Below are 57671 nucleotides of genomic sequence, written 5' to 3'. Positions count from 1 at the left end.
GCGCGTCGGCGTCGTTGCCGACGATCAGGTCGAGGCCGTTGGCGCCCAGCCCCATCACCGCGCGCACGCCGGCCCGCTTCAGCGCCTCGGCATTCGCCTTGCCGGCGTCGCTCAACTCGACCCGCAGACGGGTGGTGGCGAAGGCGGCCAGTTCCTTGATGTTGCCGGCGCCGCCCAGCGCCTCGGCGATGCGGGCGGCGCGGTCGGTCGGGACCGGCGCCGCGGCCGGAGCGGATACCGGCTTGGCCGCGACCGGCGCCGCCACTGCGGCGGGACCGTCGGCTTCCGCGCCGGCGCTGTGCAGATATTCCTGCATCTCCGTCTTCAGATTCTCCGACAGGGTGCCGAACACCGCCTGCACGCTGTCGCGCACCCGCAGGACGCCGGACGCGCCCATGCCGCGCAGCTTGCCGTCATCGACGCGAGCCGGGTCCTTCACCACCACGCGCAGGCGGGTGATGCAGGCGTCCAGATTGCTGATGTTGCCACGCCCGCCGAAGGCCAGCACGAGGTCGCGCGCCCGCTCGCTGCCGGTGGCGGTGCTGACGCTTTCCTCCGTCGCGTCCTCGCGGCCGGGGGTCTTCAGGTTCAGTGCCAGGATGGTGTAGCGGAACACGACATAGTAGATCGCCGCATAGACCGGCCCCAGGATCAGCACCAGCCACCATTTCTGCGACAGCGGGCTCAGCGCGTTGAACAGCACGAAGTCGATGCCGCCCTGCGAGAAGGTGAAGCCCATATGGGCGCCCAGCGAGTTCATGATGAACTGCGAGGTCGCCGCCAGCATCGCATGGATCAGGTACAGCACCGGCGCCAGGAACAGGAAGCTGAACTCGATGGGTTCCGTGATGCCGGTCAGGAAGGAGGTCAGTGCGGCGGACACCATGATGCCGCCGACGCGCACCCGGTTCTCCGGCTTGGCGGTGTGCCACATGGCGATGGCCGCGGCCGGCAGGCCGAACATCTTGAACAGGAAGGCGCCGGAGAGGATGCCGGCGGTCGGGTCGCCGGCGAAATAGCGGGCGATGTCGCCATGGACCACTTGCCCGGCGGCGTTCTGGAAGGACCCGATCTCGAAGAAGAAGGGCACGTTCCAGATATGGTGCAGGCCGAAGGGGATCAGCAGGCGTTCGACGAAGCCGTAGATGGTCGCGGCCAGACGCGGATCGTTCACCGCCGCCCAGCGCGAGAAGCTGTTGATGCCCTCCTGCACCGGCGGCCAGACCACCGACAGCACGATGCCGAGCACGATGGCGGCCAGCGCCGTGATGATCGGCACGAAGCGCTTGCCGGCGAAGAAGCCGAGATAGGCCGGAAGCGCGATCTTGTAGAAGCGGTTGAACATCGCCGCCGCCAGCCCGCCGGCCAGGATGCCGCCGAACACGCCGGTTTCCATCGACTTGATGCCCATGATGGTCTTCGGCTCCATGCCCCAGACCCCGGTCATCACGCCCAGCGTGGCGAGCATCACGATATAGCCGATGGTGGCGGCGATGGCCGACACGCCGTCATTCTCGGTGTAGCCCAGCGCCACGCCGATGGCGAAGATCAGCGGCAGATTGCCGAAGATCACGTCGCCGGAATTCTTCATCAGCATCGACAGCAGCGGCGGCATCCATTCGAAGTTCGCCGCGCCGATACCCAGCAGCAGACCGGCGACGGGAAGAACCGCCACCGGCAACATCAGCGACTTGCCGATTTTCTGTAGAAACGCAAAGGGGTTCATTGCCATGGCGGCTCTCCCGCAAATTGTCCGGCGGCGGCGACATCCTGGGTTCCGGATGGGTCGGCCCTGGGTGGGAATACAACCTGACCCATGTTCAGGTTTCACGACATAGGCGACATAGCGTGCCGGGCAAGCTTGCGGCTTATCCCCGATGCGCCATGCGGGGCGCGGATTGGCCGCAGGCTTCCGCCTTTCCCGGACGGGATCTTTCGATAACATATGACGAGAATTGCGCTTGGGCTATGCGGCGTCTGCGCACAGACGGCGTCCGATACAGGAGACGCCCGCCAGGGGATGCCCGCTGCGGTCTGGCGATAAGAAAAGAGGACCAAACCACATGACCGCGATCACGCTTGCAGCTCCGCTGGCCGGATGGGCCATGCCGCTGTCCGAGGTGCCCGATCCCGCTTTCGCCCAGGGGCTGGTCGGAACCGGCATGGCCATCGACCCCACGGTGAACGAGTTGCGCAGCCCCTGCGACGGCACCGTGCTGTCGGTCCACCGGGCGCGCCATGCCTGCACCGTCCGCACCGCCAGCGGGGCGGAAATTCTGCTGCATCTGGGGGTCGACACCGTCGGCCTGAACGGCGAGGGCTTCACCGCCCATGTCCAGGACGGGCAATCGGTGAAGACCGGCGACCGCCTGATCAGCTTCGACATGGATCTGGTGGGAAGCCGGGCGCAGAGCCTGGTCAGCATGATGGTTGTGGTGAATGACGGCTACACCGTCGACGGCCTGTCGGTGGATCGCGAGATCGCCGCCGGCGACGCGGCGATGACCGTCCGTGGCGGCAGCGGCGCCGATGCCGGACTTCCCGCCGCCGGCCCCGACTCGGGAGAAGACGGCTCGGGAGAAACCGGCGAGCGGAGCGTCGTGCTGCCCATCGCCAGCGGGCTGCATGCCCGGCCGGCCGCGGCCCTGGTCGCCGCGACCAAGGCCTATCCCGGCACCGTCACCATCCACTGCCGCGACCGCCGCGCCAACGCCAAGAGCGTGGTCGCCCTGATGGGGCTCGGCACAATGCTCGGCGACCGGCTGACGGTGCGCGCCGCCGGCCCCGGCGCCCAGGACATGGCGGAGAGCATCGCCGTGCTGATCGAAGGCGGGCTGGGCGATCCGGTCGTCGCCGGTGTGGCCGCCGGTGCCGGTTCGCAGGCCGCGCCGGTTGCCCCCCCTGCCGCCCCCGCCCCGGCCCAGCCGGCCGCCGAGGAAGAGGTCGCCCCCCCCTTCGCCCCCGGCGAGGAGGTGCTGCTGAAGGGCACCATCGCCGTGCCGGGACAGGCGGTCGGCGCCGTCGTCCGCCGGTTCCGCAGCGCCGTGCGCGTGGTCGAACAGGGCGCCGGCCCGGATATCGAGGAGCCGCGCCTGCGCCGGGCGCTGGAGCAGGTCGTCGCCGGCTTGGCGCAATCCGCGCAGCGGATGCCCGAACATGCCGCCATCTTCCAGGCCCACCGGGAGCTTCTGGACGATCCGGAACTGCTGGACGGCGCGCTCGCCGACATCCGGGCCGGCAAGAGCGCCGAATGGTCCTGGCAGCGCACGGCGCGCCTCCAGGCCGACGCTCTGGCCGCCCTCGCCGACCCCCGCATGGCCGAACGCGCCGCCGACCTGCGCGACCTTGAACAGCAGGTGCTGACCGCCCTGTCCGGCAAGGGCCCCGACGTCGGGCTGGCCGAACTGCCGGCCGGCAGCATCGTCCTGGCCGACGAGATCCTGCCCTCCGACCTCGCCGGGGTTCCGGCCGGACGGCTGGCCGGGATCGGCATGGCGCATGGCGGCCCGACCTCCCACGCCGTCATCCTGGCAGCGGCGCTGGGCGTGCCCACCGTGGTGGCGCTGGGCCGGCAGGCGGAGCGGGTGCCGGACGGCGCCCCCGTGGTGATCGACGGCAACCGCGGCGAGCTGCTGGTCTTCCCGCCGGAGGACACGCTGGCGGCAACCCGGACCGCCGTCGCCGCCCGCACGGCGCGCCGCGAGGAGAACCGCCTCACCTCCCGCGAGGAGTGCCGGATGGCCGACGGCACGCGGATCGAGGTGTTCGCCAATCTGGGCCGGGTCAGCGACGCCCCCGGCGCGGTGGTGGAGGGTGCCGAGGGCTGCGGCCTGCTGCGCACCGAGTTCCTGTTCCTGGAACGCCAGTCCGCCCCGACGGAGGATGAGCAGTACCAGCAGTACCAGCAGATCGCCGATGCGCTGGAAGGCCGGCCGCTGGTGATCCGCACGCTGGATGTCGGCGGCGACAAGCCGCTGTCCTATCTGCCACTGCCGAAGGAGGAGAACCCGGTGCTCGGCCTGCGCGGCGTCCGCGTCGGCCTGCGCGAGCCGGAGCTTCTGCGGGCGCAGATCCGCGCCATCCTGCGGGTGAAGCCGGTCGGCGTCTGCCGCATCATGGTGCCGATGATCGCCTCGCCGTCCGAACTCCAGGCGGTGCGGGCGATGGTGGACGAGGAGCGGGCAAAGCTCGGCCGGACCGAACCAATCGAGCTGGGGGCGATGATCGAGGTGCCGGCCGCCGCCCTGATCGCCGACCGCATCGGCGCGGTGGCCGACTTCCTGTCCGTCGGCACCAACGACCTGACCCAGTATGTGCTGGCGATGGACCGCGGCAACCCGCATGTGGCGGCCCAGCTCGACGCGCTGCATCCGGGCGTGCTGCGGCTGATCCGCCTTGCGGTGATGGGGGCGAAGACCCACGACCGGGTGGTCGCGGTGTGCGGCGGCTCCGCCTCCGACCCGATGGCGGCGCCGCTGCTGATCGGGCTGGGCGTCACCGAACTGTCGGCCACCCCGGCGGTGATTGCCGACCTGAAGGCGTTCATCCGCACCCTGCGCATGGAGGATTGCCGCCGCGTCGCCGAAGCCGCCCTCGGCACCGACAGCGCCGACGAGGTCCGCCGGCTGGTCGCGGAGAGCTGGCCGGCGCTTTGAGGTCCTGAAACGGAAAAAGCCGGCCGCCCATCGCTGGGCGTGCCGGCTTTTTGATGCGTTATCGAAGAACCGTCACACCCGCCCGGCCATCAGCAGCACCGCCGCCGCCTGCCGGCCGCCATGCCAACGGGCGGCACTCCGGGCGGCGGCACGCATCGCGGCGATACCGATCAGCGATGCGGCGACGAACAGCCCCGGCGTCAGGTCGCCGCGCATCAGCAGCGCCGCACCCAGCCCGACGATCAGCACACGATAGACCGTTTCGCAGAAGCCCAGCCCGGCGAGGAAGCCGTCGGTGCAGCCGAAGCTGTCGGCACCGGCGAGCCGTGCGAGCTGCGACTGCCCGCCCGCAGCGTTCGCCGGCCCGGTCGCCCCCACCGCGATCATCGCCGCCAGCGCCGCGACTCCAGCCAGCGCCATGGCACCCATCAGCGGGCTCACCAGCGCCAGCACCGCCAGATGGACCGGCGCCCATGCCGCCTCCAGCACCCACAGGCGCTGAAGCCACCCGGTGGCGGCACCCGACGGCACCAGCCGCGCCAGTTCCCGCGATTGCGCGAACTCCAGCATCGCATGCAGGGCGAACAGGCTCAGCGCCACGGCCACCAGCAGAAGAAGGCTGCCGTCGTCGCCCCCCACCCACAGGGCGTCCTGCAACGGCCGGGCATACAGCGCGCTGCCGGCCACCAGCAGGTTCGCCGCCACCCCGAACAGGCAGTTGCGGATCAAAGCGGACCGGTTGGTGACCGCGTGACGGGCGATGGACGACGCCATGTCGGACGCTCGCGTTCGGAAGGGAAGGACCGGCGGCAGGCTCTGCGCCCCGCGCGCCATGGCGGGGGATGGACAGTCCCGGCCGGCGTGCTGGCGGGCGGGCTGATGATCGAACGATGACAGGCTCATGCGGGCTACGGCCGGACGGCCGCTCCTTAAACCTTGGCGGACCTTGGCGGTCCTCGTGACATTGCGCAGCCACGGCGACCGTCGCATGCCCGGCATGATGCGTGGGAAAATTTCCCACATCAAGCGAAAAGGTGATTCCCTTTCCCTTCCGCCGCGCTATTGTCACGTCGGTCCTCAGATCGATGCCGGACCCAGTCCCCAACCGCCGGAGTGTCAGGCGCGTGCCGATCCGCAGCCCCGAACCAGACCGCCCGACAGTGGCCGGCAGCACCGGGGCGGCACCGCCGCCGGCGCTGCTGACGGCGGTGCGCCGGCTGCTGGTTCCGCTGGTGCGGACGTTGATCGGCTTCGGCATTTCCTGGCCGATGCTGGCGAACCTTCTGAAGTCGGTGTATGTCGAGGTGGCGGAGCGCGGCTTCGCGCTGCCCGGAAAACCGATGAGCGACAGCCGCATCACCCTGCTGACCGGCGTCCACCGCAAGGACGTCAGCCAGATCCGCAGCGCGCCGCCGGTCGCGGAGGCCGCCGCCGCCGCCGCCCCGTCGCTGGGCGCGCAGGTGCTGAGCCGCTGGCTGACCGAAGCCGCCTTCCTCGACGCCGATGGCCGCCCCCGCCCCCTGCCCCGCGTTTCCGATGGCGAAGCCAGCTTCGAAACGCTGGTGACCGGCATCAGCAAGGACATCCGCCCGCGCGCCCTGCTGGACGAGCTTCTGCATGCCGGACTGGTGACGGTGCGGCCGGACGGGCTGCTCGACCTTGCCGAGGCGGCGCATGTGCCGCGCGGCGATCTCGACAAGCTCGCCTATTATTACGGCCGCAACCTTGCCGACCATCTGGCGGCGTCCGGTCACAATCTGGCGGGCGGCGCGCCGCCGTTCCTGGAGCGGGCGCTCGCCTATGACCGGCTCAGTCCCGACTCGGTCGCCGTCCTGCGGCGGGAGGCTGACCGGCTGGGCATGGCGATGCTGGTCGAGCTGAACCGCCTGGCGGCCGATCTCGCCGATGGCGACGCCGGCCGCGACGATGCCGGCCACCGCTTCACCGCCGGCCTCTACCTCTATGACGAAGAAGAGGCCGCCGATCCTGCGCGGCAGGATGCCGGGTCCGGCGAGGGAGCGGCGGCATCGTGATCCGCAACTTCACCCCCCTGGCTCGCACGCTGCTGCTGACGCTGATGCTGGCCGCCGCCGGCTGCGGTCCCTCCCCGAACCGGGACGGCGGAGTGGCGGATCGCGGTATCGGCGGCACCGGCGTTTCCGTCGCCGACCGCGGAATCGGCGGCACCGGCATAACCAGTACCGGCATCGTCGGAACCGTCACCGCCTTCGGCAGCGTCTGGGTCAACGGCCTGCGGGTCGATCTGCCGCCGACGACCCCGGTGCGGATCGAGGGCCGGCCGGCCCAGCCCGGCGACGTGCGGATCGGCCAGACGGTCGCCATGACCGCCGCCCCGGGCGGGCCGACCGGCCTGACGGCGCAGACGCTGGAGGTGCGCTTCGCCGTCGCCGGTCCGGTGGAACGGGCGACGGCCGGCGGCGCCCCTAGCGCTCTGGTGCTGGGACAGCGCATCGACCTCGCCGACGCGGAGGGCACCACGGCGCTCACCCCCGGACGCTGGGTCGCGATCTCGGGCCTGCGCCGGCCGGATGGGGTGATCGACGCCAGCCGCGTCGATCCCTGGGAACCGGCGCGCGGCTGGGTCCTGCGTGGTCGGCTGGACTCCGTGACACCGAAGACGCTGACCGTTGCCGGGCTGACGCTCTCCCGCGGCCGGAGCCTGACCGGTGCCCTCCCGGCGGTGGGCAGCATCGTGCGCGTCGCCGGCAAGCCCGATCCCGCCGCGGCGCTCGCGGTGGAGGCCGATCCCTTCAACCCCTTCGGCAGCACGGTCAGCGCCCTGTCGATCGAAACCTATGTCGATGCCTCCGGGCAGACGACGAGTCCGGGCGGCCCGCGCATCGGCCGGCCCGACGGCGGAGCCGCACCCGCCCGCGTGGTGATCGACAGCGTGGTGACGTCCGGCGGCGGAATCGACCGCAGCCGGTCCTTCGGCGCCGCGCGCCTGGGCGGCCGGTCGCTCGACGGCGCCGATCCCGCCGCCCGTGCGGCCGGGCTGGCACGGGCAGGCATGCGCCCCGACGGCCCCCAGGGGCAGGACGCACCAGGCATGGAGGGGCCGGAAGGACCGGTCGACGGCGTGCGCACCCATCCGGGATGGGGCGCGCCACCCAGCCCCTATGGCGGGCCCTATGGTGGCCCCTATGGCGGCCCGGCCGCCGGTCAGCGGCCTGCTGCCGGCCCCAACTCCAGCCCGGACGGCACCTCCGCCTCCGGAGCCGCCCGTGCGGCCAGTCCGCCCTCTTCCGCGGGCGCCTCGCCGGACTCCACCGCCGCCCCGACCGGCGGCGGGTTCGGGGGAGGGTTCGGCGGCCCCGGCCGGGGACGGGGCTCCATGCCGGGCGATGGCGGTTCGCCCCACGGCGGCCCAAGAGGAGGGTTCGGCGGAGGGTTCGGTGGTGGGCCGGATGGAGGTCGCGGCGGGCATTTTTGATCAAGCACAGCGACCGATGCGTGCAAATAACACCGCGCCCTGGACTTAAGTATTTATTTTAAAAGCCTGAAAGACGCCTTTGACCCCGCTCTCGAAGCGCTGCGGCATTTTGATCCAGATTTGGATTTTGCCTGCATTCTCGACCTTATCCGCATTAGCATATTAATATATCAACGTCGGAGGAAAGCCGTCGCGGAAGACCGGCGCCATTGTCAATCGGGGCTGAACCGAAACCGCAAAGTCGGTTTCCATTATCGTCTTCGGTTTAGGCCCTAACCGGTTTTCAAGATCCGCCCGTTCGACCGGCCCGCCCTGCAGGGGAAACGGTGTCGCGCCGTCCGCAACGGCTCCAACTCTTCGCACAGACAGGACCAGACCATGATCTCGCTCCTTTCGCGGCTGTCGATCCGCGCCACCCTTGGACTCGTCGTCGCCGCGCTGGGGCTGTTGCTGATCGCCACCAGCAGTGTCACGCTGATCGACGTCGTCGACCGCACCCGCAACGCCCAGCGTGTCGCCACTCTCAGCGAGACCAGCCGCGACCTGCTGCGCACGCTGCTGGCGATCCGGCTGGAGCGCGGACTGGTCGGCCCGGCGCTGGGGGCGGAGGAGCCGGCCGGCGACGCCGAACTGCGCGACATCGCCGCCAACCGTGCGGTGGCGGAAAGCGGCTACGCCGCCATCGCCGCCAAGCTGGACGCACTCGACCTGCCCGGCCTGCCGGCGGCCGCCGCAACGCTGCGCACCGCCCACGACACGCTGGCGGCCCTGCGCCGACAGGCCGATGGCGCGCTGCGCCAGCGCAAACCCGCCCGCGATCCGGCGGTGGCGGAAGCCTGGGCGACGGCGCCGGTCGCCTATCTCGACGCGCTGACCACCGCGACCGATCTGCTGGACGGATCGCTGAAACTGGCCGATCCGATGATCGACCATCTGCTCGGCATCAAGCGCGCCGCCTGGAACACCCGGCTCAATGCCGGCGGCATGGCGCTGCGCATCCAGACCGCGGTCGCCACCGGCCAAGCCTGGACGCAGGCCGATGCACATGCGGTGGCGGAGGCCATCGGCCGCACCGGTCAGGCCTGGGCCCTGGTCAGGGAATCGGCCTCCCGTCCCGATACGCCGGACCAGATTCGCGAGGCAGTCGAAAAGGCCAAGGTGAATTTCGAAGGCCCGCTGGTCGAACAGCGCAAGGCGGTGCTCGCCGCTCTGGCCGAAGGCCGCAAGTCTCCGGTCGAAATCGGCACCCTGCGCCAGCAGGATACCGCCAGCCAGGGCTACATCGTCGACGCCGCCCAGGCGGCGGTGGACCGCATGGTCGTCCGTTCCGATGCGCAGGCCGCGGGTGCGACGCAGGATGCCGTCATCGCCGGCCTGCTGGTGGTGGCCGCCGTGCTGCTGACCGTCATCGGCATGGTCGTCGCCAAGCGCCGGGTCAGCGATCCGATCCGCTCGATGACCGAGGCGATGCGGCGTCTGGCCGACCGCGACATGGCCGTCGCCATCCCCGGCCTGGGCCGCGCCGACGAGATCGGCGGCATGGCGGCGACCGTCACCGTCTTCCGCGACAGCATGTTGACCGCCGACCGTCTGGCGGCGGAGCAGGCCCGCGAACAGGCCGCCAAGGAGGCGCGGGCCGCCCGGCTGGAAGCGCTGATGCGCGATTTCGACGCCAAGGCCATGCACATCGTCGAGACGGTGGCATCGGCCGCCACCGAGATGCAGGGCACCGCCGGCGCCATGTCGACCACCGCCAGCCATGCCAGCGCACAGGCGACCGCCGTCGCCGCGGCCTCCGAACAGGCGTCCGTCAACGTCCAGACCGTGGCGTCGGCGACCGAGGAGCTGTCGGCCTCCATCCTGGAGATCGGCCGGCAGATCGCCGCCTCCACCCGCATCTCGGGCGAGGCGGTGACCCAGGCCGAACGGACCAACAGCACCATGCGCACGCTGGTGGAGGCGGCCGACCAGATCGGCCATGTGGTGGAGATGATCAACAGCATCGCAGCGCAGACCAACCTGCTGGCGCTCAACGCCACCATCGAAGCGGCCCGCGCCGGAGAGGCCGGCAAGGGCTTCGCCGTCGTCGCCGGCGAGGTGAAGGCGCTGGCCAGCCAGACCGCCCGCGCCACCGACGAGATCCAGGCCAAGGTGAAGGAGATTCAGCAGGCCACCGGCGGCGCCCAGGACGCCATCCACGGCATCGGCCAGACCATCGGCCGCATCAGCGAGATCACCACCACCATCGCCGCCGCCATCGAGGAACAGGGCGCCGCCACCCGCGACATCGCCGGCAACGTGACGGAGGCCGCGCGCGGCACCACCGAGGTGTCCTCCACCATCGTCGGCGTCAACCACGCGGTGCTGGAGACCGGCTCCGCCGCCACCGAGGTGCTGGACGCCGCCAGCAGCCTTGCCCGCGAGGCCGAAACCCTGCGCGGCGAGGTGACCTCCTTCATCACCGCCGTGCGGGCGGCGTGACGCCGGTTCCCGTCGTCGGTCCGGCCAGCATGGTTTCCTGCACCGCCATCACCGCGGCGCCGATCACCCCGGCGCTCTCGACCTCCGGCACATACTGGATGTCGAGATGCCGGGTGGAGAGGGCGAGCGAGCGCCGATAGACGCTCTGCCGGATCGAGGCCAGCAGCAGCGGCCCGATCCGCGCGACGCCGCCGCCGATGAAGATGTGCGACGGATTGAAGAAGTTCACCACGGCGGCCAGCATCCGCCCGATATCGCCGCCGGCCTGCTGGACGATGGCGGTGGCCGCCGCATCCCCCGCCCGGCTGGCGTTGCCGAGATCGACCGTGGTCAGCGCGCCGTTGCGCTCCAGCAACTCCATCAGCCGCGGGCTTTCGCCGCCCCGCGCCGCCTCCTCCGCCATGCGCGCGATGGCCGGCCCGGCCGCCATCGCCTCGACGCAGCCGGCATTGCCGCAATGGCAGACCGGCCCCTGCGGATCGACGCAGATATGGCCGACATCACCCGCCGACCCGTCCCGCCCGCGATAGACCAAACCGTGGCAGATGATGCCGCAGCCGATGCCGGTGCCGATCTTGATCACCAGGAAATTCTGAAGCTGGCCGCGCAGGCGCCAGTGCGTGCCCAGCGCCATGATGTTCACGTCGTTGTCGACGAAGACCGGGGCGGCATACTCCTCCGCCAGGAATTCGCGGATCGAAAAGGTCTCCCACCCCGGCAGCAGCGGCGGGTTGACCAGCATGCCGCTGTCGAAGGCGACCGGTCCCGGCACGCCGACGCCGATGCCCAGCACCCGCGCCGGCCCGATCCCCATCCGCTCCCGCGCCTCGCGCAGCAAATCCCGCACCCGCCCGAACACCGCCGCCGGGCCGTCGCGCACGTCAGCCGCTTCCGACCGATGGTCCAGAACCGTCATGTCGGGGGCGAGCAACGCCACGTCGATGCTGGTGGCGCCGATGTCGATTCCCGCCAGCACCCCCATCCGATGGCTCAGCCGCAGCACCTCCGGCCGCCGGCCGCCCGACGAAGGCTGCACCCCGCCCTCCTCGATCAGCTCACGCCCGATCAGGCTGGAGATCGCAAGGTTTGCCTTGCTCTTGGAAAAATCGACCGACGCCGCCAGTTCGCCCCGCGACAGGCCGCCCGCCCAGAACAGCCGCTCCAGCAGGGCGCGCTCGCCGTCCGACAGACGCTGCCAGTCAACCATCGACGAGTGCCTTTCCGAACGACGCGTGTCTCCTTCCCTATCACACCTCACCCACTTTTGCCAAATTATGTTCGAAGTCGGCCATTGTCTGTCCAAAGCGGCAGGCTTACCATCAGCCCAACGAACGAAGCGGCGTCTCCCGGCTTTCGGGCCGACGAAGGGACGACACGCTTCGCAGTGGGAGAAACGTCATGGACGGTATCCGCTCCACCGCAGGCTTGCGGTTGGTGGAGAGGCCGTCAGGGGGTGCGGAGCCATGAGCCTGCATGTCGCCTTCGACGGCATCACCAAGGAATTCGGACCCGTACGGGTTCTGCACGGCGTCAGTTTCGACCTTCATCCGGGCCGGGTGCATGGGCTGCTGGGCGAGAATGGCGCCGGCAAATCGACGCTGATGAAGATCCTCGCCGGCTATCACGCGCCGACCTTCGGCACGCTCAGCATCGACGGCGAAGCGGTGACGTTCCGGAACTCCCGCGACGCCGAACAGCGCGGCATCGTGCTGATCCACCAGGAACTCAGCCTCGCCGACGACCTGACCGTCGCCCAGAACATGTTCCTCGGCCACGAGATCAAGCGCGGCTGGCTGCTCGACGACCGCAAGATGCGCGAGCAGGCGGCCAACGCCCTGCGCCAGGTCGGCTTCGACCGCGATCCCGACACCAAGGTGCGCGACCTGATCGTCGCCGAGAAACAGCTGGTGGAGATCGCCAAGGCGCAGCTGCGCAACGCCCGCCTGCTGATCATGGACGAGCCGACGGCCAGCCTGACGCCGTCGGAGTGCGACCGGCTGTTCGGGCTGATCGACCGGCTGCGGCGGGACGGCGTCACCATCGTCTACATCTCCCACAAGCTGGACGAGGTGGAGCGCATCACCGACGAGGTGATCGTGATGCGCGACGGCCGTTTCGTCGCCCGCGCCCCCACCGCCGAGACGCCGCGCCAGCGCATGGCGACGCTGATGGTCGGGCGTGAACTGACCGACATGTTCCCGGACAAGCGAATGCCCGCCCTCGGCAAGCCGCTGATGGCGGTGCGCGGCCTGACCGTGCCGGGCTGGGCGGAGGATGTGAGCTTCGACCTCCATCCCGGCGAGATCCTGGGTTTCGCCGGTCTGGTCGGCGCCGGCCGCACCGAACTGTTCGAGGGCATCCTGGGCTTGCGCCCGCGCAGCGGCGGCACGGTCGAGATCGAAGGCCGCCCGGTGTCCTTGCGCAACCCGCGCGAGGCGATGCGCAACGGCCTGACCTATCTCAGCGAGGATCGCAAGGGCAAGGGCCTGCACGTCACCATGGGGCTGCGCGACAACCTGACCCTGATGACGCTGCGCCACCATGCCCAGCCGCTGCTGTCGCCAGCGTCGGAGGATCGGGCGCTGGAGCATGCCGTCGCGAATTTCGGCATCCGCGGCAACCCGCAGGGCACGGCATCGTCGCTGTCCGGCGGCAACCAGCAGAAGCTGGCCATCGCCAAGTTCCTGGAACCGGATCCGCGCGTCTTCGTGCTGGACGAGCCGACCCGCGGCGTCGATGTCGGCGCCAAGCGGGACATCTATTTCCTGATCGCGCGGTTGGCCGCCGAAGGGCGCGGCGTGATCGTCATTTCATCGGAACTGATCGAACTGATCGGGCTCTGCCACCGGGTGATCGTGATGCGCGGGCGCCGGGTGACCGCGACCGTGCCCGCCGACCGGCTCAGCGAAGAGGAGTTGATTGCCCATGCCATCGGGACCAACGCCGGCACCGACATCGGCGCCCACGCCCGTCACTGAGGCCGGCACCGTGTCCACTGCCAAGCCGGCCCGCCGCTTCGATCCGCACCGCTTCGGCCCGGTCGTCGGGCTGGTGCTGCTGCTGATCGTCGGCACGGCGCTGAACCCGGATTTCGCCACCTGGGACAACATGATGAACGTGCTGACCCGCACGGCCTTCATCGGGATCATCTCCATCGGCATGTGCTTCGTCATCATCTCCGGCGGCATCGACCTGTCGGTGGGGTCGATGGCGGCGCTGATCGCCGGCGGCATGATCCTGCTGATGAATGCGCTGGCCGGGTCGGTCGGCTCGCCGGTCGCCGTCGTGGCGCTCGGCATGCTGTTCGCCCTGCTGCTGGGCGGCGGCTTCGGGCTGGCGCACGGCTATCTGATCACACGCGGGCGGATCGAGCCCTTCATCGTCACGCTGGGCACGCTCGGCATCTTCCGCGCCGTGTTGACCTGGCTGGCCGACGGCGGCGCCATTACGCTGGACAACGACCTGTCGGACGCCTACGGCCCGGTCTATTACGGCAGCCTGCTGGGCATTCCGGTGCCGGTCTGGGTCTTCCTGGTGGTGTCGGTCGCCGGTGCCGTCCTGCTGAACCGCACCGCCTTCGGCCGCTATGTCCAGGCCATCGGCTCCAACGAGCAGGTCGCCCGCTTCGCCGCGGTGGATGTCGACCGGGTGAAGTTGCTGACCTACGGCCTGCTCGGTGTCTGCGTCGGCATCGCCACGGTGCTGTATGTGCCGCGCCTCGGCTCCGCCTCCCCCACCACCGGTCTGCTGTGGGAGCTGGAGGCCATCGCCGCGGTGATCGTCGGCGGCACCTCCTTCAAGGGGGGCGAGGGACGGATCGCCGGCACGGTGATCGGTGCGGTTCTGCTGTCGGTCATCAGCAACATCCTGAACCTGACCAGCATCATCAGCGTCTACCTGAACGCGGCGGTGCAGGGCTGCGTCATCATCGCCGTCGCCTTCCTGCAGCGCCGGCGTCCTTAAAAAATCAAGAGGAGGAGAAACGTCATGTCGGAAGTTGCGCGTTACACCCGCCGTATGGTGCTCGGCACGGGCTTGGCGATGGCCGCGACGGTCGCCCTCGGCGGCGCTCTTGGCGGCGTCGCCTTCGCGGCGGACACGGTGAAGCTGGGCGTCAGCATCCCGGCCGCCACCCACGGCTTCACCGGCGGCATCGTCTGGTGGGCCAACCAGGCGAAGGCGGAGCTTGAGAAGGCCCATCCCAACCTGAAGATCACCGTCAAGACCGCCAGCGGCGCGCCGGAACAGGCGAACCAGCTTCAGGATCTGGTGACGGTGACCAAGATCGACTCGCTGGTCATCTTCCCCTTCGAATCCGCCGCCCTGACCCAGCCGGTCATGCAGGCGAAGAAGAAGAACGTCTACGTCACCGTCGTCGACCGCGGCCTGACGGATCCGAGCGCGCAGGACGCCTACATCGCCGGCGACAACACCGCCTTCGGCCGCATTCCGGCGGAATACATCGCCAAGAAATACAACGGCAAGGCCAACATCGTGGCGCTCCGCGGCATCCCGACCACGCTCGACAACGAGCGGTGGGAGGCCTTCACCGGCGTGCTGAAGCAGTATCCCGACATCAAGATCCTCGACGGCAAATACGCCAACTGGAACCGTGACGACGCCTTCAAGGTGACGCAGGACTTCCTGACCCGCTTCAAGGACATCGACGTCGTCTGGGCCGCCGACGACGACATGGCCTTCGGCGTGCTGAAGGCCATCGAGCAGGCCAAGCGCACCGACATCAAGGAGGTGTTCGGCGGTGCCGGATCCAAGACGATGGTGAAGACCATCCTCGACGGCTCCAACCCGCTGATCCGCGCCGACGTGTCCTATTCGCCGAAGTTCATCTACGACGCCATCAAGATGACCGCCGAAGCGCGTCTGAAGGGCGACAAGCTGCCGGCGACCTACATCATCCCGTCGGCGCTGATCACCAAGGAGAACGCCAAGGAGTTCTACTTCCCGGATTCGCCGTACTGACCCCTGGTTCGTCAGCCCCCTTACCCTCCCCCTCCCAGCGGGGGAGGGTTAAGCGGGACAGCCGCCAGCCGACACCTCCCGAAAACCGGGGAGCCTGACCCATGAAGACCATCAAAGGCCCGGCGATCTTCCTCGCCCAGTTCGCGGGCGACGCAGCCCCCTTCAACTCGCTGGACGGCATCGCCCGCTGGGCCGCCGGCCTCGGCTTCAAGGGCGTGCAGATCCCCAGCTGGGACCGACGCCTGTTCGACCTGTACAAGGCCGCGACCAGTCAAACCTACTGCGACGAGATCAAGGGCACGCTGGCCGATGCCGGCGTCGAACTGACCGAGCTGTCGACCCACCTGCAAGGCCAGCTCATCGCCGTCCACCCCGCCTACGACGCACTTTACGATGGCTTCGCCCCGGCAGAGGTCCATGGCCGTCCCGACGCCCGGCAGGCCTGGGCGGTGGAACAGCTGCACCTCGCCGCCAAGGCGTCGGCGAACCTCGGCCTGACCGCGCATGCCACCTTCTCCGGCGCGCTGGCCTGGCCCTATCTCTATCCGTGGCCGCAGCGTCCGCCCGGCCTGATCGAAACCGCTTTCGACGAGCTGGCAAAGCGCTGGCGGCCGATCCTCGACGCCTTCGACGAGGCCGGCTGCGATCTCTGCTATGAGATCCATCCCGGCGAAGACCTGTTCGACGGCACGACCTTCCAGATGTTCCTCGACCGGGTCGCCGGGCATGAGCGCTGCAACATCCTGTTCGATCCCAGCCACTTCGTCCTGCAACAGCTGGACTATCTCGGCTACATCGACGTGTTCCGCGACCGCATCCGCATGTTCCACGTCAAGGACGCCGAGTTCAATCCGACCCCCTGGCAGGGCGTCTATTCCGGCTATGCGCCGTGGAAGGACCGCGCCGGGCGCTTCCGCTCGCTGGGCGACGGGCAGGTCGATTTCAGCGGCATCTTCTCCAAACTGACCCAGTACGGCTTCGACGGCTGGGCGGTGCTGGAATGGGAATGCTGCATCAAGCATCCGGAACAGGGGGCCGCCGAAGGCGCCCGCTTCATCCAGGACCACATCATCCGCGTCACCGACCGCGCCTTCGACGATTTCGCCGACGCCGGCACCGACGAGGCGGCCAACCGCCGGATTCTCGGTCTGGGGAAAGGGGCATCATGAGCCCGGATCACGCACCGGCGTCGTCGAGACGCTTAAGGCTCGGCATGGTCGGCGGCGGCCAGGGCGCCTTCATCGGCGCGGTCCACCGCATCGCAGCCCGCATCGACGACCGTTACGAACTGGTGGCCGGAGCCCTGTCCTCCAGCCCTGAGCGGGCGCGGGCCAGCGGGACGGAGCTTTTTCTGGCGCCCGACCGCTGCTACGACGACTTCCACAGGATGGCGGCGGCCGAGGCCGCCCGCCCCGACGGCATCGACGCCGTCGCCATCGTCACGCCGAACCACCTGCATTACCCGGCGGCCAAGGCCTTCCTCGAAGCCGGCATCCACGTCATCTGCGACAAGCCTCTGGTCCACACGGTGGCGGAGGCGGAGGAGCTGGCCGCACTGGTGCGCAGCCGCAACCTCGTCTTCGTCCTGACCCACAATTACAGCGGCTATCCGATGATCCGGCAGGCGCGTGCCATGGTGGCGTCGGGCCTGCTGGGCCGCATCCGGGTGGTGCAGGCCGAATATGCCCAGGACTGGCTGGCGACCGACCTCGAGGCCAGCGGCAATAAGCAGGCCTCCTGGCGCACCGACCCGGCGCAGAGCGGCATCGCCGGCTGCATCGGCGACATCGGCACCCATGCCTTCCATCTGGCGGAGTTCGTGACCGGCCTCAACTGTACCCACCTTGCCGCCGACCTGTCCGCCTTCGTGCCCGGCCGGCGGCTGGACGACAACGCCCACATCATGATGCGCTTCGACGGCGGCGCCCGCGGCATGCTGTGGGCCAGCCAGGTCTCCCCCGGCACCACCAACGGCCTACGCCTGCGCATCTTCGGCGAGGCCGGCGGGCTGGAGTGGCAGCAGGAGCAGCCCAACGAGCTGCGCTTCACCCCGCTGGGCGAGCCGACCCGCACCCTGCTGCGCGCCGGGGCCGGCAGCCTGCCGGCGGCGAGCGGCATCTCGCGCACCCCCGCCGGCCATCCGGAGGGTTATCTGGAAGGCTTCGCCCAGATCTACCGCGATGCCGCCGACCGCATCGCCGCCAGCATCGACGGCCGCCCGGCCCCGGCCGACGTGCCGCTGCCGACGGTGGAGGACGGGGTGCGCGGCGTGCGCTTCATCCATGGCGCCGTCGAGTCCAGCCGCCGCGACGCTGCCTGGGTGTCCTTGGCTGGTTAGTTGCCTGCGCCCCACCGAAATCCCCCTCTCCCCCCCGGGGAGAGGGTCGGGGTGAGGGGGATGCATTGCGTGGCTTTGCAAGGAATGTAAAGCCACGCACACTCCCTAATCCTCCTGATGCACCCCCCTCACCCTAACCCTCTCCCGGGGGGGAGAGGGGATCTTGAGGCTTTTTCGCGTTTACGGTGCGGGATGCGCAGAACCGGCAAAAGCCGTTCCGAAGAGGCAATCCCCCACCCGGCCATTTCCCTAACATCCGTTCACCAAGACAGCCGGTGCCGGTCCTGCCGGCCCGGCCCCGAACGGACTTCGCATGACCACCCAGGATTTCCATCCGTCCCGCCGGACGGTCCTTTCCGGCAGCGCCGCCCTTGCCGTCGCGGGCAGCGGCCTGCTGACCGCGGTCGCCGGCACCGCCGTCGCCGCCGAAAAGACGGCCACCCGCCCAGACCAGACCAAAGGAACGAAACCCATGCTCCAGGGCAGCCACGTCACCACCAAGGACGGCGTCCAGATCTACGTCAAGCAGTGGGGTCCGCAGACCGGCCAGCCGGTGGTCTTCAGCCATGGCTGGCCGCTGACCGGCGACGCCTTCGAAGACCAGATGATGTTCCTGGCCCAGCACGGCTACCGCACCATCGCCCATGACCGCCGCGGCCATGGCCGGTCGTCGCAGCCGGGCTTCGGCAACGATCTCGACCATTACGCCGACGATCTGGCCGCGGTGACCGAGGCGCTGGACCTGAAGAACGCCGTCCATGTCGGCCACTCCACCGGCGGCGGCGAGGTCGCCCGCTACATCGGCCGTCACGGTGTGTCGCGCGTCGCCAAGGCGGTGCTGATCGGCGCCATCACGCCGATCATGGTCAAGACCGACTGGAACCCGGACGGCGTGCCGATGGAGGTGTTCGACGGCATCCGCGCCAGCGTGAAGGCCGACCGGTCACAGTTCTTCAAGGACCTGACCATCCCCTTCTACGGCTACAACCGGCCGGGCGCCAAGGTCTCGCAGGGCGTCATCGACAGCTTCTGGCTTCAGGGCATGATGGGCGGCCTTCAGGCCGAATATGAGTGCATCAAGGCCTTTTCCGAGACCGACCAGCGCGACGATCTGAAGAAGATGATCGTCCCGACGCTGGTCCTGCACGGCGACGACGATCAGGTCGTCCCGCTCGCCACCACCGGCAAGACCGCCGCGGCGCTGCTGCCGAAGGGCACCCTCAAGGTCGTTCCCGGCGGGTCGCACGGCATGTGCACCACGCAGAAGGACCTCGTGAACGAGGAACTGCTGGCCTTCATCCGCGCCTGACCGGTCTGCGGGACACTGTCCTCCTGTCGGCAACAATTATATTCCGACCCAACGGATTGTCCCGCAGAACCACCCCGTGCCATTGTCCCTTCAGACGGCGGCGCCGACGAAACCGGCAGCCAACCCCTTAAAAATCCACACGGAACAGGAAACGATCATGACCTTCAACGCCAAGTCGCTCATCAACGCCGACGACACCGTCTTCATCTTCATCGATCACCAGCCGCAGATGTCCTTCGGCGTGGTCAACATCGACCGCCAGCAGCTGAAGAACAACACCATCGCCCTGGCCAAGACCGCCAAGCTGTTCGGCGCCTCGACCATCGTGACCGCCGTGGAGACCGAGAGCTTCTCCGGCTACATCTGGCCGGAACTGATGGACGTGCTGAAGCAGGATCCCATCGAGCGCACCTCGATGAACAGCTGGGACTCCGAAGAGCTGGTGGCCGCGGTCAAGGCGACCGGCAAGAAGAAGCTGGTCATCGCCGCGCTGTGGACCGAGGCCTGCCTGCTGTACCCGACCCTGTGCGCCATCGAGGAAGGCTTCGAGGTCTACATCGTCACCGATTGCTCGGGCGGCACCTCCAAGGAGGCCCATGACGCCGCGGTCCGCCGCATGGAGCAGGCCGGCGCCCACTCCATCACCGCGGTCAACGTCCTCTTGGAAATCCAGCGCGACTGGGCCAAGCGCGAGAGCTACGACGGCGTGATGAACATCGTCCGCGAGCATTTCGGTGCCTACGGCATGGGCGTCGATTACGCCTACACCATGGTCCACAAGGCCCCGCAGCGCGGCGAATTCCCGCACAATGTGGTCGGCGGCCTCAAGCACGAGCACGCCTGATCCCTGCCTGCATGCCCTTGCCGGCGCCCGGTTCCGACCGGGCSCCGGCCCCCATTCCAGAAAGCGGGAGAGCGGACCCCATGATGCCCTATCTTCTTTCGGGCGGCGCCGGCATCCTGGTCGGCGTCATCTATGCGCTGATCGGCGTCCGTTCCCCGGCGCCGCCGACCATCGCCCTGATCGGTTTGCTCGGCATGCTGGTCGGCGAACAGGTGGTGCCCGTCGTCAAGCGGCTGGTGGCCGGCGAGCCGGTGCTCGCCTTCATCCAGACCGACTGCGCCCGCCATGTGCTGGGGCCGCATGCCGGAGCGGAGACGCCGCCGGCTGCCAAGGAAGACAAGGCTTGACGCCTCCCCCCATCGGCCGTCGCCCCATCGACCGCCGGAAAGCGATGGCGGGAACCGCCGCCGCTTCCCTGCTAGCATCGCCGCTGCTGTCCACCCTCGCGTCCAGACCCGGGAATGCCGCCATGCCGAACACTGCCGCCCCGAATCAAGCCGCCGGCGATCTGATCCTCGTCAACGCCAAGGTCACCACGCTCGACCGCGCCAACCCGCAGGCCAGCGCCATCGCCATCCGTGACGGCCGCTTCCTCGCCGTCGGCACGGAGGCGGAGGTGCGCGCCGCGGCTCCCCAGGCGACGGTGATCGACGCCAAGGGCCGGCGGGTGATTCCCGGGCTGATCGACAGCCACATGCACATCATCCGCGGCGGCCTGAACTACAACATGGAGCTGCGCTGGGACGGCGTGCCGAGCCTCGCCGACGCCATGGCGATGCTGAAGCAGCAGGCGGCCATCACCCCGGCGCCGCAATGGGTCCGCGTCGTCGGCGGCTTCACCGAGCACCAGTTCGCCGAAAAGCGCCTGCCGACCATCGAGGAGTTGAACGCCGCCGCCCCCGACACGCCGGTCTTCATCCTGCACCTCTACGACCGCGCCCTGCTGAACGCCGCGGCCCTGCGTGCCGTCGGCTACACGAAGGACACGCCGAACCCGCCCGGCGGCGAGATCGTGCGTGACGCCGCCGGCAACCCGACCGGCCTGCTGCTGGCCCAGCCCAACGCGACGATCCTCTATTCGACGCTGGCCAAGGGGCCGAAGCTGCCGCCCGAATACCAGCTGAACTCCACCCGTCATTTCATGCGCGAGATGAACCGGCTGGGCGTGACCGGGGTGATCGACGCCGGCGGCGGCTTCCAGAATTATCCCGACGATTACGCCATCGTCGAGAAGCTGCATGCCGACGGCGAGCTGACGCTACGCATCAGCTACAACCTGTTCACCCAGAAGCCGAAGGAGGAGCTGGCCGACTTCGCCGGCTGGGCGTCGAAGGTGAAGCCCGGCGACGGCGACGACAGCTACCGCCACAACGGCGCCGGCGAGATGCTGGTCTATTCCGCCGCCGATTTCGAGGATTTCCGGGTCGCCCGCCCGGACATGCCGCCGAACATGGAAGGCGATCTGGAGCCGGTGATCCGCCTGCTGGCCGAGAACCGCTGGCCCTGGCGCCTGCACGCCACCTATGACCAGACCATCAGCCGCGCGCTCGACGTGTTCGAGAAGGTCAACCGCGACGTTCCCTTCGACGGGCTGCACTGGTTCTTCGACCATGCCGAGACGATCAGCGACCGCAACATCGACCGCATCGCCGTACTCGGCGGCGGCATCGCCGTCCAGCACCGCATGGCCTATCAGGGCGAATATTTCGTCGAGCGCTATGGCGCGAAGGCGGCGGAACGGACCCCGCCGATTGCAAAGATGATGGCGGCCGGCCTGCCGGTCGGCGGCGGCACCGACGCCACCCGCGTCGCCAGCTACAACCCCTGGGTCTCGCTGTCCTGGCTGGTGACCGGCCGGACGGTGGGCGGTCTCAGCCTCTATCCGCGGGCCAATCTGCTGGACCGCGAGACGGCGCTGCGGCTGTGGACGGAGGCCAACACCTGGTTCTCCAACGAGCAGGGCAAGAAGGGCCAGATCAAGGCCGGCCAGCTCGCCGACCTCGCCGTGCTGTCCGACGACTTCTTCTCGGTGCCGGAGGACCGCATCGTCCATCTGACCTCCGTCCTGACCATGCTCGGCGGTGCGGTGGTGCATGGCGAGGGCGATTTCGGCCCGTTGGCGCCGCAACTGCCCAAGCCGATGCCGGACTGGTCGCCGGTTCGCACCTTCGGCGGCTATTACAAGTCGGCCGACGCTGGTGACCAACGCCAGGCGCTGGCCTCGGCCTGCGGCTGTGCCACCGGCTGCGGCGTCCACGGCCACGACCACGCCGCCGCCTATGCCGCCGACGTGCCGGCCGCCGACGTGCAGTCCTTCTGGGGTGCGCTCGGTTGCGGCTGCTGGGCGGTTTGATCCCACTCGTCCCGAAGCGAGTTCCCTCTCCCCTCCGGGGAGAGGGGGATTCCCACCTTCTCCCAAACTGGGAAACCCGCCATGACCCTCCGCTCCTTCGAACACCCGGCGGAACGCATCGTCGACCGCATCCTCGACTGGGACGGCACATGGCTGCTGGCCCGGCTGGCTCTGGTCGGCGCCTACCTCCTCGGCGGTTTGGTCAAGCTCACCGACTGGCCGGGCGCCGTCGCCGAGCAGGCACATTTCGGCCTCACCCCACCCGCCCTGTGGGCGGCCCTGACCATCCTGGTCGAGCTGGTCGGCCCGCTGCTGATCCTGCTGGACCGCGCGCTGTGGCTGGGTGCCGGCGCGCTCGGCGTCTTCACCGTTCTCGCCGCCCTGATCGCCAATGACTTCTGGACGATGGCCGGTCAGGAGCGCTTCATGGCAACCAACGCCTTCTTCGAGCATATCGGGCTGGTCGGCGGATTCGCGCTCGCCGCGATCGTCTCGCGGATGCGCCGCCGCTTGGGCATGAACCGGTAAGCGAAGGAAAGCGCCCCGCCCTCATCGCCCTCCACGACAAGAGAACAGCGGACCCCAGCATGTCGCCATCCGGTCAGTTCGAACTCGTCCTCGGCCTGATGGCGGCGATCATCGTGCTGGAACTTGCGGCCAAGCGGCTGCGCATGCCGCCCTCGGCCGTGCTGGTGTTGGGCGGCATCGCGCTCGCCCTGATCCCCGGCCTGCCGGAGATCACACCCGATCCCGACCTGACCCTGCTGCTGTTCCTGCCGCCGCTGCTATTCGCCAGCGCCTATTTCACGGTGTGGAGCGACTTCCGCGCCAACCTGCGCATCATCCTGCAACTGGCCGTCGGGGCGGTCGCCTTCACCACGCTGGCGGTCGGGGTGGCTGCTCATCTAGTGATGCCGTCGCTGCCCTGGGCCGCCTGCTTCACACTCGGCGCCATCCTGTCGCCGCCCGACGCCGTGGCCGCCAAGGCGGCGCTGAAGGGCTTGCCGCTGCCGCCGCGCATCGTCACCCTGCTGGAGGGCGAGAGCCTGGTGAACGACGCCACCGGGCTGGTGCTGTTCCGCATCGCCATCGCCGCCGGCATGACCGGCACCTTCGAGGCCGGCCATGCCTCGCTGGAGTTCCTGTGGCTCGCCATCGGCGGTGTCGCGGCCGGCGTGGTCTTCGGCCACATCGCGGCACTGCTGCTGGGCCGCCTGCGCGACGTTCCGCTCAGCATCGTCGGCGGTTTCCTCGCCGCCTGGGGCAGCTATCTGGGCGGCGAGGCGCTGGAGGTGTCGGGCGTGCTCGCCACCGTCGGCTGCGGTCTGGTGATGGGCCGGCGCCAGCACGACCTGTTCACCGCGCAGCTGCGCACCCACGCCAACGCGGTGTGGGCGGTGGCGGTGTTCCTGATGGAATCGATGGTCTTCATCATCATTGGCCTGTCGCTGCGCGGCGTGCTGGGCCGGCTGGAGGCCGCCGGCACCGGCCTGACCGACCTGTTGCCGATGATCGTCGCCGTCACGCTGGCGATGATCCTGTCGCGCTTCGCCTGGCTCTTCCCCTCGACCTACCTGCCCCGTTTCCTGTTCCCAAGCCTGCGGCGGCGCGACCCCTACCCGTCGGTGGCGGTGCCGGTGATCATGGGCTGGGCGGCGATCCGCGGCGTGGTCAGCCTTGCCGTCGCCCTGTCGGTGCCGGTGGAGTTTCCCGGCCGCGACATCATCCTGGCGACCACCTGGGCGGTGATCCTGGTGTCGATCCTGGGGCAGGCGACCACGCTCGCCCCGCTGATCCGCAGGATGCGGCTGGGCGGCTTCACGCTGGAGCGCCGCCCGACCCTGTCGGAATCCGAAGCCCGCATCCGCATGGCCCGCGCGGCGCTGGACGCGGTGCGCGAGCGGTCGGGCACGGCCGACGGCCGGCAGCGCCACCCCCGCCTGCTCGAACAGTACGGCCACCGGGCGACGATGGCCGAGCGCTTCTTTGAGAGCGAAGGCATGCTGACGGAGGACCGGCGCGAGCATTTCGCCGCCGTCCTGGCCGCCAACCGCGCCGCCCGCACGGAGATCCTCGGCCTGCACCGCGGCGGCCGCATCCACGACACGGTGCTGCACCGGCTGGAGGCGGAACTGGATCTGGAGGAACTGGGCGCGGAGCAGGCGCTTGCGGAGGGGGAGGCTGCGGGGTAAAGCGCCTCTCCCCCTCGGGAGGATCCCCTCTCCCCCCGGGGAGAGGGTTAGGGTGAGGGGGGCGCGCGGCGAGGATTTTCAAGCATCGCGCACCTCCCGCTCCCCACAAAATCCACCCTGTGCATCCCCCTCACCCCGACCCTCTCCCCAGGGGGGAGAGGGAGGATTTCGGCGGTTGATGGAAAGCTCCCCCTCAAGCCGCCTCGCCCACCGGGGCCGGCTTCGCCGCGCGCAGGATCATGCCGAACAGATCGCGCGGCTCGTCGGGATCGGCCAGCATGTCGAGATTCTCGAAGAATCCCGTCCCTGCCACCTTGTCCCGGACATAGCGCAGGGCGGAGAAGTCCTCCGTCGCGAATCCCACCGAATCGAACAGCGTGATCTGCCGCGCGTCGCGCCGCCCCACTGCCTGGCCGGTCATCACCGTCCACAGCTCCGTCACCGGATGGTCGGGGGCAAGCTGCTGGATTTCACCCTCGATCCGCGTCTGCGGCGGATATTCGACGAAGATGTCCGACCGCAGCAGGATGTCGCGGTGCAACTCCGTCTTGCCGGGGCAGTCGCCGCCGACCGCGTTGATGTGGACCCCGGCCCCGACCATGTTGTCGGTCAGGATGGTGGCATACTGCTTGTCGGCGGTGACGGTGGTGATGATCTGTGCGCCCTCCACCGCCTCCTCGGTCGATTTGCAGGCGGTGATCTCGAAGCCCTGGTCGCGCAGGTTGCGCACGCATTTCTGCGTCGCCGCCGGGTCGATGTCGTAGAGCCGCAGCTTCCGGATGCCCAGCAGCGCCTTGAAGGCCAGCGCCTGGAATTCCGCCTGCGCCCCGTTGCCGATGATCGCCATGCAGGAGGCATCCTTCGGCGCCAGATGCTTCGCCGCCACCGCCGACGTGGCAGCGGTGCGCAGCGCCGTCAGGATGGTCATCTCCGTCATCAGCACCGGATAGCCGTTGCCGACATCGGCCAGCACGCCGAAGGCGGTGACGGTCTGCCGCCCCTCCCGCGTGTTCTTCGGATGGCCGTTGACATACTTGAAGCCATAGGTGCGGCCGTCGCTGGTCGGCATCAGTTCGATCACGCCTTCCGCGCTGTGCGAGGCGACCCGGGGCGTCTTGTCGAAGCTCTCCCAGCGGCGGAAATCCTCCTCGACATAAGCCGACAGCTCGGTCAGGAAGCGTTCCACGCCGATGTGCAGCACCAGCTTCATCATGTGGTCGACGCTGACGAAGGGAACGAGGTTCAGGTTCGGGATCATGGTCAAACGCTCCATTCGCTCAGAAGCTGCGGGTGGGGTAGTCGAGAACGCGGCGCCCCATCAGGCTCGCCAGCAGTTCCACCATCAGGGTCGCGGTGCGGCCGCGCTCGTCCAGGAAGGGGTTCAGCTCGACCAGATCGACGCTGCTGACCAGACCGGTGTCGTGCAACATCTCCATGATCAGATGGGCTTCGCGGAAGGTGGCGCCACCGGGAACCGTGGTGCCGACGCCGGGCGCGATGCCGGGATCGAGGAAATCCACGTCCAGGCTGACATGCAGCAGCCCGTCCGCCTCCACCACCCGCTCGAGGAAGGGACGCAGCAGGGCGACGATGCCGTGTTCGTCGATCTTGCGCATGTCATGGACGGTGATGTCCGAGTTCTCCAGCGCCCGCCGCTCGGCCGGATCGACGCTGCGGATGCCCATCATGCAGACATTGTGCGGATCGAGCCGTGCCGGCGGCGCCGGGAAATAGCCGTCGAAACCGGCCAGCCCGGTGGCGTATGCCATCGGCACGCCATGCAGGTTGCCGCTCTCCGTCGTCTCCAGCGTGTGGAAATCCGGATGCGCGTCCAGCCACAGCACGAACAGCGGGCGCCGCATCTCGGCGGCACGCTGCGCCAGCCCGGTCAAGGTGCCGGCGGCGAGGCTGTGGTCGCCGCCCAGGAAGATTGGCATGGCGTCCTGCCCGGCGCTCGCCTCGTACGCCACCTGGGTCAGCGCCGCGGTCCAGCCGGCCACTTCCGGCAGGAATTTCAGCGCGGCGTTGCCATGCGCCGGCGGCCGCTGCGGCAGCGGCGCCACGTTGCCCAGGTCGGTCACGCTGTGGCCCAGGTCCGACAGCGCCTTGGCGATGCCGGCGGTGCGGTAGGCGCTGGGTCCCATTTCGCAGCCAAGCCGGCCCGCCCCATCCTGCACCGGCACGCCGACCAGCCGGCACTGCTTCGTTTTGGTCTTGTGGTAGGACATTGTTTGGTCTCTTGCCTGTTCCTCTCACCAGCAAACCACAGGCATCCGGCGGAACGGACAGGGCAATTTGACAAATGTCGACAATCTGCCTACCAAACTGAACAGCCAAGCTTGCCAGAATGTCGGAAGGCTCATGACCATGACGCTCGACCAGCTCGACGAAAAGCTCATCACCCTGCTGCGCCATGACGGCCGCCGCAGCATTTCCGACCTCGCCATCGAACTCGGCGTCTCGCGGGCGACGGTGCGCTCGCGGATGGAACGGCTGGAAAGCTCCGGCATCATCACCGGCTACACGGTGATCCTGCGCGCCGACACGGTGGAGGCGCCGGTGCGCGGCATCATGCTGATCGAGGTGGAGGGACAGGCGACCGACCGGGTGGTCCGCACGCTCAGCGGCTTCCCCGAGATCATGGAGATCCACAGCACCAACGGACGCTGGGACCTGATCGTCGAGCTGTCGGCCGGCAGCCTGCCGGAATTCGACGGGGTGCTGCGCCGCATCCGATTGATCCCCGGCATCACCACCAGCGAAACCAACCTGCTGCTGAACACCCCGCGCAGCACCCGCGCCCGGCTGTAGGTCACCCGCAACATGCCAATCCGCGCAGTCCAAGCTTCCATTCTGGCAAGTTCGGCCGATTCTCCTGTCACTTTTCCCTCTTCCGGCCGCCGTCTGCTTCGCTGATGCTCCGCCCCACCAACGAATTCGGGACGCCGCATGGACCAGCATCGCATCGCCACCGATCCTATCGCCAGCGTCGGCCGGAACGGTCCGGCCCACCGCCACCCTCCCTCCAACCCCACCGCGACGGTCGCAGTCCAGGCGGACGGCCTGCACAAGCGGTTCGGATCGCTAGAGGTGTTGAAGGGCGTGTCGCTGACCGCCCGCGAAGGCGACGTCATCACGCTGATCGGCTCCTCGGGGTCCGGCAAGAGTACGTTGTTGCGCTGCATCAACATGCTGGAAGTCCCCGATGAAGGACGCGTCACCATCTGCGGCGAGACCATCGCGATGAAGACGGCGCGCGGACGGACCCTGCCAGCCAACACCCGTCAGGTCGACCGCATCCGCACCAGCCTCGGCATGGTGTTCCAGAACTTCAACCTCTGGAGCCACATGACCATCCTGCAGAACGTGATCGAGGCGCCGGTCCATGTGCTGGGCGTGCCGAAGGGCGAGGCCATCGACCTCGCGCGCAGCCTGCTGGACAAGGTCGGCATCCTGGGCAAGGCCGACTGCTACCCGATCCAGCTGTCGGGTGGCCAGCAGCAGCGCGCGGCCATCGCCCGCGCCCTTGCCATGCAGCCCAAGGTGATGCTGTTCGACGAACCGACCTCGGCGCTCGATCCCGAACTGGTCGGCGAGGTGCTGCGCGTCATCCGCCAGCTGGCGGACGAGGGCCGCACCATGATCCTGGTGACGCACGAGATGGACTTCGCCCGCGAGGTCTCGTCCAAGGTCGTCTTCCTCCACCAGGGCCGCATCGAGGAGGAAGGAGCACCCGACAGGGTGTTGACCAATCCCGAATCCGACCGCGTGCGACAGTTCCTCTCCCGCCACCTCTCCGCCGCCTGAATAAAGGAGGGGGTGCGCCATACAAGCGCAGGCTTCCCGGCTTTCGCGACGATGACGGCCGACGGACGCCTGTGCCAAAGTCCGCCGTCCCGCGGCCGGCACGGATCGCAACAGCCGGACCCGAGCGGACAAACGAACACAGGATACCAACCAATGAAGAAGATCCTTTTGGCCCTGGTGCTGGGCGCCCTGGCCGCCGGCAGCGCCGTTCCGGCGATGGCGAAGGATGCAAAGAAGCTCCGCATCGCGTCCGAAGGCGCCTTCGCGCCGTGGAACGGCATGGATTCGTCGGGCAAGCTGGTCGGCTTCGAGATCGACCTCGCCTGGGACCTGTGCAAGCGCATCGAAGCCGATTGCGAGCTGGTCGCTATGGATTGGGACGGCATGATCCCGTCGCTGCAGCAGGGCAAGATCGACGCCATCATGGCCGGCATGACCATCACCGACGAGCGCAAGAAGGTCATCGCCTTCGCCGGCCCCTACGGCACCGAGCAATCCACCTTCGCCACCTTGAAATCCTCCAAGCTTGCCGGTGCCGGCGTCGGTGCCGAGCGCGTCGACCTTGCCGACGAGGCCGCCGCCAAGCCGGCGGTCGCCAAGCTGGCGGAGCTGCTGAAGGGCAAGACGGTGGGCGTCCAGACCTCGACCATCCAGGTCGATTTCCTGGAGAAGTATCTGCCGGACGTGACCGTGCGCAATTACGACAAGATCGACAACGCCGCCATCGATCTGGCCGCCGGCCGTGTCGACGCGATCTTCGGCGACCGCTCGCCGGTCGAGGCGCTGATGCGCGCCGCGGGCACCGACAGGATGACGCTGTTCGGCCCGGCGATGACGCGCGGCGTGCTGGGCGAGGGCATGGGTGTCGGCCTGCGCAAGGCCGATGCGGAGCTGAAGGGCCGTCTCGACAAGGCCATCGCCGATGCCAACAAGGACGGCACCATCGCGACCCTGAGCCAGAAGCATTTCGGCTACGACGTTTCGGTGCGGTGATCCCGATGCTGGACCTCCTCGACTCCGGGCTTACCTCCGGGCTGCACGGCTGGGGGCCGCAGCTCCTGTCCGGGACGGCGATGACCGTCGCGGTCGCGCTGTCGGCCTTCCTGCTGGGTCTCGCCTTCGGCGCCGCCGGCGCCGCCGCCAAGCTCAGCGACAGCCTGGTGTTGAGGGGGCTGGCGGAGCTTTACACCACCGCTGTGCGCGGCGTGCCCGAACTGCTGGTGATCTATCTGCTGTTCTTCGGCGGTTCGGGCATGGTCATGGCGGTGGCCGGACTCTTCGGCTACGGCGGCCTCATCGAGCTGAACGCCTTCTCCATCGGCGTCGCCGCCGTCGGCCTGATTTCCGGCGCCTATTCGACCGAGGTCATCCGCGGCGCCGTCAAATCGGTGCCCTACGGCCAGATCGAGGCGGCGCGGGCCTGCGGCATGGGGCGCTGGCGCATCCTGCGCCGGGTTCTGGTGCCGCAGACCCTGCGCTTCGCCCTGCCCGGCCTCGGCAATGTCTGGCAGCTGACGCTGAAGGACACCGCGCTCATCTCCGTCACCGCCCTGGCCGAGATCATGCGCGTCGCCCACACCGCCGCCGGCTCCACCCGGCAATCTTTCCTGTTCTACAGCGTCGCCGCACTGCTGTACCTCGCGCTGACCACCGTCTCGACGACGGCATTCCGGCAGGCCGAGCGCTATGCCAGCCGCGGCGTGCGGAGGGCCTGACGATGAACTGGACCTTGATGTGGGACAGCCTGCCGCGCCTGCTGGCGGCCCTGCCCCTGACCTTGCAGCTGGTGGCGCTGGCGCTCGCCTTCGGGGCCGTGCTGGCCTTCGCCACCGCCCTTCTGCGCCTGTCCGGCAACCGGGTGGCGGTGGCGCTGACCTCGGCCTACACCTTCATTTTCCGCGGCACGCCGCTGCTGGTGCAGATCTTCCTGATCTATTACGGCCTCAGCCAGATCGACCTCATCCGCGACAGTTTCCTCTGGCCCGTCCTCAGCCAGCCGATGTGGTGCGCCATCCTGGCGCTGGCGCTCAACACCGGGGCCTACACCTCCGAGATCCTGCGCGGCGCCATCGAGACGGTGCCGCAGGGTCAGGTGGAAGCCGCGCGGGCCTGCGGCATGTCGCGGGTGCGGCTGTTCCGCCGCATCGTCCTGCCGGTGGCGATCCGCCAGATGCTGCCGGCCTACGGCAACGAGGTGATCTTGATGGTGAAGGCCAGTTCGCTCGCCAGCACCATCACGATGATGGAGATCACCGGCGTCGCGCGGCGGATGATCGCCCAGACCTTCGCGGTCTTCGAAATCTTCATCGTCGCCGGCATCCTCTACCTGCTGATCAACTTCGTCGCCACCCGCCTGATCAAGCACGCGGAATGGCGCATGACTCCCTATCTGCGGGCGCGGGCCTGACGCGCGGCATCCATGCTATCCTGCCGTCCGGCCCCCACCGCACCAGCAACCGGACATCATGACCACCGCCGTCAGCGACCAGGACCGCCTGATACCCACCCCCACCGGCGCGGGCTTCGGCCGCCTCTACGTGAAGGACTGGACGCCTGCCACGGCCGGCGGGCTGCCGCCGATCCTGCTGTTCCACGATTCGCTCGGCTGCGTCGATCTCTGGCGCAGCTTCCCGGCCCGCCTTGCCGCCGCGACCGCAAGGCGGGTCATCGCCTATGACCGGCTGGGTTTCGGCCGCTCCGACCCGCACCCCGGCACCCTGCCCCGCGATTTCGTCGCCGCGGAGGCGCGGGACGCCGTCCCCCTCCTGCTCGACAGTTTCTGCATCGGCGATTTCGTCGTCTGCGGCCACAGCGTCGGCGGCGGCATGGCGGTGGAGACGGCGGCGCGCTTTCCCTCCCGCTGCCGCGCGCTGGTGACCATCGCAGCCCAGGCCTTCGTCGAGGAGCGCACGCTGGACGGCATCCGCGAGGCCAAGCAGGGCTTCCAGGACCCGGCCCAGCTGGCCCGTCTGGCGAGATACCAGGGCGACAAGGCGTGCTGGACGGTCGATGCCTGGACCGAAAGCTGGCTGTCGCCCGCCTTCGCCGACTGGACCCTGGACGCCGCCCTGGCCGATGTCCGCTGCCCGGTTCTGGCCCTGCATGGCGACCGCGACGAATACGGCTCGGCCGAGCACCCGGCCCGGATCGCCGCCGGTCGCGGAACCGTCCGCCTGCTGCCCGACACCGGCCACGTCCCTCACCGCGAATGCGAGGCGGAGGTGGTGGAGGCGATCCGGTCTTTCCTCAGCGAACCCTAGAGTCTGTCTGGTGCTTATTGAAGCACCAGACAGACTCTAAGCTTTTGATTTTTCCGTGCGATTCACGCTTCAAGCGATTTCGCTTGAACCGATCACACTTTAACGCCCGCCCCGTCCGCTCCCAGCGCTGACTCCAGAAGTTCCGCAAGCTCCCCGACCCGGTAGGGCTTCGGCAGCACCCGCACCCCGTCGATCCGGGCGATGTCCTCGCTGTAGCCGGTGGTCAGCACCACCGGCAGGCCGGGGCGCAGGCGCCGGGCGGTGTGGGCAAGATCGATGCCGTTCATCGCCCCCGGCATCACCACGTCGCTGAACAGGATGTCGATCCGCAAGTCCCGGTCGTTCAGCAGCCCCAGCGCCTCCTCCGCATTGCCGGCGCGCAGAACGGCATAGCCCATCTCGTCGAGTGCTGCCGCCACCATGCTGCCGACGATGGGGTCGTCCTCCACCAGCAGCAGGCGCCGGCCGGCCCCGCGCGCGGTGTCCAGCGACCGTTCCTTCGCGTGTGCGGCCACCGGCTTGACCGTCCGCGGCAGGAACAGCGAGACGGCGGTGCCCTGGCCGGGCGCGCTGTCGATCTCCACCCGGCCCGACGACTGGCGGGTGAAGCCATACACCTGCGCCAGCCCGAGGCCGGAGCCCTTGCCGACCTCCTTGGTGGTGAAGAAGGGTTCGAAGACGCGGGCCTTCACCTCCGCCTCCATCCCGGTGCCGGTATCGCTGACCGTCACCTGCACCAGATCGCCGCTTGCTCCATCTGCCAGCCGGTTGCGGGCGGTGACGCGCAGCCGGCCCCCTTCGGGCATCGCATCGCGCGCATTGACGGCGAGGTTCAGGATCGCCAGCTCGAACTGGGTCGGATCGACTTCCACCGGCCACAGCCCCGGTTCCACCTGCGTCTCCAGCGTGATGTCGGCGCGGATGGCGCGGGTCAGCAGGTCGGCCATGCCCAGCAGCCGGTCGCGGACATCCATCGGCTCCGGCCGCAGGGTCTGCCGGCGGGCGAAGGCCATCAGCTGCTGCACCAGCTTGGCGCCGCGGTCGATGGCCTGCTGGCCGGTTTCCAGCAACGGCTGGATCGACGGCTCCTTCGCCCGCCGCCCGACCAGCTGGAGGCAGCTGGACAGCGCCTGGAGCAGGTTGTTGAAGTCATGAGCGATGCCGCCGGTCAGCTGCCCCATCGCCTCCATCTTCTGGCTCTGGCGCAGGGCGGCTTCGACCCTCTCGCGCTCGGCGATTTCTGCGTTCAGCGCCCTGTTGGCGGCGGACAGGTCGCGCGCCCGTTCCGCCAGATCGTGGTTCGCCCGCGCCAGCGCCGCCTGCGCCGCACCGAGCACCAGCACGATCAGCAGAGTCATCGCCAGCAGCAGCGCCATCCCGACATAGCGTTCGGCCCGGCGGGCGAAGGGTTCCACCTGCGTGCGCAACGACACACTACCGATGGCGCGGCCGTCCTGCACAACCATGACGGTCACCGTCAGATGGTCACCATCGAAATGATGCCCCGGCGGCTCCGCGGTCGCCTGCATCGGCGCCATGCCGCCGGCGGTGTAGCTGGCGAACAGCGCGCCGCTGCCGTCATAGACGCCGGCCGCCTCGAACTCCGGGCTGGCGGACAGCGCCGCCAGATACTCGCTGGCGGAGGTCCGGTCGTTGAAGCTCAACGCCGCGGTGACGGTCGCCGCCAGGATCCGCGTCTGCACCTCCACGTCGCCCGTCCGCTCGTCGCGATAGGCATTTTCGCTGGCCAGCGCCATCAGCCCGCCGGCCACCAGCAGGACAATCACCGCCAGCGCGGTCAGGCGCGGCGTGTGCCGCCAGAATCCGGCCAGATCGGTCACGTTCCGCTCTCCTGCTTCCTCATGGCCGCACCGACAGGCTCATCAGCTTGGAGCTGATCGCCAGCCGGTTGTCCTGGGCCGCCGCCGCATCGATGACGAAACGGACCCGGTCCTCCTGCAACACGAAGGTGATAACCGCCCCGGCGGCCGATCCGCCCGGCGCATCGGCATCGCTGACCGTCAGAACAGGCTCGCCGCGCAGCCGGTCCATCGCCATTGTCCCATACAGCAGATGGCAGCCCGACCCTTTTTCGAACTGCGGCCGGCGCATCAGTTCGATCGGCCGTCCGCCGGCGCTCTGTCCGGCGACAGCCCGGTCCAGCACTTCGCCGAACGGGTCCGGCCCTTCCACGCAAAGGCGGAACGGGCTGTCCGCCGTGGCGAAGGCGCCCGGCGGCCAGGCGACGAAGGCGATGAATTTGTAGAGGAAGGTCGCCTTCACCGCCGCTTCCAGCGGCTCTGCCGATGCAATCGACACCGGTGCGCCTGCCAGCACCAGCAGCAGGCTCAGCGCCAGCGGACTGCACCAGCGGATGGGCTGCTCCTCCATGCTCAAAACCCCACCCGCATGCGCGCGTACACGCTCCGCCCGATGGCGCGCGGCGTGGTGCTGGACGGGTCGTAGGCCTCCAGATGCCGGGCATGCAGCAGATTCTGGCCGAACAGCGACAGCTCCAGGGCCGGGGTGACGTGCCAGCCCAGATGCAGGTCGGCCTCGGTATAGGCCGGGACGTTCGACACCGCGACCCGGCCGACCCGGCGCAGGGTGGCGTCGAACTCCACCTCCGGCGTCAGGTTCATCTGCGAGCGCAGTTGAAGCTGATAGGCCGGATCCTGGCCGGCGGCCTGGAAGTTGGACAGGTCGGTCGCCCCCGGCTTCAGCCGCAGGTTCTTGTGCAGCCAGTTGGCGCCGGCATGCAGGGTCCACCAGCTGGTCAAGCCATAGCTGCCCCAGCCTTCGACGCCATAGGTGTTTCCCTCCATATCGTTGCGCAGCATGATCGGCAGACCGCCGTTGGTCAGGCTGGTGGTGCGCAGGTCGTCATAGACGTTGTAGAAGGCGGACAGCGCCACCCGGCTGTTCGCCACGGGCCGGCCGCGATAGCCGACCTCATAGGCCACCAGCCGTTCCGACTGGAAATCGGGCGAGGGCGCCAGGACGCCGGCCCCCGACAGTTCGCGGTCGACGCGCGACGGCGTGCGCACCGACCGGCTGACCGCCGTCCACAGCATGTGGTCGTCCGACAGCCGCCAGGCGAGCCGCAGGTTGGGCAGGATGTCGAAACCGGAATAGCTGTTGTACTCCGCCTTCATCCCGACCGTCAGCTTCAGCTTCGGCGCCAGCGTGACCTCGTCCTGGGCGAACAGGCTTCCCAGCGAGATCGTCGCGTCATCCTCCGGGAAACCGAGGGATACCCGCGAGCGGAAGGCCGACTGCCACACACGGTATTGCGCGCCCCAGACCAACTGGTGCCGGCTGCCCAGCGCCACATTGTGCTGGGCCTGAACGTCGACGGTCTCCAACCGGTCGGTGGCGACCGCATAATCGCGGGTCTGCTGGTCGTAATAGGCCTGCAGCTGCACCGACGACCCGTCGCCCAGCCTGTGCGTCCACCGCCCGAGCAGGTTCCCGCCATGCAGCGAGGTGTCGAGCCACTCCGTATGGTTGTGGAACAGATCGCCTTGCAGGGTGTAGGAGGCCGCGCCGTCCGCCGCGGTGCCATCCAGCCGGAACCCAGCCTGGGAGCCGTCGAAGGCGTCGGTAGTCATGTCGCCCGGCACCGCTGCGAAGCTGCTGCGCCGGTCGAAGCCGGTCAGATAGCCGCGCAATGCCAGTCCGCCATCCGCGGCCTTGACGCCATAGCGCAGGGTGCCGTTCCGCTCGCCGGAGCCGCCGCCGATTTCGGCGAAACCGCCCTGGCTGTCCGCGGCCGGCCGGGTGATGACGTTGACGACGCCGTTGACCGCGTTGGCGCCCCACAGCGTGCCGCCGGGGCCGCTGACCACCTCGATCCGCTCGATCTCCGACAGCGGGACGTTGATCGCTTCCCAGAAGACGGTGGAGGCGACCGGCGAATAGACGCTGCGGCCGTCGACCATCACCTGAAGCTTGTTGGCGGCCTCCGGCGAGTTGAAGCCGCGCGCGGAGATCGTATATCCGGCGGTGTTCAGCCGGGCGACCTCCAGATTGGGCGCCAGCCGCAGCGCTTCGGGCAGGCTGGTGGCGCCGGACCGCCGGATGTCGTCGGCCGTGATGACATAGACCGCGGCAGCCGCGTCGCTCAACCGCTCCGGACGCTTGGAAATGGAGGTGACCTTGATCGTCCCCAGCTCCTCGAGCGACAGGGTCGACAGATCCTCGACCGTCTGGGCCGGCGCCGCATGGGGACTCAAGACCAGAGACAGCGTCAGGAGGGCGCCCAGCCTGCGGGCGGGACCAACGGCTCCCCCGGTTCTCTCGCACCGGCTTTCACGACGGAGGGCTGCCCATGGCATCGACGCTTGGTTGCTCTGATCAGTGTCTGCACGAGCGAGCTTTATAGCAGTCTTGAGCGTGGCATCCCGCTAGGCGGAACGGCCGAACTCTACCTAGAGCGTTCGGACGTCTGACCTTGGCTGCCGGACAGCTGGCCGCGCTCCTCCCGCAACAGGGCGAGTTTCGCCTCCAGCTTGCCGATCTTCCTGTCGAGCTTGCGCAGCCGCTTGCGCGGTGCCTTTCCCTCGGCCGATCCGGTTTCTCTGCCCTGGCGGGAGTTGGCCGCGATCCTGGCATTGATCGCCGCCTTGGCAGCATCGTTCAGCCGCTTCCACCCCTTCACCTCCGCCTTGGTGCGGTGGCAGCCCAGACAATTGCCGTCGCCGCCGAAACGGCAGAGGCCGATGCACGGGTTCCCGCTCTCCATTTTCTCTGTCCTGTCGCTCTGCTTTCCGCTCAAGGGGGCCTGTCGCATGGTCGTCTCCGGTCGACGACAATGTGCGCCGCTATTGCCGTCCGACAATGGCGGCCGGCGGAAGGCTGGCATGCCTGCAACCCGGAAGCGCTTCGACGCATCATCCGAATGCATGGATCACTCGGAAAGAAATCCATACAAAAATGCGACACACCGCCGCATGACGGCTTCAAGAGCCGAATTCACCCTACAATCACCTTGCCGGCATCCGTACAAATGATCCATACAACCCCCATCGCCGGATGGCCGCTTCTCCATACGCCATAGAGCATGGACGGGCGCCCGGACGGCTTCTTCGTGCCAGGTGATCCATGCCCAGCGATGCGCCCATCATCACCCGCCGCCCCGACCATGCGGCGGACACTCCGGACCCGCCATCGGCCTACGCCTCCCACCGCAAGATCCATCCCAAGGCGGTGCGTGGGCGGTACCGGCGGCTGAAGACATGGCTGGGCGTGGTCCTGCTGGTGCTGTTCGCCATCCTGCCCTGGCTGCGCTGGGACCGCGGGCCGGGGCTGCCCGATCAGGCGGTGCTGTTCGATCTGGGCAGCCAGCGCTTCTACATCTTCGCCCTGCAGCTTTGGCCGCAGCATGTCTATTACATCACCGGCGTGATGATCATCGCGTCCATCGGCCTGTTCCTGGCGACGGCGCTGGGCGGCCGCGTCTGGTGCGGCTTCACCTGTCCGCAGACGGTGTGGACCGACCTGTTCGTCTGGGTCGAGCGGCGGGTGGAAGGCGACCGCGGCGACCGCATCCGGCTGGACAAGCATCCCTGGACCGCCGGCTGGCTGGCGAAGAAGACGGTCAAGCACGCAGGATGGCTGGCGATTTCTCTAATCACCGGCTTCATCGGCATCGCCTACCTGACCGACGCGCCGTCCCTGGCGACCGATCTGCTGCGCTTCGACGCCTCGGCACTCGCCGCCGGCTCCGTCCTGTTCATCGCCGCCTGCACCTATGCCATGGCCGGCTTCATGCGTGAACAGATGTGCTTCTACGTCTGCCCCTGGCCGCGCATCCAGGCCGCCATGCTGGACGAGGAAAGCCAGGTCGTCACCTATCAGGACTGGCGCGGCGAAGGGCGTGCGCCCCTGCGCAAGAGCGAGGGCTGGGACACCCGCACCCACAAGGGGTTCGGCGACTGCATCGACTGCGGCCAGTGCGTCCATGTCTGCCCGACCGGCATCGACATCCGCGACGGCATCCAGATGGAATGCATCGGCTGCGGCCTGTGCGTCGACGCCTGCAACGACGTGATGGCGCGCATCGGCCGGCCCGGCGACCTGATCCGCTTCGACACCCTGACGGCGCAGGCGGCGAAGGCGGCCGGCACCCCGCCGGCCCGCTACCGGCTGATCCGGCCGCGCACCATCGTCTACGGGCTGATGCTGGTCGTGGTCGGCGGGGTGATGGCAATTGCGCTGGCGATGAAGTCGAGCAACGACGTCTCCGTCCTGCGCGACCGGGCGCCGCTGTTCGTCACGCTCACCGACGGCCGCATCCAGAACGCCTACACCATCAAGATCGCCAACATGTCGCTGACGGACCGCCACTACCGCCTCAGCCTGTCCGGCCTCCCGCAGGCGAGCCTCAGCCTGTCCGGCGACGGCACCGAGACCGGCGAGCTGTCGTTGTCGGCCCGCGCCAACGCGGTGGAAACCTACCGCATCCAGGTCCGCGTGCCGCATTCCGCCCTGCCGGCCCCCTCCACCCCGGTGACCGTCGTCCTGACGCCCGACAGCGGCGCCGGCCAGCCGGCCCGGCACGACAGCGTCTTCCTGGCACCGTGACCCTCCCCCCGGAGGACTGCCCCTCTCCCGTCGGGGAGAGGGGCACTGGACGCTTGCAGCACCATGATCGGAGCGCGCATATGATGCCGACGGTGCCGCCGCAATCAGGCAAGGGAACGGCCAGGACATCCATGCAATCCGACAACCTGGAACACACCGGCCCGGCCGATCCGTCGGACACCGCCGTCTGGCAGCCCGACCTGACCAACCGCGCCAAGCCGGTCTATCTCGCCATCGCCGATGCCCTGGCCGACGACATCGCCGCCGGCCGGCTGGCGGCCGGGCAGCGGCTGCCGCCGCAACGCCTGCTCGCCGACCGGCTGGGCGTGGACCTGACCACGGTCAGCCGCGCCTACAGCGAGGCCCGCCGCCGCGGCCTGCTCGACGCCCGCGTCGGCCAGGGCACCTTCGTCAGCGCGCAGGACGTTGCGCCGGACCGCCTTCCTCCCGAGACCGCCCGGCCCCGCCGCGAGGCCGCCGCCCCGCCCGCGGTCATCGACATGACCATGAACCAGCCGCCGCTGCCCGACGCGCCGGAGCTGCTGGACCGGGTGCGCCGCAGCCTGTCTCAGGCGATGCTGCGGCTCGACCCGCAAACGCTGCTGCGTTACCCGGAAGCCGGCGCCGGCTTCCGCGCCGGGGAGGAGGATTGCGCGGCCGGAGCCCGCTGGCTCGCCAAGCGCCTGCCCGATCTGGACGCGTCCCCGCTCGGCGATCACAGCCGCATCGTCGTCTGCCCCGGTACGCAGAGCGCCCTCCTGGCCCTGCTGTGCATGCTGACCAGCCCCGGCGATACCGTCTGTACGGAGGAGCTGACCTATCCCGGCTTCAAGGCCATCGCCCGGCAGCTCGGCCTGCGGGTGGTCGGGGTGGCGATGGACAGGGACGGCCTCGACCCCGACGCCCTGCGCGCCGCAGTACGGGCCCACTCCCCCAAGGCGCTCTACTGCACCCCCACCCTGCACAACCCGACGACGGCAACCCTTCCGGCCGACCGCCGCGCCGCCATCGCGGCCATCGCCCGCGAACACAGCTTCCCGATCATCGAGGACGACATCTACGGCGTGCTGCCGCAGGACGCGCCGCTGCCCATCGCAGCATTGGCGCCAGACGTGACCTTTCACGTCGTCGGGCTTGCCAAATGCGTGGCGCCCGGCCTGCGCGTCACCTATGTCGCCGCTCCCGACGCCCGTCAGGCCATGCGGCTGGCCGCCGCCCAGCGCGCCACCATCCTCGGCACGCCGCCGGTCCCGGCCGCGATCGCCACCCAATGGATCGCCGACGGCACCGCCGATGCGCTGCTGACCGCCATCCGTGCCGAGGCGTCGGCTCGCCAGCGCATCGCCCGCGACCTGCTTCCGCCCGCCGCGCAGACCGCCCACCCCGAGGGGTTCCATCTGTGGCTGACCCTGCCGCCGGCCTGGACCCGTGGGGAGTTCGCGGCCCATCTGCGCAGCCACGGCATCGCCGCCGCGGTCAGCGATACCTTCCTGACTGCCGGCGCGGTGCCGGAAGCCCTGCGCATCTGCCTCGGCGCCCCGGTGACCCGTGCCGACTGCCGCCGCATGCTGGAGGTGCTCGCCGACGCCCTCGACCAGAGCCCCGCCCTGGCCGGCATCGTGATCTGAACCTGAACCTTCAGACCAGATCCCGCGCCATGCCCGACCGGACCAGCAGGTCGGTGTCGGGCGAGAAGCGCGCCTTCAGCGGCAGCATCGCCGCCCCTAGCACGCGGGCCATCGGGCCGATGGATCCCGCCATCACCGGAGCCGACTTCAGCCCCGACCGGTTGAAGCGGTCCACCGCCGCCGTCAGCCTCTGGGTGAAACGGTCGCGCCAGGATGGCGGCAGGAAGCCGTCGACCACCACCTCCTGAAAATCGATGACGCTGAGCGCCGACACGACCGCGCGCGACAGCTCCGCACACGCCGCTTCGGCCCAGGAATCGAAGATGGCGTCCGCCCGCTCGCCGCTGCCGTCGGCCAGAGCCGCCGACAGCGCCGCCGTCGGGTCGATGCCGGCGGCCTCCAGTTCGCGCTCCAGCAGGAAGATCGAGGCGGCATGGATCAGCTGCCCCGGCGGCGTGCCCGGCACGGCCGGGCGGGTCGGCATCGAGCCGATGGCCCCGGCATTGCCCTGCTCGCCGCGATAGAGCCGGCCGTCGATCACCACCCCGCCGCCGATGAAGGTGCCGAGATAGATGTAGAGCGCGCTGCGGCTGACGATGGCATGGCCGGCGATCATCTCCGCGGCGCAGGCCGCCGCGGCGTCGTTGTAGAGCGTCACCGGCAGCCCGGTCTCGCGCGCGAAGGCGCCGGCGATGTCGGCATCGCGCCAGCCGTCCAGCGCGCCCGGCGCCAGCCCCAGCTCCGCCGACCAGGCGTGGATTTCGTCCGGCATGGCGACCCCCAGCCCGACCACCCGCGCCCGCGCCGCCGGCGACAGATGCGCCAGCAGCCCTGCCGCTTGGGCGATTGCGGTGGAGATCGTCGGCTCGGGCAGCGGCGCGTCATAGCGCACGCGGCTCGCCCCCAGCTCTTCCCCCAGCAGGTTGATCAGGATGGCCTCGACGCTGCGCCGGCCGATCTTGACCCCCAGCGCATAGGCGCCGTCCGGATTCGGCGCGATGGGGGTGGACGGCTGCCCGACCTGCCCGCGCACCTTGTCCAGCTTGACCAGCAGCCCGTCCTCCAGCAGCCGGTTGACGATCACCGACGCCGCCTGACCGCTGAGACCGGTCTCCCGCGCGATTTCCGCCTTGGACAGCATGCCGGCCTGCAACAGCGCATGCATGACAAGCCGCTCGTTGTAGGCGCGCAGCCCGGTGGTATCGCCGCCCCGCATCCTTCCGCCGCCTCCCGCCCTTGAACTCGACAACAGTCCGTATAGCAACCAATCATAACAAAATCAAAGTGATTTATTTAGTCCAGCTCGGCCATGGTCATGGCTGTTGGATCGATCGACTTTGAAACTTCGCCACCGTAGCAAGCGGTGCCCCAAGGGGGCAAGGCTGGCGGCAAATCCGGCTTAATCCTTAACTCTGCTGCGTCATTGGCCCTGCTGTCCGAGCCACATCCCCGCCCTGCCGCACAGATCGCCCGAGCCATACGCCGCCTAATATCAAAATCAATGTGATTTATCTATTGCAGCCCTGAACCGCCTGCGCCATAGTGTTGGTGTGCCCTACAAACCGAATGCCGCAATCGCATCCGGGTGTCGGGCGACCAGTCGCAAAGGGCCGGCGGGACGAAAGCCAGGGCGCGGCCGGACAGGATTTTGGGGAGGAAAACAGGAATGAAGCGTGCGCTTTCCTTGATCGGCGCGGCCGTCGCCGCGTTTCTCGGCAGCTCCGCCCAGGCGGAAACGCTGTCCATCGCCACGGTGAACAACGGCGACATGATCCGCATGCAGAAGCTGTCGGAGCATTTCACCAAGGCGCATCCCGACATCACGCTGAACTGGGTGACGCTGGAAGAGAATGTGCTGCGCCAGCGCGTCACCACCGACATCGCCGCCAAGGGCGGCCAGTACGACATCCTGACCATCGGCACCTACGAGGTTCCGATCTGGACCAAGCAGAAGTGGCTGATGCCGCTGACCAAGCTCGGCGCCAACTATGACGTCGAGGATCTGCTGCCCTCCATCCGCAGCGGCCTGACCACCGACGGCACGCTCTATGCCGCGCCCTTCTACGGCGAAAGCTCGATGGTCATGTACCGCAAGGACCTGTTCGAGAAGGCCGGCCTGACCATGCCGGAGGCGCCGACCTGGGCCTTCGTCTCCGACGCGGCGCGCAAGCTGACCGACAAGAAGGCCGAAGTCTACGGCATCTGCCTGCGCGGCAAGGCCGGCTGGGGCGAGAACATGGCCTTCCTCAGCGCCATGGCGAACTCCTTCGGCGCCAGCTGGTTCGACATGAACTGGAAGCCGCAGTTCAACACCGATCCCTGGAAGCAGACGCTGACGACATATCTCGGGCTGATGAAGGACGCCGGCCCGCCGGGCGCCTCCTCCAACGGCTTCAACGAGAATCTGGCGCTGTTCCAGTCCGGCAAATGCGCGATGTGGATCGACGCCACCGTCGCCGCCTCCTTCGTCTCCAACCCGGCGCAGAGCAAGGTGGCGGACAAGGTCGGCTACGCCCTGGCCCCGGACACCGGCCTCGGCAAGCGGTCCAACTGGTTGTGGGCCTGGAGCCTCGCGGTTCCCGCCAGCAGCAAGAAGGGCGACGCCGCGCAGGCCTTCATCTCGTGGGCGACCTCCAAGGACTATCTCGACCTCGTCGCCAAGGAAGAGGGCTGGGCCAACGTCCCGCCGGGCACCCGCAGCTCGCTCTACGCCAATGCCGAGTACCGCAAGGCCGCTCCCTTCGCCGACCTGACGCTGAAGTCGATCCAGGCCGCCGATCCGCAGCACCCGACGGTCCAGCAGGTTCCCTACACCGGCGTGCAGTTCGTCGCCATCCCCGAGTTCCAGGGCATCGGCACCGCCGTGGGGCAGGCTTTCTCCGCCGCGCTCGCCGGCCAGACGACCGCCGACCAGGCCCTGCAGACCGCCCAGACTCTCGCCACCCGCGAGATGACCAAGGCCGGCTACATCAAGTAAGCGGTCGCGGGTCCGTGCATCGGATCACTGCATGATACTCTTTCGGCCGTCATTCCCGCGAAGGCGGGAATCCAGCCGGCTCGGCGGCAAAACCGCGGAGTTTCCTGGATCCCCGCCTCCGCGGGGATGACGGCGGAAGAAGGCCGCGGACCAATTCCCGGACCGTATTTAACGGTCACGCCTGACCGCGCTCCACAACGCCGTTACCCAAGGGTCGAGCCATGGCCACCGCACATTCGCGTGCCGCCGCGCGCCTGACGATGTCTCCGGCCGTCATCCTCCTGCTCGGCTGGATGCTGATCCCGCTCGTGATGACGCTCTACTTCTCCTTCCTGCGCTACAATCTGCTGATGCCGGGGACGGAGGAGTTCATCGGCACGCTGAACTACCAGTATTTCCTCACCGATCCGGCCTTCTTCGCCGCACTCTTCAACACGCTGGCGCTCGTCGGCGGGGTGCTGGTGCTGACCATCGCCGGCGGGATCGGGCTGGCCCTGCTGCTCGACCAGCCCTTCTGGGGGCGGGGCATCGTCCGCCTTCTGGTCATCGCGCCCTTCTTCGTCATGCCCACCGTCTCGGCGCTGGTGTGGAAGAACATGCTGATGAACCCGGTGAACGGCCTGTTCGCCGCCATCGCCAAGGGGCTGGGCCTCCAGCCCTTCGATTTCCTGGCCGAGGCGCCGCTGTCCTCGATCATCCTGATCGTGACGTGGCAATGGCTGCCCTTCGCCACGCTGATCCTGCTGACCGCGCTCCAGTCGCTCGACCGCGAAAGGCTGGAGGCGTCGGAGATGGACGGTGCCGGTGCGGTCGACCGCTTCATCCACATCATCCTGCCCCATCTGGCGCGTGCGATGACGGTGGTGACGCTGATCCAGACCATCTTCCTGCTGTCGGTCTTCGCCGAGATCCTGGTGACGACCAACGGCGGCCCCGGCACCGCCACCACCAACATCACCTACCTCGTCTATGCCCAGTCGCTGCTGCAGTTCGATGTCGGCGGCGGCTCCGCGGGCGGCATCGTCGCCGTCGTCCTCGCCAACATCGTCGCCGTCTTCCTGATGAGGATGATCGGCCGCAACCTGGACATCTGACCATGGCGCGCGCCGCAACCAACCGACAAAAGCTGGTCGTGACCCTGATCGCCTGGACCGTCGGGATCGTGATCTTCTTCCCAATCCTGTGGACCGTCCTGACCAGCTTCAAGACCGAGGCCGAGGCGGTGGCGACACCGCCGACCTTCCTCGCCTTCCACTGGACGCTGGAGAACTACACCGAGGTCCAGCAGCGTTCCGACTACTTCCTCCATTTCTGGAACTCGGTCGTCATCTCGGTGGGGTCGACGCTGCTCGGCCTGCTGGTCGCCGTCCCCGCCGCCTGGTCGATGGCCTTCGTCCCCGGCAAGCACACCCGCGACGTGCTGATGTGGATGCTGTCGACCAAGATGCTGCCGCCGGTCGGCGTGCTGATCCCGATCTACCTGCTGTTCCGCGATTTCGGGTTGCTCGACAGCCGCATCGGTCTGGTCATCGTGCTGACGCTGATCAACCTGCCGATCATCGTCTGGATGCTGTTCACCTACTTCCGTGAAATTCCGGGCGAGATCCTGGAAGCGTCGCGGATGGACGGCGCCGGCCTGCGCGACGAAATCCTGTTCGTCCTCTTGCCGATGGCGGTGCCCGGCATCGCCTCCACCCTGCTGCTGAACATCATCCTGGCATGGAACGAGGCCTTCTGGACGCTCAACCTGTCCGCCTCGCAGTCGGCGCCGCTGACCGCCTTCATCGCCAGCTACTCCAGCCCGGAAGGGTTGTTCTACGCGAAACTGTCGGCCGCCTCGACCATGGCGGTCGCGCCGATCCTGGTTCTCGGCTGGTTCAGCCAGAAGCAGCTTGTGCGCGGCCTGACCTTCGGCGCCGTGAAGTAGGGGGGAACCCGTTATGGGTCAGATCACGCTCGACCGCGTCACCAAAAGCTTCGGCGACATCGACGTCATCCCGCCGCTGGATCTCTCCATCGGCAACGGCGAGTTCGTGGTGTTCGTCGGCCCGTCCGGCTGCGGCAAGTCCACGCTGCTGCGCCTGATCGCCGGGCTGGAGGATGTGTCGTCCGGCACCATCCGCATCGACGGCAAGGACGCCACCGCCCTGCCGCCCGCCCAGCGCGGGCTGGCGATGGTGTTCCAGTCCTACGCGCTCTATCCGCACATGACCGTGCGCAACAACATCGCCTTCCCGCTGAAGATGGCCCGGCTCGACAAGGCCGCCATCGACCGCAAGGTGGAGGCGGCGGCCAAGGTGCTGAACCTCACCAACTATCTCGACCGCCGCCCCGGCCAGCTCTCCGGCGGCCAGCGCCAGCGTGTCGCCATCGGCCGCGCCATCGTCCGCGAGCCGACCGCCTTCCTGTTCGACGAGCCCTTGTCGAACCTGGACGCGGCGCTGCGCGTCAATATGCGGCTGGAAATCTCGGAGCTGCACGCCAGCCTCGGCACCACCATGATCTATGTGACCCACGATCAGGTGGAGGCCATGACCATGGCCGACAAGATCGTGGTGCTGAACGCCGGCCGGATCGAGCAGGTCGGCTCGCCCATCGACCTCTACAGCCGCCCGTGCAACCGCTTCGTCGCCGGCTTCATCGGCTCCCCGCGCATGAACTTCATCGAGGGCGAGATCGCGCGCGGCGCCGGTGCCGACTGCATCGGCATCCGTCCCGAACATCTGGCGCTCTCGACCGACTCCGGCCTGTGGTCCGGCACCGTCACCGTGTCCGAACATCTGGGATCCGACACCTTCGTCTATGTGCAGGTGGACGGCATCGGCACGATGCTGGCACGGGCCGGCGGCGAGTTCCCGGTGCATCACGGCGACCGCGTCTGGCTGACGCCGCAAACCGAAAAGCTCCACCGCTTCGACGCCCAGGGCAACGCGCAGTCCTCCGTCGCCGCCGGTGTGAAAGTGGCATGAAAGGGTCCATTCCGATGACCAGTCCCATGAAGCGTCTCGACGGCAAATCGGCCATCGTCACCGGCGCCGCCCGCGGCATCGGCCGCGCCTTCGCCGCCGCCTATGTCGCGGAGGGAGCCACCGTCGCCATCGCCGACATCAACCTCGCGGCGGCGGAGAAGGCGGCGGCGGAGATCGGTCCCGGCGCCTATGCCGTGGCGCTCGACGTGACCAGCCAGTCCTCCATCGACGCCGCCGTCGCCGCGGTGGTGGAGCGGGCCGGCGGCATCGACATCCTGATCAACAACGCCGCGCTGTTCGACCTCGCCCCCATCGTCGAGATCACCCGCGACAGCTACGACCGCCTGTTCTCGATCAACGTCGCCGGCACGCTGTTCACCCTGCAGGCGGTGGCGAAGCGGATGATCGCCCAGGGCCGCGGCGGCAAGATCGTCAACATGGCTTCCCAGGCCGGACGGCGCGGCGAAGCGCTGGTCGGCGTCTATTGCGCCACCAAGGCGGCGGTGATCAGCCTGACCCAGTCGGCCGGCCTCGATCTCATCAAGCACGGCATCAACGTCAACGCCATCGCCCCCGGCGTCGTCGACGGCGAGCATTGGGACGGCGTCGACGCCCTGTTCGCCAAGCACGAGGACCTCCAGCCCGGCGAGAAGAAGCGCATGGTCGGCGAAGCGGTTCCCTTCGGCCGCATGGGCCGGGCGGAGGATCTGACCGGCATGGCGATCTTCCTGGCGAGCCGGGAGGCCGACTACATCGTCGCCCAGACCTACAACGTCGACGGCGGCAACTGGATGAGTTGAAGAAGACCTCCCTCTCCCGCCCCGGGAGAGGGAAGGGGGCCATGGCATCGCCATGGGAAGGGTGAGGGGCAATCCGGACATGGATCTCTGATTCTTGCCCCACCCCTCACCCTCCCCACGCCTGACGGCGCGGGTCCCCTCCCTCTCCCGGGACGGGAGAGGGCAACACATCTCCCTCCGCCGTACACCGCAGGACCCCCATCATGACCATCGCCCTTTCCGCCGCCACCCTCCCGGACATCGCTGCGCGGGCATCGGTGCCGGCTTATGACCGTTCCGCCCTGTCCGCCGGGATCCTGCATTTCGGCGTCGGCAACTTCCACCGCGCCCATCAGGCGGTCTATCTCGACAGCCTGTTCGCCCAGGGCCGCGACCATGACTGGGCGATCCTCGGCGCCGGCGTGATGCCGTCGGACCAGCGCATGCGCGACGCGCTGGAGGGCCAGGACTGGCTGACCACCGTCGTCGAGCAGTCGGGCGCGCAGAGCCTCGCCCGCGTCACCGGCGCGATGATCGGGATGCTGCCGGTCGGCGACAGCGACGCCATCGTCGCCAGGCTGGCCGACCCGGCGATCCGCATCGTTTCGCTGACGGTGACGGAGGGCGGCTATTACATCGACGCCGCCGGCAGGTTCGACGCCAGCCATCCGGCGATCCGCGACGACATCGCCGTGCCCTCCCGCCCGACCACAATCTTCGGCCTGATCGTCGCCGGTCTGGCCCGCCGCCGCGCCGACGGCACGGTGCCTTTCACCGTCATGTCCTGCGATAATATCCCCCACAACGGCGTCGTCACCCGCAACGCCGTGCTGGGCATCGCCAGGGAGATCGACGCCGATCTCGCCGCCTGGATCGAAAACTCCGTCGCCTTCCCCAACGGCATGGTCGACCGCATCACGCCTGCCACCGGCGTGCAGGAGCGCGAGACCCTCGACCGCGATTTCGGCATCGCCGACAACTGGCCGGTCTTCTGCGAGGACTTCACCCAGTGGGTGCTGGAGGACCGCTTCTTCGCCGGCCGTCCGGCGCTGGAGGCGGTGGGCGTGCAGTTCGTCCCCGACGTGACACCCTTCGAGACGATGAAGATCCGCATCCTGAACGGCGGCCACGCGGTGATCGCCTATCCGGCCGGCCTGCTCGGCATCGCCTACGCCCATGAGGCGATGGAAACCCCGCTGATCCGCAGCTTCCTGCAAAAGATCGAGCGCGAGGAGATCATCCCGACCGTGCCGCCGGTGCCCGGCACTGACCTGCACTCCTATTTCGGGATCATCGAGCGCCGCTTCGCCAACCCCAAGATCAAGGACACCATCCGCCGGCTCTGCCTCGACGGCTCCAACCGCCAGCCGAAATTCATCGTCCCGTCCATCGCCGACCGGCTGAAGGCCGGGGCCGGCATCGAGGGGCTGGCGCTGGAATCGGCGCTGTGGTGCCGCTACTGCTTCGGGACGACCGACGACGGCCAGCCGATCGAGCCGAACGACCCCAACTGGGACCGCCTGACCCAGGTCGCCGCCAAGGCCCGCACCGAGCCGACCGCCTGGCTCGACCAGGAGGACATATACGGCGAGGTCGGCAAGTCGCAAATCTTCCGCGACGCCTTCTCCGCCGCCCTGCGCGCCCTGTGGACGGACGGCACCCGCGCCGTGCTCACCCGCTATGCCGGCGGATCCAACTGAAGGACTTCTCCGCCATGACCGCTATGCCGCCCGACGCATCGCAACCCCTCGACGTGCTGTGCCTGGGAGAGGTGCTGATCGACTTCATGCCCGCCGGCCCGGCGCAGCCCGGAGTGATCGGCGCCTTCGATCCGGCGCCGGGAGGGGCGCCGGCCAATGTCGCGGTCGGTCTGGCCCGGCTGGGGGTGCGCAGCGCCTTCATGGGCCGGACCGCGGCGGATGGCTTCGGCCGCTTCCTGGCGCGGGCGCTGACCGATGCCGGGGTCGAGGTGTCCCGCCTGCGCCGCGTGCCGGACGCCCGGACCCCGGTTGCCTTCGTCTCGCTCGACGAGGACGGGGAGCGGGAGTTCCTGTTCTACGGCGAGCCAATGGCCGGCTTCTCCGCCGCCGACCTCGATCTCGACGCCGTCGCGGCGGCCCGCCTGCTGCATTCCGGCTCCATCGGTCTGATCGACCCGGCCGCCCGCGAGGCGAGCCTGCTGGCGGTGGAGACGGCGCGGCGCCACGGCCGTCTGGTGTCCTTCGACGCCAACCTGCGCCTCGCCCTGTGGCCCGATCGCGACACCGCGGAACGCCTGATCCGCCAGGGCATCGCCGCCGCCTCCATCGTCAAGCTGAGCGACGAGGAGCTGGAGTTCCTGACCGGCAGCGCCGATCCGGACACCGCCGGCCGCAGCCTGTGGCATGAGGGCCTGCGCCTGCTGGTGGTGACGCATGGCCGCAACGGCTGCACCTTCCTGACCGCCGATGCGTCCGGCCATGTGCCGGGGATGACCGTCACCACCGTCGACACCACCGGTGCCGGCGACGCCTTCGTCGCCGCACTCCTGGCCGGCATTCTCGAAGATGCCGCGACCGCCTTCACCCCGGACCGGCTGCGCGAAATCTGCCGGTTCGCCAACGCCGCCGGAGCGCTGACCACCACCGCCCCCGGCGCCATCCCCTCCCTGCCCGACCGCGCCGCGGTCAACCGGCTGCTGGACCGCTGAAGCCGGGCATGTTTTTGAAGCTTTTGTTTTTGAAGCTTTCGGTGGTCCGCGCTCTGGCCTGGAGCTAAGCTTTCCCGGTCACCGGTTCCCTCATCCGCACCTGCACTGAACGCCCTTTCCCGCAATGGGAGAGGGCGTTTCCGTTTGGCCGAATGAAACACTGAACACCACGCCGAAAACCGTTCCACAGCGTTCCAAACGTTCCATTCCAGGCGCGATCCCATCTCTAACCCACACAGACGCAAAGAAACTCAATCTTTAACAAAACAAACTGATCACTCCAAAATAATGATGGCGTCGCCTCGGGTGCCTAGCTATCGTGACGTCTGAAATTGCGAATCCTGTCACCCCAATACGGCTTTCTATACCTAATGGTTATATCCAAAGGGGTAGAATATCCCAGGAGTAACAGGCGTTGCTTTAGTGAGGCATGATGAGTGACTTGAAGGCCCTGTCGTCGACCGAACTCGATCTGGCGACGCTGATCGTGAACACCCTCACCCTGGAAGCCGACCCGGAGGACATCGACCCGGACGCCCCCCTCTATGGCGAAGGGCTGGGCCTCGATTCCATCGATATCCTGGAGGTGGCACTCGCCGTCTCCAAAGCCTACGGGGTGAAGCTGCGGGCCGACGACGAGAACAACACGAAGATCTTCAGCTCTCTGCGCACACTGAACAGCCACATCCAGCAGCTCAAAGCCGCCTGATGCCGTCCGCCGCCGCCTGCACCAGGGGTGGAGTCGCGGTGGGTGCCGGCCTGTCGCTCTTCGCGCTCTATCCCCTGCTGGTCCATGGCGCCATCGTATCCGACCTCGATGCCGACGCCGCTCTCGCCCTGGCGCTGGTGCAGGCGGGGGTGACCGGGCTGGTGATCGGCCGGGCGGCGCCGCGCTTCCGCTGGATGGCTCTGGCCGGCGCCATCGCCCTGTTCGGCCTGTCCTGGCGCTCCGCTCGCGACGGGCTGCTGGCGGCTTCCGCGATCAGCCACGCTGCGATCTATGTCGGCCTGCTCGTCCTGTTCGGCCGCACTTTGCTGGCCGGGCGCGAGCCGTTGATCACTTGGATCGCGCGGCGAATCCGCGGCAGCCTGACCGACGGGATGCTGGTCTACACCCGCCGCGTCACCATGGCGTGGTGCCTGTTCTTCGCCGGCCAGCTGGCGATGTCGGCCCTGCTGTTCTGCGTCGCCCCGCCGGCAATCTGGTCCTTCTTCATCAATGTCCTCGACCTGCCGCTGGTCGCCGCGATGTTCCTGACGGAATACGCCTACCGCCTGCGCAAGTTCTGGAACCACTCCCACGGCTCCATCGCCGACGTCGTCCGCGTCTTTTCGGAGTGGCCAAATCCATGATGGTTTCGCAATGACGATGCTGTCCACCACCCGCCTGCCGCTGCTGCGCCATGGCAGCCCCGACGACCTGTTCGCTTGGCATGACGGCAAGCCGGTGACGGTGCGCAGCTACCTCGCCGCCGTGCGCGATCTGGCCCGCCGCCTGCCGGACGGCGCCTATCTGCTGAACCTGTGCGGCGACCGGCTGGGCTTCGCCGTCGCCCTCGGTGCCGCCCTGCTGCGCCGGCAGGTCAGCCTGCATCCCCCCAACGACACGCCGGCGACGCTGCACCAGCTCGACGAGAGCTATCCCGGCCTGATCTGCCTGACCGATGCCGGAGCGCACTATCCCGGCAGAGCTTGCGTCGCGGCGCTTCCTGCCGACGGCCTCGACAGCCTGAGCGGCTCGCCCTTCGACGCCGACCTCGCCTTCCCGGCCGATCAGGTGGCCGCCATCGCCTTCACCTCCGGCTCCACCGGCCGGCCGATGCCGCAGGTGAAAAGCTGGGGCACCCTGGTCCGCAGCGTCCATGGCGCCGGCACTGCGCTTGAGATCGCCAAACTCGGGCCTGCCGGCCATTCCACCTGTGGGCTGGTGGGCACCGTACCGCACCAGCACATGTACGGCCTGGAATCGGTCATCCTGCTGGCGCTCCAGCACGGTCTGGTCCTGCACGGCAGCCGTCCACTCTTCCCTGCCGACATCGCCGCCTGCCTCGCCGATCTGCCCGGCCGCCGCATGCTGGTGACCACGCCGGTGCATCTCCAGGCCCTGCTGGCCGACGGCACCAAGCTGCCGCCGCTGGATTTCATCCTCTGCGCCACCGCCCCGCTCGCCCCGCAGCTCGCCATCGACGCGGAAATGAGGCTGGGCGCCCCGCTGCATGAGATCTACGGCTGTTCGGAAACCGGTCAGCTCGCCGTCCGCCGCACCAGCGCCACGGCGGAGTGGCTGTGCATCGACGGCATCCGGCTGCGCCAGGACGAGCAGGGCACCTGGGCATCCGGCGACTTCCTCGACGGCGAGACGCTGCTGGCCGACGTGATCGAGTTGAAGAGCGACACCCGCTTCATCCTGCACGGGCGCTCCGCCGATCAGGTCAACATCGCCGGCAAGCGCAGTTCGCTCGCCTTCCTGAACCACCATCTGAATTCGGTGGAGGGGGTGAAGGATGGCGTCTTCTTCATGCCGCAGGAGGGGGAGAGCGGAACCACCCGCCTCGCCGCCCTGGTGGTGGCGCCCGGCCTGACCGCCGAGACGCTGCTGGCCCGCCTGCGCGAGCGGATCGACCCGATCTTCCTGCCGCGTCCCCTGCGCTTCGTCGAAGCGCTGCCGCGCAACCCGACCGGCAAGCTGCCGCGCGAGGCTCTGCTGCGGATGCTCGACAACAGCCAGCGCGACTAGGTGCCGCCTCCCGTGCCGAACCAGACCGACATCCAGTTCCCCATCGACCATCCCACCGCTGCCGGCCATTTTCCCGGCAACCCGATCATTCCGGGCGCGGTCCTGCTCGACACCGCCCTCACCGTCATCGCCGCGACCGAAGCGTCGGTCCCCGGCCCCCTTCGGCTGCGCTCCGCCAAGTTTCTGCACCCGGTCCGCCCCGGCGACCGCATGCAGGTCGAATGGCAGGCGGCATCGGCCGGCGGCATCGCCTTCACCGGCAGCGTGGCGGGCCGTCCGGTGATGACCGGCGCCCTCATGGCCGGCTCCTTCATGGCCGACAGCGTGACCCGATGAAGCTTCCCCTGCGCGCCAAGCGGACGGCCGACGCCGCGGCCTCCCCCATCGCTCCGCCGTCACCGCGGCGCCGTCGCCGGGAGTGGATGAACCGGCCGGAGCGCAGCACGACCGCCGCCATCAAATTCATCGTCTGGGTCGCCCTGCGGCTCGGCCGGCGGGCGGCGCGGCTGCTGCTCTATCCGATCTGCCTCTATTTCGTCCTGTTCTCGCGCAAGCCGCGCCGGGCATCGGCACTGTTCCTGTCGAAGGCGCTGGGCCGCCCGCCCGGCTTCGGCGACCTGTTCCGCCACTATCACGTCTTCGCCGCCTGCCTGCTCGACCGCGTCTTCTTCCTGAACGACCAGTCCGACGATTTCGACGTCCGCGTCCATGGCGAAGACATCGTCATCGACCTGATGGAGCGCGGCGAAGGCTGCCTGCTGATCGGCGCCCATATGGGCAGTTTCGAGGCGATCCGCATGCTGGGCCACCGCCAGCACGACCTGCGCGTCAGTCTGGTGATGTACGAGGAGAACGCCCGCAAGATCAACTCGGTCCTCAACGCCATCAACCCGCTGCTGTCGATGGAGGTGATCGCGCTGGGCCGCCCGGATTCGATGCTGCGCGTGCGCGAAAGGCTGGACCAGGGCCATTTCGTCGGCATGCTCGCCGACCGCACCCTTGATGGAGAAGAGGAGGTCCGCCTGCCCTTCCTCGGCCAGCCCGCCGGCTTCGCGCTCGGCCCCTTCCAGTTGGCGGCGATGCTGAAGCGGCCGGTGGTGCTGATGGTCGGCATCTATCAGGGCGGGCGGCGCTACGACGTCCATTTCGAGCGCATCGCCGACTTCTCCGACCTGAAGAAGCATGACTGGCCGGTTCAGGAGCGGTCGGGCCTCGTGCGCTGGGCGGCCGGACGCTTCGCCGACCGGCTGGAGCATTACGCCCTGTCCTTCCCCTATAACTGGTTCAATTTCTATGATTTCTGGAAATAGACCGGCCCGCCGCCCGATCCTGGCGGCTCTGGCGACCCTCCTGCTGGCCGGCGCCGCCACGCCGTCGCCGGCGGCCGAGCCCTGGGGGCTGGAGGATCTGTTCGCGCGCCTCAAGCAGGTCGACAGTTCCAGCGCCCGCTTCACGGAAACCCGCGAGGTCGGCCTGCTGACGGCACCGCTGGACAGCAGCGGCACGCTGACCTACCGCCGCCCCGACTTTCTGGAAAAGCGCACCCTGCAACCGCAAGCCGAAAGCCTGCGGCTGGACGGTGACCGCCTGACTCTGACCCAGGCCGACGGTGCCTCCCGCACGCTGTCGGTGTCATCGATGCCGGAAATCCAGACCTATGTGGAAAGCATCCGCTCCACCCTGCGCGGCGACGTGCCGACCGTCATGCGCTTCTACGAGGTGGTTCTGGAAGGCACGTTGCAGGACTGGCGCATGCAGCTGACGCCGCGGGCGGAGGAAGCGCGCAGGATTGTCCAGCGCATCGACATCGCCGGCCGCGACGCCAGCATCCGCCGGATCGAGCTTCTCCAGGCCGACGGCGACCGCTCCGTCATGACCATCCAGCCGGACCCGGCATGACCGCTGCGGCGAGACGGGGCAGGTGGAACATCGCGCTGTGGCTGGCCGGGCTTGTTGTCTGCGGCCTGCTGGTGGCGCGCACCTCCGTCACCGCCGATCTTTCCGCCTTCCTGCCCCGCTCGCCCTCCGCCACCCAGCAGCTGCTGGTCGACCAGCTGCGCGACGGCGTCGTCTCCCGCCTGATCCTGGTCGCCGTCGAAGGCGAAGCGCCGGATCGCCTGACCGGCCTCAGCCGTGCGCTCGCCGCCCGGCTGCGCGGCAATCCGCTGGTCGCCGCGGTGGAGAATGGCGAGCGGACGGGGCGCAGCGCCGACGGCGCCTATCTCTGGACCAACCGCTATCTGCTGAGCCCCGGCGTCACCCCCGACCGCTTCACGGTTGAGGGGCTGCACGCCGCCTTGCAGAACGACCTGCGCCTTCTCCAGTCGCCGGCGGGCATGGCCCTGAAGCAGGCCCTGCCCGCCGATCCCACCGCCGAGATCCTGCGCCTGACCGACCGGATGCTGGGCGACACCGCCGGCCCGGCCAGCCGCGACGGCGTTTGGGTCTCGGCCGACGGAGCGCGGGCACTGCTGCTGGTCCAGACCGCCGCTCCGGGTTTCGACATGGATGCCCAGCAGAAGACGCTGGAATTGATTCAGGGCGCCTTCGACGAGGCGCGCGGAGCGGCCGGCCCCGCAAGGCTAGTGATGACCGGACCGGCGGTCTTCTCGGTCCAGACCCGCGACCGCATCGAGGCGGATGCCACCCGGTCCTCCATCGTCGCCACCGCTCTGGTGGCCGGCATTCTGCTGCTGGTCTACCGCTCCTTGCGCGTGCTCGCCCTGTCGCTGCTGCCGGCGGCGACCGGAACGCTGGCCGGCATCGCGGCGGTCGAGCTGGGCTTCGGCACGGTGCATGGCATCACGCTGGGCTTCGGCGTCACCCTGCTGGGCGAGAGCGTCGATTACGCCATCTACCTGTTCACCCAGACGCAGCCGGGAAGCCCGGCGCACCGCACCCTTCGGCGCATCTGGCCGACCGTGCTGCTGGGCATGGCGACCTCGGTCGTCGGGTTCGGCACGATGCTGTTCTCCAGCTTCAGCGGTTTGGCGCAGTTGGGCCTGTTTTCCCTCACCGGGCTGGTTGTGGCGCTGGCCGTCACCCGCTGGGTGCTGCCGTCCCTGTTGCCGGACGGCTATGCGACCGAACGTCCGGCTCGGCTGGCGCCGGTGTTGACCGCCCTGACCCGCGGCGCCCCTGCCCTGCGCCTGCCGCTGGCCGCGGCGACGCTGCTGTCCCTGGCATGGCTGGCCTATCAGGGCCCGGCCATCTGGTCGGCAGAGCTGTCCAGCCTCAGCCCGGTGGCGGAGGCCGATCAGCGGCTGGACGAGGCGCTGCGCCGCGACCTCGGCGCCCCCGACGCCGGCCATCTGCTGGTGACCGGCGCCGCCACGGTGGAGGAGGCGCTCGCCGCCGCCGAACGGCTGGCCGCCCCGCTGGAGGCGATGACCAGCGACCGCCTGATCGCCGGCTACGAGTCCCCCGCCCACACCCTGCCGAGCCAAGCCGCCCAGCGTGCCCGGCAGGCCGCCTTGCCGACGCCCGACCGGTTGCGCGCCTCGCTGACCGAGGCGCTGCAAGGGCTGCCCTTCCGCCCTGACGCCTTCGCCCCGTTCCTGGCCGATTCCGAGAAGGCGCGGACCATGCCACTGCTGACCCCGGCCAGCCTGGACGGCACCAGCCTCAAGCTGAAGGTCGATTCGCTGCTGGTCCACAGCGGCACCGGCTGGACCGCCATGCTGCCCCTGCGCGGCGTCACCGACCCGAAGGCGCTTGCCGCCCGGCTGGCCGGCGACCCGGCGGCACAAGGCGCCACCCTGCTGAACCTGAAGGAGGAGTCCGACAGCCTCTATCGTACCTACCGGCAGGAGGCGCTGACCCTCGCCCTGCTGGGAGCCGTCGCCATCACGCTGCTGCTCGCCCTTGCCCTGCGGTCAGTCCGCTCGCTGGTCGCGGCGGTAATGCCGCTGGCGGCTGCGGTGGTCGTCACCATGGCGCTGGTGACCGCCCTGGGCCAGACGCTGACGATCTTCCATCTGGTGGGGCTGCTGCTGGTGGTCGGTGTCGGCTCCAACTATTCCCTGCTGTTCGAGCGGCCGGAGCCATCACCCGCCTTGCGCGAGCGCACCGTCGCCTCCGTCGTCATCGCCAATCTCTGCACCGTCATCGGCTTCGGCACGCTGGCCCTTTCCAGCATCCCGGTTCTGCACGGCATCGGCATGACGGTGGCCATCGGCGCCTTCCTCTGCATTGCCTTCGCCGCGGTTCTGGGCCGGCCGCAGCAGCCCGCAGAACCGGAGGGTGCCGGCCATGGCTGAGCCTCGGCGCTGGACTCCGCCCCCGCTGCTGCGCGCATCGGCCGCTTTGCACGCCGCCGCTGCGGCCGGGGTTGCAGTGGTGCCCGCGGCCTGGCCCTGGGCGTTGGCCGCGCTGGTGGGAAACCATGCTCTGCTCGGCGCCATCGGGCTTTGGCCGCGCAGCAGCCTGCTCGGCCCCAACCTGCGCCGCCTGCCGGCGGAGAATGCCCGGCTCGGGCAGGTCGGGCTTTGCTTCGACGACGGCCCCGATCCGGCGGTGACGCCTGCCGTTCTCGACCAGCTCGACCGCGCGAAGGCCAAGGCGAGCTTCTTCTGCATCGCCGACCGTGCCGCCCGCCATCCCGGCCTGATCGAGGCCATCGTCCGCCGCGGCCATACGGTGGAGAACCACAGCTGGCACCATTCCCACCGCTTCGCCGCCATGGGCATCGGCGCCATCCGCCGCGAGGTGGGGGAAGCGCAACGGATCCTGACCGCTCTCGCCGGCCGGCCGCCGCGCTTCTTCAAGCCGCCCGCCGGCCTGCGCAATCCGCTGCTCGACCCCGTGCTCGCCGGTCTTGGCCTGCGTCTGGCGACCTGGACCCGGCGCGGCTACGACGCGGTTCGGCGCGATCCTTTGGCAGTGGAGCGGCGCCTTGCCTGCGGTCTCGCCGCCGGTGACCTGCTGATGCTCCATGACGGCTCCGCCGCCCGCAATGGCGATGGGCGGCCCGTGGTGCTGACCGTGCTGCCGCGCCTGCTCGACACCCTGGCCGTCCGCGGGTTGAGGGCGGTTTCGCTGGAGGTGGTGGCCGATGACTGACGCCGTCTTCCGCGAACTGGTCGCCGCCGCCGCCCGCCCCTATCGTCCCTGCGGCCGCCACGCCTGGTATTTCGCCAAGGGCAAGCTGGCCGGCGACCCCGTCTTCCGTCACCTGTTGAGTCACCCGCTGCTGCCCGCCCGCGGGTGTCTGCTCGACCTCGGCTGCGGCCAGGGGGTGCTGACGGCATTGCTGCGCGCTGCGGCCGACCGGCATGCCGGCGGCGGCTGGCCGGCGGAGTGGCCCGTTCCACCGGCCGCCCTCGCCACCAGGGGCGTCGAGCTGTCGCCCAAGCGGGTACGGATCGCCAGGGCGGCGTTGGGCAGCGAGGCCGTCACCCAGGGCGACATCCGCGACACCGACCTGCCCCGCTGCGAGGCCATCGTCATCCTGGATGTCCTGCTTTATCTCCACCGCGACGAACAGGCGGCAGTACTGGCCCGTTGCGCCGAGGCGCTGAACCTGGACGGGGTTCTGATCCTGCGGGAAGCCGACGCCAACGGCGGCCTGCCGTTCCAGATCACCCGCTGGGCCGAACGGATCGCCTGCGCTGCACGGGGCGGCTGGCGCCAGCC

At 68.8% G+C, this 57671-nt stretch carries 49 protein-coding genes (1 of these 49 running past the window's edge); 39 read left to right on the top strand and 10 right to left on the bottom strand.

Going from position 1 to position 57671, the window contains the following annotated elements:
- Nucleotides 1-1732: the 5' portion of a PTS glucose transporter subunit IIBC gene (ptsG, locus tag VH569_RS32720; protein ID WP_423321144.1), read on the bottom strand. It extends 53 nt beyond the left edge of the window; only the first 1732 of its 1785 coding nucleotides appear in the window; the start codon lies at nucleotides 1730-1732; its stop codon lies beyond the left edge, outside the window.
- Nucleotides 1733-2063: 331 nt separating this feature from the next.
- On the opposite strand from ptsG, the gene ptsP reads away from it, so the two are divergent.
- Nucleotides 2064-4655, top strand: a complete 2592-nt coding sequence (gene ptsP, locus VH569_RS32715; RefSeq protein ID WP_423321142.1) for a phosphoenolpyruvate--protein phosphotransferase — start codon at nucleotides 2064-2066, stop codon at nucleotides 4653-4655.
- Nucleotides 4656-4727: 72 nt separating this feature from the next.
- Here the strand turns inward: ptsP and VH569_RS32710 are convergent, their stop codons facing one another.
- Entirely contained in the window at nucleotides 4728-5429 is a 702-nt protein-coding gene (locus VH569_RS32710; protein WP_423321140.1) for a hypothetical protein, read from the bottom strand.
- A 350-nt stretch (nucleotides 5430-5779) separates the two neighbouring features.
- Between VH569_RS32710 and VH569_RS32705 the strand changes: the two genes are divergently transcribed.
- The 3 genes from VH569_RS32705 (at nucleotide 5780) to VH569_RS32695 (ending at nucleotide 10590) form a co-directional block, all read left to right on the top strand.
- Complete coding sequence (locus tag VH569_RS32705) at nucleotides 5780-6688, top strand: DUF6502 family protein (protein ID WP_423321139.1); 909 nt, start codon at nucleotides 5780-5782, stop codon at nucleotides 6686-6688.
- Nucleotides 6685-8109, top strand: coding sequence for a DUF5666 domain-containing protein (locus VH569_RS32700; protein WP_423321137.1), 1425 nt, complete (start codon nucleotides 6685-6687; stop codon nucleotides 8107-8109). Before VH569_RS32705 ends, VH569_RS32700 begins: the two co-directional genes overlap by 4 nt.
- Nucleotides 8110-8487: 378 nt before the next feature.
- A complete protein-coding gene (locus VH569_RS32695) occupies nucleotides 8488-10590 on the top strand; it encodes a methyl-accepting chemotaxis protein (protein ID WP_423321136.1) in 2103 nt (700 codons plus the stop codon).
- On the opposite strand, the gene VH569_RS32690 is transcribed toward VH569_RS32695, so the two are convergent.
- The gene (locus VH569_RS32690; RefSeq protein WP_423321135.1) at nucleotides 10568-11797 is read right to left on the bottom strand and encodes an ROK family protein; all 1230 of its coding nucleotides are present in this window, start codon (nucleotides 11795-11797) and stop codon (nucleotides 10568-10570) included. The two genes, VH569_RS32695 and VH569_RS32690, sit on opposite strands and share 23 nt — an antisense overlap.
- Before the next feature lie 256 nt (nucleotides 11798-12053).
- Between VH569_RS32690 and VH569_RS32685 the strand changes: the two genes are divergently transcribed.
- The 11 genes from VH569_RS32685 (at nucleotide 12054) to VH569_RS32635 (ending at nucleotide 24606) form a co-directional block, all read left to right on the top strand.
- Nucleotides 12054-13568, top strand: coding sequence for a sugar ABC transporter ATP-binding protein (locus VH569_RS32685; RefSeq protein ID WP_423321134.1), 1515 nt, complete (start codon nucleotides 12054-12056; stop codon nucleotides 13566-13568).
- 10 nt (nucleotides 13569-13578) lie between these two features.
- The gene (locus VH569_RS32680; RefSeq protein WP_423321133.1) at nucleotides 13579-14553 is read left to right on the top strand and encodes an ABC transporter permease; all 975 of its coding nucleotides are present in this window, start codon (nucleotides 13579-13581) and stop codon (nucleotides 14551-14553) included.
- 24 nt (nucleotides 14554-14577) lie between these two features.
- A complete protein-coding gene (locus VH569_RS32675; protein WP_423321131.1) occupies nucleotides 14578-15570 on the top strand; it encodes a substrate-binding domain-containing protein in 993 nt (330 codons plus the stop codon).
- 101 nt (nucleotides 15571-15671) lie between these two features.
- A complete protein-coding gene (locus tag VH569_RS32670; RefSeq protein ID WP_423321130.1) occupies nucleotides 15672-16739 on the top strand; it encodes a sugar phosphate isomerase/epimerase family protein in 1068 nt (355 codons plus the stop codon).
- Nucleotides 16736-17908, top strand: coding sequence for a Gfo/Idh/MocA family protein (locus VH569_RS32665; protein WP_423321128.1), 1173 nt, complete (start codon nucleotides 16736-16738; stop codon nucleotides 17906-17908). Before VH569_RS32670 ends, VH569_RS32665 begins: the two co-directional genes overlap by 4 nt.
- Nucleotides 17909-18380: 472 nt before the next feature.
- A complete protein-coding gene (locus VH569_RS32660) occupies nucleotides 18381-19217 on the top strand; it encodes an alpha/beta fold hydrolase (RefSeq protein ID WP_423321164.1) in 837 nt (278 codons plus the stop codon).
- Nucleotides 19218-19374: 157 nt separating this feature from the next.
- Complete coding sequence (locus VH569_RS32655) at nucleotides 19375-20061, top strand: hydrolase (RefSeq protein ID WP_423321126.1); 687 nt, start codon at nucleotides 19375-19377, stop codon at nucleotides 20059-20061.
- Between the two features lie 80 nt (nucleotides 20062-20141).
- Entirely contained in the window at nucleotides 20142-20408 is a 267-nt protein-coding gene (locus tag VH569_RS32650) for a XapX domain-containing protein (protein ID WP_423321125.1), read from the top strand.
- 122 nt (nucleotides 20409-20530) lie between these two features.
- Nucleotides 20531-22414 carry an amidohydrolase gene (locus VH569_RS32645; RefSeq protein WP_423321123.1) on the top strand — a complete coding sequence of 628 codons (1884 nt, stop codon included), beginning with the start codon at nucleotides 20531-20533 and terminating at the stop codon, nucleotides 22412-22414.
- Between the two features lie 81 nt (nucleotides 22415-22495).
- Nucleotides 22496-22942: a DoxX family protein gene (locus VH569_RS32640; RefSeq protein ID WP_423321122.1), complete on the top strand. Its 447-nt coding sequence runs from the start codon at nucleotides 22496-22498 to the stop codon at nucleotides 22940-22942.
- A 59-nt stretch (nucleotides 22943-23001) separates the two neighbouring features.
- Entirely contained in the window at nucleotides 23002-24606 is a 1605-nt protein-coding gene (locus VH569_RS32635; protein ID WP_423321121.1) for a Na+/H+ antiporter, read from the top strand.
- A 193-nt stretch (nucleotides 24607-24799) separates the two neighbouring features.
- On the opposite strand, the gene VH569_RS32630 is transcribed toward VH569_RS32635, so the two are convergent.
- On the bottom strand, nucleotides 24800-25870 hold the full coding sequence (locus VH569_RS32630) for an ornithine cyclodeaminase (RefSeq protein ID WP_423321119.1): 1071 nt from the start codon (nucleotides 25868-25870) through the stop codon (nucleotides 24800-24802).
- A 13-nt stretch (nucleotides 25871-25883) separates the two neighbouring features.
- On the bottom strand, nucleotides 25884-26834 hold the full coding sequence (gene rocF, locus VH569_RS32625; protein WP_423321118.1) for an arginase: 951 nt from the start codon (nucleotides 26832-26834) through the stop codon (nucleotides 25884-25886).
- Between the two features lie 133 nt (nucleotides 26835-26967).
- Here rocF and VH569_RS32620 point away from each other — a divergent pair, with 133 nt between their 5' ends.
- The 6 genes from VH569_RS32620 to VH569_RS32595 all read left to right on the top strand — a co-directional run bounded on the left by VH569_RS32620 (nucleotide 26968) and on the right by VH569_RS32595 (nucleotide 31673).
- Nucleotides 26968-27417 (top strand): Lrp/AsnC family transcriptional regulator, encoded by a 450-nt coding sequence (locus tag VH569_RS32620; RefSeq protein ID WP_377805257.1) that lies wholly within the window; start codon nucleotides 26968-26970, stop codon nucleotides 27415-27417.
- Between the two features lie 138 nt (nucleotides 27418-27555).
- Entirely contained in the window at nucleotides 27556-28413 is an 858-nt protein-coding gene (locus VH569_RS32615) for an ABC transporter ATP-binding protein (RefSeq protein WP_423321116.1), read from the top strand.
- Nucleotides 28414-28566: 153 nt separating this feature from the next.
- Complete coding sequence (locus VH569_RS32610) at nucleotides 28567-29406, top strand: transporter substrate-binding domain-containing protein (RefSeq protein ID WP_423321114.1); 840 nt, start codon at nucleotides 28567-28569, stop codon at nucleotides 29404-29406.
- Nucleotides 29407-29411: 5 nt separating this feature from the next.
- Entirely contained in the window at nucleotides 29412-30128 is a 717-nt protein-coding gene (locus tag VH569_RS32605; protein WP_423321113.1) for an ABC transporter permease, read from the top strand.
- Between the two features lie 2 nt (nucleotides 30129-30130).
- Complete coding sequence (locus VH569_RS32600; protein ID WP_098736361.1) at nucleotides 30131-30820, top strand: ABC transporter permease; 690 nt, start codon at nucleotides 30131-30133, stop codon at nucleotides 30818-30820.
- A gap of 58 nt (nucleotides 30821-30878) precedes the next feature.
- A complete protein-coding gene (locus VH569_RS32595) occupies nucleotides 30879-31673 on the top strand; it encodes an alpha/beta fold hydrolase (protein WP_423321110.1) in 795 nt (264 codons plus the stop codon).
- Nucleotides 31674-31765: 92 nt separating this feature from the next.
- Here the strand turns inward: VH569_RS32595 and VH569_RS32590 are convergent, their stop codons facing one another.
- From VH569_RS32590 to VH569_RS32575, 4 genes are all read right to left on the bottom strand, one after another.
- Nucleotides 31766-33514, bottom strand: coding sequence for an ATP-binding protein (locus tag VH569_RS32590; protein ID WP_423321109.1), 1749 nt, complete (start codon nucleotides 33512-33514; stop codon nucleotides 31766-31768).
- A gap of 19 nt (nucleotides 33515-33533) precedes the next feature.
- The gene (locus VH569_RS32585; RefSeq protein WP_423321107.1) at nucleotides 33534-34064 is read right to left on the bottom strand and encodes a YfiR family protein; all 531 of its coding nucleotides are present in this window, start codon (nucleotides 34062-34064) and stop codon (nucleotides 33534-33536) included.
- Between the two features lie 2 nt (nucleotides 34065-34066).
- A complete protein-coding gene (locus tag VH569_RS32580; RefSeq protein ID WP_423321105.1) occupies nucleotides 34067-35908 on the bottom strand; it encodes a TonB-dependent receptor plug domain-containing protein in 1842 nt (613 codons plus the stop codon).
- A 191-nt stretch (nucleotides 35909-36099) separates the two neighbouring features.
- Complete coding sequence (locus VH569_RS32575; protein ID WP_423321103.1) at nucleotides 36100-36417, bottom strand: DUF1289 domain-containing protein; 318 nt, start codon at nucleotides 36415-36417, stop codon at nucleotides 36100-36102.
- 359 nt (nucleotides 36418-36776) lie between these two features.
- On the opposite strand from VH569_RS32575, the gene ccoG reads away from it, so the two are divergent.
- Nucleotides 36777-38258, top strand: a complete 1482-nt coding sequence (gene ccoG / locus VH569_RS32570; RefSeq protein WP_423321101.1) for a cytochrome c oxidase accessory protein CcoG — start codon at nucleotides 36777-36779, stop codon at nucleotides 38256-38258.
- 131 nt (nucleotides 38259-38389) lie between these two features.
- A complete protein-coding gene (locus VH569_RS32565; RefSeq protein WP_423321099.1) occupies nucleotides 38390-39886 on the top strand; it encodes a PLP-dependent aminotransferase family protein in 1497 nt (498 codons plus the stop codon).
- A gap of 10 nt (nucleotides 39887-39896) precedes the next feature.
- On the opposite strand, the gene VH569_RS32560 is transcribed toward VH569_RS32565, so the two are convergent.
- The gene (locus VH569_RS32560; protein WP_423321097.1) at nucleotides 39897-41102 is read right to left on the bottom strand and encodes an ROK family transcriptional regulator; all 1206 of its coding nucleotides are present in this window, start codon (nucleotides 41100-41102) and stop codon (nucleotides 39897-39899) included.
- Between the two features lie 450 nt (nucleotides 41103-41552).
- Between VH569_RS32560 and VH569_RS32555 the strand changes: the two genes are divergently transcribed.
- The 16 genes from VH569_RS32555 to VH569_RS32480 form a co-directional block, all read left to right on the top strand.
- The gene (locus VH569_RS32555) at nucleotides 41553-42863 is read left to right on the top strand and encodes an ABC transporter substrate-binding protein (protein ID WP_423321096.1); all 1311 of its coding nucleotides are present in this window, start codon (nucleotides 41553-41555) and stop codon (nucleotides 42861-42863) included.
- Between the two features lie 221 nt (nucleotides 42864-43084).
- Nucleotides 43085-43957 (top strand): carbohydrate ABC transporter permease, encoded by an 873-nt coding sequence (locus VH569_RS32550; protein WP_423321094.1) that lies wholly within the window; start codon nucleotides 43085-43087, stop codon nucleotides 43955-43957.
- Nucleotides 43958-43959: 2 nt separating this feature from the next.
- Nucleotides 43960-44790, top strand: a complete 831-nt coding sequence (locus VH569_RS32545; RefSeq protein WP_395457158.1) for a carbohydrate ABC transporter permease — start codon at nucleotides 43960-43962, stop codon at nucleotides 44788-44790.
- 13 nt (nucleotides 44791-44803) lie between these two features.
- On the top strand, nucleotides 44804-45832 hold the full coding sequence (locus tag VH569_RS32540; RefSeq protein WP_423321092.1) for an ABC transporter ATP-binding protein: 1029 nt from the start codon (nucleotides 44804-44806) through the stop codon (nucleotides 45830-45832).
- A 14-nt stretch (nucleotides 45833-45846) separates the two neighbouring features.
- A complete protein-coding gene (locus VH569_RS32535) occupies nucleotides 45847-46632 on the top strand; it encodes an L-iditol 2-dehydrogenase (RefSeq protein ID WP_423321091.1) in 786 nt (261 codons plus the stop codon).
- Between the two features lie 203 nt (nucleotides 46633-46835).
- A complete protein-coding gene (locus VH569_RS32530; protein ID WP_423321090.1) occupies nucleotides 46836-48311 on the top strand; it encodes a mannitol dehydrogenase family protein in 1476 nt (491 codons plus the stop codon).
- Between the two features lie 14 nt (nucleotides 48312-48325).
- Nucleotides 48326-49300, top strand: a complete 975-nt coding sequence (locus tag VH569_RS32525; protein ID WP_423321089.1) for a PfkB family carbohydrate kinase — start codon at nucleotides 48326-48328, stop codon at nucleotides 49298-49300.
- Nucleotides 49301-49742: 442 nt separating this feature from the next.
- Nucleotides 49743-50009, top strand: a complete 267-nt coding sequence (locus tag VH569_RS32520) for a phosphopantetheine-binding protein (protein WP_423321087.1) — start codon at nucleotides 49743-49745, stop codon at nucleotides 50007-50009.
- On the top strand, nucleotides 50009-50653 hold the full coding sequence (locus VH569_RS32515) for a hypothetical protein (RefSeq protein ID WP_423321086.1): 645 nt from the start codon (nucleotides 50009-50011) through the stop codon (nucleotides 50651-50653). Before VH569_RS32520 ends, VH569_RS32515 begins: the two co-directional genes overlap by 1 nt.
- Before the next feature lie 10 nt (nucleotides 50654-50663).
- Entirely contained in the window at nucleotides 50664-52037 is a 1374-nt protein-coding gene (locus tag VH569_RS32510) for an AMP-binding protein (RefSeq protein WP_423321085.1), read from the top strand.
- Between the two features lie 12 nt (nucleotides 52038-52049).
- Nucleotides 52050-52373: a hypothetical protein gene (locus VH569_RS32505; RefSeq protein ID WP_423321083.1), complete on the top strand. Its 324-nt coding sequence runs from the start codon at nucleotides 52050-52052 to the stop codon at nucleotides 52371-52373.
- On the top strand, nucleotides 52370-53347 hold the full coding sequence (locus tag VH569_RS32500; protein ID WP_423321081.1) for a hypothetical protein: 978 nt from the start codon (nucleotides 52370-52372) through the stop codon (nucleotides 53345-53347). The genes VH569_RS32505 and VH569_RS32500 overlap by 4 nt, the downstream gene beginning before the upstream one ends.
- Nucleotides 53331-53936, top strand: coding sequence for a LolA family protein (locus VH569_RS32495; RefSeq protein WP_423321079.1), 606 nt, complete (start codon nucleotides 53331-53333; stop codon nucleotides 53934-53936). The genes VH569_RS32500 and VH569_RS32495 overlap by 17 nt, the downstream gene beginning before the upstream one ends.
- Nucleotides 53933-56296, top strand: a complete 2364-nt coding sequence (locus tag VH569_RS32490) for an MMPL family transporter (protein ID WP_423321077.1) — start codon at nucleotides 53933-53935, stop codon at nucleotides 56294-56296. The genes VH569_RS32495 and VH569_RS32490 overlap by 4 nt, the downstream gene beginning before the upstream one ends.
- Entirely contained in the window at nucleotides 56289-57098 is an 810-nt protein-coding gene (locus tag VH569_RS32485; protein WP_423321075.1) for a polysaccharide deacetylase family protein, read from the top strand. Before VH569_RS32490 ends, VH569_RS32485 begins: the two co-directional genes overlap by 8 nt.
- On the top strand, nucleotides 57091-57671 hold a 581-nt coding region (locus VH569_RS32480), incomplete at its 3' end, for a methyltransferase domain-containing protein (RefSeq protein ID WP_423321073.1). The genes VH569_RS32485 and VH569_RS32480, both read left to right, overlap by 8 nt.

Source organism: Azospirillum sp. 11R-A (assembly GCF_049472615.1).
GTDB lineage: Bacteria > Pseudomonadota > Alphaproteobacteria > Azospirillales > Azospirillaceae > Azospirillum > Azospirillum palustre.
This window is presented reverse-complemented; position numbering and strand designations above follow the sequence as displayed.

Bases quoted from the DNA above. Each gene is read 5' to 3' on its own strand.
- ptsP (WP_423321142.1), top strand. From the start codon at position 2,064: ATGACCGCGATCACGCTTGCAGCTCCGCTGGCCGGATGGGCCATGCCG.
- VH569_RS32710 (WP_423321140.1), bottom strand. From the start codon at position 5,429: ATGGCGTCGTCCATCGCCCGTCACGCGGTCACCAACCGGTCCGCTTTG.
- VH569_RS32695 (WP_423321136.1), top strand. From the start codon at position 8,488: ATGATCTCGCTCCTTTCGCGGCTGTCGATCCGCGCCACCCTTGGACTC.
- VH569_RS32690 (WP_423321135.1), bottom strand. From the start codon at position 11,797: ATGGTTGACTGGCAGCGTCTGTCGGACGGCGAGCGCGCCCTGCTGGAG.
- VH569_RS32685 (WP_423321134.1), top strand. From the start codon at position 12,054: ATGAGCCTGCATGTCGCCTTCGACGGCATCACCAAGGAATTCGGACCC.
- VH569_RS32675 (WP_423321131.1), top strand. From the start codon at position 14,578: ATGTCGGAAGTTGCGCGTTACACCCGCCGTATGGTGCTCGGCACGGGC.
- VH569_RS32670 (WP_423321130.1), top strand. From the start codon at position 15,672: ATGAAGACCATCAAAGGCCCGGCGATCTTCCTCGCCCAGTTCGCGGGC.
- VH569_RS32665 (WP_423321128.1), top strand. From the start codon at position 16,736: ATGAGCCCGGATCACGCACCGGCGTCGTCGAGACGCTTAAGGCTCGGC.
- VH569_RS32660 (WP_423321164.1), top strand. From the start codon at position 18,381: ATGCTCCAGGGCAGCCACGTCACCACCAAGGACGGCGTCCAGATCTAC.
- VH569_RS32655 (WP_423321126.1), top strand. From the start codon at position 19,375: ATGACCTTCAACGCCAAGTCGCTCATCAACGCCGACGACACCGTCTTC.
- VH569_RS32650 (WP_423321125.1), top strand. From the start codon at position 20,142: ATGATGCCCTATCTTCTTTCGGGCGGCGCCGGCATCCTGGTCGGCGTC.
- VH569_RS32645 (WP_423321123.1), top strand. From the start codon at position 20,531: ATGCCGAACACTGCCGCCCCGAATCAAGCCGCCGGCGATCTGATCCTC.
- VH569_RS32640 (WP_423321122.1), top strand. From the start codon at position 22,496: ATGACCCTCCGCTCCTTCGAACACCCGGCGGAACGCATCGTCGACCGC.
- VH569_RS32635 (WP_423321121.1), top strand. From the start codon at position 23,002: ATGTCGCCATCCGGTCAGTTCGAACTCGTCCTCGGCCTGATGGCGGCG.
- rocF (WP_423321118.1), bottom strand. From the start codon at position 26,834: ATGTCCTACCACAAGACCAAAACGAAGCAGTGCCGGCTGGTCGGCGTG.
- VH569_RS32620 (WP_377805257.1), top strand. From the start codon at position 26,968: ATGACCATGACGCTCGACCAGCTCGACGAAAAGCTCATCACCCTGCTG.
- VH569_RS32615 (WP_423321116.1), top strand. From the start codon at position 27,556: ATGGACCAGCATCGCATCGCCACCGATCCTATCGCCAGCGTCGGCCGG.
- VH569_RS32610 (WP_423321114.1), top strand. From the start codon at position 28,567: ATGAAGAAGATCCTTTTGGCCCTGGTGCTGGGCGCCCTGGCCGCCGGC.
- VH569_RS32605 (WP_423321113.1), top strand. From the start codon at position 29,412: ATGCTGGACCTCCTCGACTCCGGGCTTACCTCCGGGCTGCACGGCTGG.
- VH569_RS32600 (WP_098736361.1), top strand. From the start codon at position 30,131: ATGAACTGGACCTTGATGTGGGACAGCCTGCCGCGCCTGCTGGCGGCC.
- VH569_RS32595 (WP_423321110.1), top strand. From the start codon at position 30,879: ATGACCACCGCCGTCAGCGACCAGGACCGCCTGATACCCACCCCCACC.
- VH569_RS32585 (WP_423321107.1), bottom strand. From the start codon at position 34,064: ATGGAGGAGCAGCCCATCCGCTGGTGCAGTCCGCTGGCGCTGAGCCTG.
- VH569_RS32575 (WP_423321103.1), bottom strand. From the start codon at position 36,417: ATGGAGAGCGGGAACCCGTGCATCGGCCTCTGCCGTTTCGGCGGCGAC.
- ccoG (WP_423321101.1), top strand. From the start codon at position 36,777: ATGCCCAGCGATGCGCCCATCATCACCCGCCGCCCCGACCATGCGGCG.
- VH569_RS32565 (WP_423321099.1), top strand. From the start codon at position 38,390: ATGCAATCCGACAACCTGGAACACACCGGCCCGGCCGATCCGTCGGAC.
- VH569_RS32560 (WP_423321097.1), bottom strand. From the start codon at position 41,102: ATGCGGGGCGGCGATACCACCGGGCTGCGCGCCTACAACGAGCGGCTT.
- VH569_RS32555 (WP_423321096.1), top strand. From the start codon at position 41,553: ATGAAGCGTGCGCTTTCCTTGATCGGCGCGGCCGTCGCCGCGTTTCTC.
- VH569_RS32550 (WP_423321094.1), top strand. From the start codon at position 43,085: ATGGCCACCGCACATTCGCGTGCCGCCGCGCGCCTGACGATGTCTCCG.
- VH569_RS32545 (WP_395457158.1), top strand. From the start codon at position 43,960: ATGGCGCGCGCCGCAACCAACCGACAAAAGCTGGTCGTGACCCTGATC.
- VH569_RS32540 (WP_423321092.1), top strand. From the start codon at position 44,804: ATGGGTCAGATCACGCTCGACCGCGTCACCAAAAGCTTCGGCGACATC.
- VH569_RS32535 (WP_423321091.1), top strand. From the start codon at position 45,847: ATGACCAGTCCCATGAAGCGTCTCGACGGCAAATCGGCCATCGTCACC.
- VH569_RS32530 (WP_423321090.1), top strand. From the start codon at position 46,836: ATGACCATCGCCCTTTCCGCCGCCACCCTCCCGGACATCGCTGCGCGG.
- VH569_RS32525 (WP_423321089.1), top strand. From the start codon at position 48,326: ATGACCGCTATGCCGCCCGACGCATCGCAACCCCTCGACGTGCTGTGC.
- VH569_RS32515 (WP_423321086.1), top strand. From the start codon at position 50,009: ATGCCGTCCGCCGCCGCCTGCACCAGGGGTGGAGTCGCGGTGGGTGCC.
- VH569_RS32510 (WP_423321085.1), top strand. From the start codon at position 50,664: ATGACGATGCTGTCCACCACCCGCCTGCCGCTGCTGCGCCATGGCAGC.
- VH569_RS32500 (WP_423321081.1), top strand. From the start codon at position 52,370: ATGAAGCTTCCCCTGCGCGCCAAGCGGACGGCCGACGCCGCGGCCTCC.
- VH569_RS32495 (WP_423321079.1), top strand. From the start codon at position 53,331: ATGATTTCTGGAAATAGACCGGCCCGCCGCCCGATCCTGGCGGCTCTG.
- VH569_RS32490 (WP_423321077.1), top strand. From the start codon at position 53,933: ATGACCGCTGCGGCGAGACGGGGCAGGTGGAACATCGCGCTGTGGCTG.
- VH569_RS32485 (WP_423321075.1), top strand. From the start codon at position 56,289: ATGGCTGAGCCTCGGCGCTGGACTCCGCCCCCGCTGCTGCGCGCATCG.